Here is a 57,671-nt window from a genome sequence, read left to right as displayed (position 1 = left end):
AATCTGGTTTGACTTACCTAGTACAGATGTTTCAACAATGTGTGTCTTATTAACAGGAACTGTCGGTTTTCAAGTGTTGCTTCGTGTTGCTCGTCCATTAGATTTAAAGAAAAAAAGTATGATTATTCTATTAGTTATTGGTTTTCTTGCGTGTTTCCTATTTTTTGGAGATTTTTTCATGCTTACGAACTTATTTAATAGAAATGTCTTTTTCTATTTGCCACTTCTTTTAGGTAGTCGTTCTATTTTTAACTACATGTCTTTATTTATGACAAGAGTGAGCTATAAATGGCGAGAAATACAAGAAAAACGTCAAAAAAAGAAAAATTAACTGAAATGAATATGAGAATAATAATAGATTGGCATAAGACACTTTTGTTTTATGTCAATTTTTTGCTTAGCTGACAATCATTTTCATTTAGGCAGTTTTATTTCAACTATTATGACAAAGATAGTATTCTAAAGTAAGAGGGATCAATTATAGGGGGGAGTGGAAATGAAACATTTAACGAAATTAATTATTACCATTACAACTGGAGTCTTAGCTTTATTTTTTGAATTTGTTTTACATCAACCATTAATTTCTCATAGTGTGATTATTTTTACTGGAGCAATTATGGCATTTTCTATGTTGATAGAGATGGTAAAGGAGTTGCGATCTGGTAAATACGGGGTGGATATTCTTGCAATTACAGCTATTGTTGCTACTTTAGCAGTTGGGGAATATTGGGCTAGTTTGATGATTCTAATTATGTTGACTGGTGGTGATTCTCTTGAAGATTATGCCGCTAAACGAGCTAATCGGGAATTAAAAGCATTATTAGATAACTCTCCACAGCAAGCACATAAACTGGTTGGAGAAACATTGACGGATATCAAGGTAGATGCTATTTCAGTTGGGGATCAATTGGTGGTTAAACCTGGGGAAGCTGTTCCAGTAGATGGTATCATTACAAAAGGAACTTCTACTTTTGATGAATCCTCTTTAACAGGTGAATCAAAACCCATCAGTAAATTAGTTGGCGATTCCGTGATGTCTGGTTCTATAAATGGCGACAGTTCAATTACCATGAAAGCAGAAAAGAGTGCTGAAGATAGTCAATATCAAACGATCATCAAGTTAGTTCGTGAATCCGAAGCGCAGCCAGCAAATTTTGTACGATTGGCTGATCGTTATGCAGTCCCATTTACTATTGTTGCTTATGTTATTGCAGGAGCGGCTTGGTTTTTCTCAAAAGATCCTAAACGTTTTGCTGAAGTATTAGTTGTTGCTTCGCCTTGTCCCTTAATTTTGGCAGCACCTATTGCATTGGTTGCAGGTATGAGTCGTTCTAGCCGGAATGGGATTGTTGTAAAGACAGGGACTACGTTAGAAAAATTATCTAATGTAAAATCAGTTGCTTTTGATAAAACTGGCACAATCACCAAGGGAGCCTTGTCTGTTGAATCGATTGTTCCTGCAACAAATATTAGTGAAGAAGAATTAGTTGTATTGGCTGCTAGTGCAGAGCAGGAATCAAGTCATATTTTAGCTCGTTCACTTGTGTCGTATGCTCAAAAAAGGGCATCATTAAAAGCGGTAACGAAACTTGAAGAAGTCACTGGTGCTGGTGTTGAGGCAGTTATTGACAATCAAAGAATCAAGGTCGGAAAAAGAGCGTTTGTTTCTCAAGAACCTGTAGATCAGTCCGTTGATAAAACGGCTGTTTACATTTCGAAAGATGGAATATATCTAGGCTATATTAGTTTTACTGATGTGATTCGACCAGAAGCAAAAGTGACAATGGAACAGTTAAAACAAATGCAAATCAATCATTTAATGATGATTACTGGTGATCGCAAACCAATCGCTGATACTATAGCTAAAGAAGTGGGGATAACGGATGTCCATGCAGAATGTTTACCACAAGACAAAATTAATGCTCTAAAAGAACTGACAGAGGAACAACGACCTGTTCTAATGGTTGGTGATGGTGTAAACGATGCTCCTTCATTAGCGATTGCAGATATAGGAATCGCCATGGGTGCCCATGGTTCAACAGCCGCCAGTGAAACAGCAGATGCAGTTATTTTGAAAGATGATTTAGAAAAAGTTAGCAAAGCAATTAAAATATCGAAAGATACTATGCGGATTACGAAACAATCCGTTTTAATAGGTATCGCAATTTGTACGATTTTAATGCTAATTGCCAGCTTTGGAGTGATTCCCGCATTGGTGGGTGCAGTGTTACAGGAAGTGGTGGATACCGTTTCTATTTTATCCTCACTTCGCGCAAGGAACGATTAAGTTCAAAAGTATGTAGTGAAATAAAATTAAGAGACTACTAATTTATTCAATGTTGAAAGGAGCAAATTGATAATGAATGGAAATAAACTGAACGGAACAATCGCTACAGAAGCAACTCTTAGGCAGGAAGGGTATCGCAAATATCGAGGAGAAGAAATAGATGTCTATTACAATGCCAGTCTTTGTGTACATGCTGGCAATTGCGTCCGAGGAAATTCAGCCATTTATGAAGTTGGAAGAAGACCTTGGATTATTGCTGATAATGCCGATGTGAATGAGAATATTCGTGTGGTTAATTCTTGTCCTAGTGGTGCCTTGAAGTATGTTGCAAAGGATACAAAATAGCAGTGGACATCAAAGAAGAAAGCAGACGTTTTGTGTTATACAATGACGAAGGTTTAGAGATTGGTGAAATGACTTGGTCAGAAGCAGGTGAAAAGCTACTAATTATCGACCATACCTATGTTGATCCAGCATATCGAGGCCAAAAACTTGCAGAGAAATTAGTATTAAAAGGGGTCGAGAAGGCACGAAAAGAACGAAAACAAATTATTCCATTGTGCCCTTTTGCTAAAAAAGAATTTGACGAGAAAAAAGAATATAGTGATGTTTTGCGGAAATAACAGAAAAATATAGTTTAGGCAACCCCATCCTATAGAACTTTGGTTATCATCTATACATCACGAGTGAAAAATTTTACGAAAGAGGAATGGTTTGTTAAGTTCTGTTACTTTTTCCTAGTAATTCAATTAAAAATATGCTAAAGTATAATAGATGTATTTTGTGAATAAGGGAGAATTAATGTATGTATAATCTGATATTAACACTTGTACTTATACTTTCAGTCTTAATGGTAATTGCAGTATTAATGCAACCAAGTAAACAAAATAGTGCAGCTAGTGCATTTACTGGTGGAGCAGACAAACTTTTTGGTAAACAAAAAGCGCGTGGGTTCGAAGCTGTAATGCAAAGAGCTACTGCTATTATTGGTGCAACTTGGATGGTATTGTTATTTGTTTTATCATTATTATCTTCAAAGTAAAAATGCTTGAAAGTCTCTCGATTAAAGAGGGACTTTTTTTGTTTATTAAAACCGAATCTGATGGATTTCTTTTCTGAAGGATTTGGCTCTATTATGTGATAAAATAAGGTTGAGGTGACCTACTTGGAAAAGAAAATCAATTTACCAAAACCATTGTTTACAGAAAATGGGCCTTGTGCAGTTTTGTTATTACATGCCTATTCAGGAAGTAGCAATGATGTACGAATGTTAAGCCGCTTTTTAGAGAAAGCGAACTATACTGTTTATTCACCAAATTTTACTGGTCACGGAACGTTACGACCGGAAGACATTTTAGCGGAATCAATAACTAAATGGCAGCAAGATGCTCTCGATGCTGTAACATTTTTAAAAGAAAAAGGCTATGAACAAGTAGCTGTTTTTGGGTTATCACTGGGTGGGCTTATTGCGACGCATCTTTTGACGGAATCTTTACAAGGAATAATCGGCGGTGGCTTTTTCTGTTCTCCCATTTTCCCAGTTAAAAATAAAGTCCCTGAAAACTTTTTGAAGTATGCAGAAAATATTTTTTCTATTACAAAAATTAATGAACCCGATAAACAGCAACGATTGCAACGTATTCAAAGAGATGTTCTTCAACAAATGGAAGAGATTGAATTGTTCTCAGTAAAAACATCTGAAAAATTGAATCAAATTTCAGTTCCTGTTTTCATGGCGCAAGCTGGTAACGATGAAATGATAGAGGCTTCCGGAGTTTATAAAACAGCAGAAGCCTTAAAACAAACACGCTATACATTAAACTGGTATCCTAAGAGTGGTCATGTAATCACTGTAGGGCCCGATCACAAACAATTAGAACAAGATGTGTTGCATTTTTTAGAAACACTTTCTTGGCATGAGGAGAAACTATGACAAAACAAACGATTAAGGAGAAAATCCTATTTTTCATGGAATCACAAAAGAAGAAAAGTTTTTCTATGGAAGAGATTGCAGAAGCTTTGCAATTACAAAAAAGTACTGATTTCAAACTACTCGTTCAGACAATAGCAGCAATGGAACGGGAAAAATTAGTAGAATTTAATAAAAAAGGAAAAATTCGTTTACCGAACAAAGAATTAGCTCTTGAAGGTGTTTTTAGAGCAAATGAAAGAGGTTTTGGCTTTGTAAATTATGATGAAGAAGAACCAGATATATATATTCCTAAAGAAGCCGTTAATTTTGCTATGGATGGCGATACTGTTGCAATTGACATTGTTCAACCTGCTGATCCTTTTACAGAAAAAGGAGCCGAAGGAAAAGTTGTCGCAATTAAAAAAAGAGCAATCACACAAGCGGTTGGAGAGTTTGTGGCTTATGACGAAGACCAAGTGACAGAAACTGATTTATATGGCTATATGATTCCAAAAGATAAAAAAATGACTGGATTGACGTTTTTTATCGCTGCAATAGGAATAAAGCCTGTTGATGGAAGTATTGTCATTGTTGAAATTACCCATTATCCAGAAAAAGAATACACAAAAAGTTTAGAAGGAATCGTGAAAAAAGTTGTTGGACATAAAAATGATCCAGGAATGGATATTTTATCAGTTATTGTTGCTCATGGCATACCTACTGCTTTTCCAGAGGATGTACTAGCAGAAGCTGATAAGGTACCAGATGCTATAGCAGAATCTGACATAGAAGGTCGCAGAGATTTAAGAGAAGAAGTGATCGTAACCATTGATGGAGAAGATGCTAAAGATTTGGATGATGCAGTGACTGTCAGAAAATTAGATAGTGGACATTATTTTTTAGGGGTTCATATTGCAGATGTCTCTTATTATGTAACAGAAGAAAGTCAGTTAAATCGCGAAGCTTATGAGCGAGGAACTAGTGTTTATTTAACAGATAGAGTCGTGCCAATGATTCCACAACGTTTATCTAACGGAATTTGTTCTCTAAATCCTAAAGTCCCTCGATTAACGATGAGTTGTGAAATGGAGATTGATCCAGAAGGAAATATTGTGCGTCATGAGATTTTTCAAAGTGTGATTAAAACAACAGAAAGAATGACTTATACTGCAATCAATGAGATTTTAGAAGAACAGAAACCAGAAACGATGGTGCGTTATAAAAATCTTGTTCCAATGTTTCAGGAAATGGGTGAATTACACCATATCCTTGAAACCATGAGAGAAAGACGTGGAGCCATTTCTTTTGAAGACAATGAGGCAAAAGTATTGGTAGATAGAGACGGGCATCCAGAAGACATTCTTCTAAGAACCCGTGGCGTGGGAGAGCGATTGATTGAATCCTTTATGTTAGCTGCTAACGAAACGGTTGCGAAACATTTCCACGATTTAAAAGTTCCTTTTATTTATCGGATTCATGAACAACCAAAAGAAGAAAAAATGCAACGATTTTTTGACTTTGCCAGTGTCTTTGGTATCTTAGTTAAAGGGACAAAAAATGATATTACACCGAAGGATCTTCAACGAGTTCTTGAACAAGTGAATGGCAAACCAGAAGAACCTGTAATTAATACGATGTTATTACGTAGTATGCAACAGGCTCGTTACTCAGAAGATAATTATGGCCATTACGGTTTGGCTGCCGAATACTATACTCATTTTACTTCTCCAATCAGACGGTATCCAGATTTGATTGTTCATCGATTAATTCGTACCTACAGTGAGTCGATGAGCGAAAGTACCAAAGAAAAATGGGCAGAGCTATTACCGGATATTGCCGATCATAGTTCGAAAATGGAACGCCGTGCGGTGGAGGCTGAGCGCGAAGTTGATTCAATGAAAAAAGCAGAGTTTATGGCAGACAAAATTGGTGAAGAATATGACGGAATTATCGGATCAGTTGCTAAATTTGGTTTATTTATTGAATTGCCAAATACGATTGAAGGTCTGATTCATGTAAACAGTTTAAAACAGGATTACTTCCATTACATTGAAAATCATATGGCCTTAGTTGGCGAGCGGACAGGTATGACTCTAAAAATCGGACAGAAAGTTAGAATTAAAGTTGTAAAAGCCGATCCGGAAACAAGAGAAATTGATTTTGAATTACTTGATGCAGAAGAAGTTCAACGTTTAGAAGCGCCGAAACAGAATAGACGACAAAGTGAGCGCAGACGTGGAAACGACCACCTTCAGAAACGAGTAGATGATAACCAATCTAAACGTAAAAATAATAAGAAAAAAGGGAAGAAACCTTTTTACAAAGAAGCAGTTAAAAAGAAAAAAAACAAAAAAGGTAAGAAGAAAAAATAAGAATTGGAGAGTTGCAAATGCCAAAAGGAGAAGGGAAGCTTATTGCTCAGAATCGTAAAGCTAGACATGACTATACGATTGTTGACACGATGGAAGCAGGAGTTGTGTTACAAGGAACCGAAATCAAATCAATTCGTAACGGAAGAATCAACTTAAAGGATGGGTTTGCTCGAGTTCGTAATGGAGAAGCATTTCTTTATAACGTGCACATCAGTCCTTACGAACAAGGAAATATTTTTAATCACGACCCTTTACGAACTAGAAAACTCTTACTGCATAAAAAGCAAATTGCAAAATTAATTGCAGAAACAAAAAATACGGGAATCACAATTGTTCCATTAAAAGTGTATATCAAGAATGGGTATGCAAAAGTCCTAATTGGTTTAGCTAAAGGGAAAAAGCAATACGATAAACGAGAAGACTTAAAACGCAAAGAAATTAATCGAGAAATTAGTCGAACACTGAAAAACGCATCACGATAATTACTTACTACCAAAAGAAGTATCGTAAGTAAAAGTGATAAAATATATCCTTTTTCACATATTTTATCGTTTTACTTACTATTATTGAAAGAATTTGATAAAGTTAAGAAAAGCACTGTGTTTTCAGTGTTTTTTCGCTAATCATTCTTCTATCCAGCTAAAAAAAGCGATAAATAAGGACTGCTTTTACTTAGAACAAAAATAAGGTCGATTAACCATTTTTTTGTCAGATTAGAAAAAGTGTCATGTTTTCATGAAATTTTTTTGAAATTATTCGCTGTTGGTGTTATGATACGGATGGTTATGAAAGTAAAGGAGTTATAGAGGAACTTATTTTACGAGAATATCAAGAAAAAAGTTGAAAAATACTTTTGAGACAGAAAAAACTCGTCTAGCTCTTCAAATGAACTTCCAGAAGATTGTTTGAAAAGAGGTGAATTGAATTGGAAGAGAAGTCACTGCTCTTCAAGATTGGACCGATTTGGTTTGATGGTACGATTTGTATAATGGTACTGTTAACTTGTATCATTGTATTTGGCATTGTTTATTTTTGCACAAGGAATTTACAGATGAAACCCAAAGGTAAACAAAATGTCATTGAATTATTGATTGATTTTGTAAGAGGAATTATTACAGATAATATGCCTAGCAAGGAAGTAACGAATTTTCATCTATTAGCATTCACTATGTTCATGTTTGTATTGGTTGCCAATATTATTGGTTTAGTGACAAAAGTCGTTGTAGGTGATGACTTGACTCTATGGAAAAGCCCAACAGCAGATCCAATGGTAACACTGACGTTGGCATTAATCATGATTGTGTTGACTCACTTATTTAGTATTAATCGTTTTGGTTTAAAAGGATATTTTGTAAACAGCTTTTTAAAACCTGTTGCTTTTCTAATGCCAATTAAACTAATGGAAGAATTTACAAACTTACTAACATTAGCATTACGGTTGTACGGAAATATTTTTGCAGGTGAAGTTTTACTAGGATTGATTGCTAGTATCGTATCAAGTGTAGGACTTTGGTCAATTCCCTTAGCCTTACCACTAGAAATGATTTGGGTGGCCTTTTCACTATTTATCGGTGGGATTCAAGCTTTCATTTTTGTGACCTTGTCTATGGTTTACATGGCTCACAAAATTGAAGTGGAAGAATAAAAAAAGAAAAACAATTATCTAGGAGGATAACATAATGAATTATATTGCAGCAGCTATCGCAGTTTTTGGAGCCGCTATTGGAGCAGCTTACGGTAATGGAAAAGTAATTTCTAAAACAATTGAGTCAATGACTCGTCAACCTGAAATGGCAGGACAATTAAGAACTACAATGTTCATCGGTGTAGCCTTGATTGAAGCTGTGCCTATTTTGGGTGTAGTTATTGCGCTTTTATTAGTATTTAAATAATTTTGGAAGGCAGGACGCCGATTGTTTCGGAACACCGTCACTGCTTTCTTCTATACCTTAAACTATTTTAGTTCATAAAGAGAATTAAGTTTTTATTAGAACGAACAAAGTATGCTTTTTAATAAAAAGACTAGTACTGATATCGGCAGGAAAGGAAGTTGAGGCTTCATGATAGATCATTTAGTTATTGGTGAAGTACCCCCCAGCACAACATTAGGCACAATCATTGTTGTTAGTGGAGCTTTTTTACTCTTAATGCTTCTCATCAAGAAATTTGCTTGGGAATCGATTAGTGAAATGTTGAAAAAGCGTGAAGATAAAATTGCCAATGATTTAGATTCTGCAGAACAATCTCGAATCGCAGCAGCCAAGTTAGAAGAAGAGCGTCAGCAAAAACTACTTTCTTCTAAAACTGAAGCAGCAGATATTATAAAAAATGCGAAAGAGAGTGGCGATCAAAATCGTCAAAGAATTTTAACAGAAACCAGTGAAGAAGTTTCACGTTTAAGAGAAAAAGCTCGTCAAGATATTTCTCAAGAACATGAAGAAGCAATGGCGGAAGTTAAAGACGAAGTGGCTGCGTTATCTTTACAAATAGCAGAAAAAATATTAAATAAAGAATTAACACAAGATGTGCACGAAGCGTTAATTAATTCTTATATTGAAGGCTTAGGTAAATCAAATGAAGCTTGATAAATACACTGTAGGCAAACGTTATGGGAAAGCCTTGTTTGAGTTGGCAATTGAAAAACAAGAAGCCGATAACGTTTATCAAGAGTTATTGACGCTTAGAGAAATTTACCATGAAGTCCCAGGCTTAGGAGATATTTTAAGTGATGCTCGCTTGGAACCCTATGAAAAAGATGAAATTATGAATAAACTAATTGCCAGTTATGAAGGCATGGTTAAAAATTTCTTGATGGTTGTTTACAAATATAGCAGAATGAATGATTTGTTATTAATGATTGATGAATATGAACTTAGATATGATGAGCATCGAAGCTTGATTTTGGGTACGGTTTCAACCGCCATTCCTTTGACAAAAGAACAACATCAAGCAATGGAAGAAAAAGTTGCCAGTATGTTAGGTTATAAGCATGCACATCTAATTAATTTAATTGATCCTGAAATAGTTGGTGGGGTTGTTATCGAAGCGAATCACCAAGTAATTGATGGAAGTATTCACAAACAATTAGAACAAATTCGACAACGTTTAATGAAAAAAGAATCAGTACAATAAAGAGGTGAATTGAATGGCTATCAGAGCAGAAGAAATCAGTGCCTTGATTAAAGAACAAATTGAAAATTATCAACAAGTATTAGAAGTAGAAGAAGTCGGTACTGTTACGTACGTTGGAGATGGAATTGCTCGAGCTCATGGATTAGAAAACGCAATGAGTGGAGAGTTGCTTGAATTCTCAAATGGTTCATACGGTATGGCACAAAACTTAGAAATGAATGACGTAGGGATTATTATTTTAGGTGATTTTGAAACCATTCGTGAAGGAGATACGGTTAAGCGAACGGGCAAGATTATGGAAGTTCCTGTAGGTGAAGCGATGATTGGACGTGTCGTAAATCCTTTAGGTCAGCCAATTGATGGGTTAGGAGAAATTAAAACAACTAAAACTCGTCCCGTTGAAGCTGCAGCCCCAGGAGTAATGCAAAGAAAATCAGTTAGTGAGCCTATGCAAACGGGGCTTAAAGCAATAGATGCTCTTGTACCAATTGGTCGTGGACAACGTGAGTTAGTCATCGGTGACCGCAAAACCGGGAAAACATCCATTGCAATTGACACGATTATTAACCAAAAAGGGCAAGATGTTATTTGTATCTACGTAGCAATCGGACAAAAAGAATCAACAGTTCGTAATCAAGTAGAAACACTTAGAAAATTTGGTGCGTTAGATTATACAATTATTGTCACAGCAGGTGCTTCTCAACCGGCACCATTGCTATACATTGCCCCTTATGCTGGAACGGCTATGGGTGAAGAATTCATGTATAACGGCAAGCATGTGTTGATCATCTTTGACGATTTATCTAAACAAGCGGTTGCTTATCGTGAACTTTCGTTACTTTTACGTCGCCCCCCAGGTCGGGAAGCTTATCCAGGAGATGTTTTCTATTTGCATTCACGTTTATTAGAACGTGCGGCGAAGTTAAGTGATGATCTTGGTGGAGGTTCAATGACAGCATTACCATTTGTAGAAACACAAGCGGGAGATATTTCTGCTTACATTCCTACCAATGTTATTTCAATTACTGATGGACAAATTTTCTTAGAAAGTGATTTGTTTTATGCTGGAACTAGACCCGCTGTTGATGCTGGACTTTCAGTTTCGCGTGTTGGTGGCTCCGCTCAAATTAAGGCGATGAAAAAAGTGGCTGGAACGTTGCGTTTAGACTTAGCTAGTTATCGTGAATTAGAAGCATTTACACAGTTTGGATCAGATTTAGATGCTGCAACACAGGCAAAATTAAATCGTGGTCGCAGAACGGTAGAAATTTTGAAACAAAAATTACATGCTCCTTTAGCAGTTGAAAAACAAGTATTAATTTTATATGCACTAACTCATGGCTTCCTAGATAGTGTTAGTGTAGCGAAAATTTTAGACTTTGAACAAGAGTTGTTTGATTATATTGATGGGAAGCATCCAGAGATTTTTGAAACAATTCGCACAACAAAAGATTTACCAGATACTGATTTAATTGATGCTGCTATTAAAGAATATAAAGATATTTTTAACGCAGCAAATATTGACGGTTCAATCACAAAAGATAAATTGCAAACACTTGAGAACGCATAAGAGAGGTGAACGAAATTGGGTGCTTCGCTAAATGAAATAAAACAGCGCATTGCTTCTACAAAAAAGACGAGCCAAATTACTAAAGCGATGCAAATGGTTTCAGCATCAAAATTGACTAAGTCTGAAGTGGCTTCTAGAAGTTTTCAAGAATATTCTTCAAAAATTCGTTCAATTGTTACCCATCTTGTGGCTTCACAACTAAATGACTTACAAATGCTAGATGATTTTGGTAATGGTGAGTCCGAAGTAAATGACTACCATATGATGCTAAAAACTCGTCCTGTGAAGAAAACAGGTTATATTGTGATTACATCTGACAAAGGACTTGTTGGAGGCTATAACAGTTCTATTTTGAAGCAGACGATGACGATGATGGAAGACGATCATAGTTCCCAAGAGGAATTTGTTCTAATCGCTATCGGGGGAACAGGGGCTGATTTCTTTAAAGCTCGTGGAATCAATGTTGCCTATGAATTAAGAGGGTTAACAGACCAACCAAGTTTTGATGAAGTTAGAAAAATTGTTTCGACTGCAACGACAATGTACGAAAATGAAGTTTTTGATGAATTATATGTTTGCTACAACCATCATATAAATTCATTAACAAGCCAGTTTCGTGTAGAAAAAATGTTACCAATTTCAGATTTAGATCCAGGAGAAGCAACTTCTTATGAACAAGAATATATTTTAGAGCCTTCTGAAGAAGTTATTTTAGATCAACTGCTGCCTCAATATGCAGAAAGTTTAATCTATGGAGCAATTATTGATGCAAAAACAGCTGAGCATGCAGCCGGCATGACCGCAATGAAAACAGCGACAGATAATGCTCAAACGATTATTAATGACCTTACCATTTCTTATAATCGTGCTCGACAAGGGGCGATTACACAAGAAATTACAGAAATTGTTGCTGGTGCAGCTGCACTAGAATAATCTAGTCTTACATTCTTTAGACGGAGTGTGTGACTTTAATAAGACTGGAGGAAAGAACTATGAGTTCAGGAAAGATTGTTGAAGTAATTGGTCCCGTTGTTGACGTGGAGTTTTCACTAGATCAGTCTTTACCAGATATAAACAATGCATTAGTCGTTTATAAAAATGGCGAAGAGAAACAAAAAGTAGTCCTTGAGGTAGCTTTAGAGCTTGGCGATGGTGTTATTCGTTCAATTGCAATGGAGTCAACTGATGGGCTACAAAGAGGAATGGAAGTAATCGATACAGGAAAATCCATTTCTGTTCCGGTTGGAAAAGAAACCCTAGGGCGTGTATTTAACGTTTTAGGGGAAACAATTGATTTGGAAGAACCTTTCCCAGAAGATGCAGAACGTAGTGGAATTCACAAAAAGGCGCCTGCATTTGACGAATTAAGTACAAGTAACGAAATCCTAGAAACAGGCATCAAAGTAATTGACTTACTTGCTCCTTATTTAAAAGGGGGGAAAGTTGGCTTGTTCGGTGGTGCTGGTGTTGGAAAAACCGTTCTGATTCAAGAATTGATTCATAACATTGCTCAAGAACATGGTGGTATTTCAGTATTTACTGGTGTTGGAGAGCGTACTCGTGAAGGAAACGATCTTTACCATGAAATGAAAGATTCTGGTGTTATCGAAAAAACAGCAATGGTTTTTGGTCAAATGAATGAACCACCAGGTGCACGGATGCGTGTTGCTTTAACTGGTTTGACGTTAGCAGAGTATTTCCGTGATGTTGAAGGACAAGATGTTTTACTATTTATCGATAATATATTCCGCTTTACACAAGCTGGTTCAGAAGTTTCCGCGCTGCTAGGTCGTATGCCTTCAGCAGTAGGATATCAACCAACCTTGGCAACTGAAATGGGACAATTACAAGAACGGATTACTTCAACAAAAAAAGGGTCAATTACATCTATTCAAGCAATATATGTACCGGCTGATGATTATACTGACCCAGCGCCAGCTACAGCCTTTGCCCATTTAGATGCAACAACCAACTTGGAACGTCGTTTAACAGAACAAGGGATCTATCCAGCTGTGGACCCATTAGCTTCTTCTTCAAGTGCTCTAGCTCCTGAAGTTGTAGGAGAAGAACACTATGCTGTAGCAACTGAAGTTCAGCATGTTTTACAACGTTACCGTGAGTTGCAAGACATTATTGCAATCCTTGGAATGGATGAATTATCAGATCAAGAAAAAGTATTGGTTGGACGTGCGCGTCGCATTCAATTCTTCTTATCTCAAAACTTTAACGTTGCGGAACAATTTACTGGACAGCCAGGTTCTTATGTACCTGTATCAGAAACAGTTAAAGGGTTTAAAGATATTCTTGAAGGAAAATATGATAATCTTCCAGAAGAAGCCTTCCGTAGTGTAGGTAGAATCGAAGATGTTATTGAAAAAGCTAAAAAATTAGGCTACTAGGAGGCGGCGAACACAATGGATAGCACAAAAGATTGTCTAACTGTGAATGTAGTAACTCCTGATGGTTTAGTTTACGATCATCATGCCAAAATTGTTGTTGCGAAAACAACTGATGGTGAAATAGGAATTTTACCGAAGCATGCCCCAATTATTGTTCCATTAGCCATTGATGAGGTTCGAGTGAATAGAACAGAATCAGAGACTCATGTCGATTGGATTGCAGTAAATGGTGGAATCATGGAAGTTCGAGATAATATTGTTTCGATTATTGCCGATAGTGCTGAACGGGAGAGAGACATTGATGTTTCTCGTGCTGAAAGAGCTAAAAAACGAGCAGAACGCATGATTGAAAAAGCGAAAGAAAATGCGGACCGTGACGAATTAAGACGTGCAACGGTTGCACTTCATCGCGCGATTAATCGAATTAATGTGTCTAAACACACATAATTAGGGAAAAGGAAAAGAAGTAGTTGCGTGATGAATTAGCTCTTCTTTTCCTTTTTTAGTACATAAGAGTTTTTGGATAAAGCTAAAGCCCTATTAAAAAGATCACATTCCTTTCAATTTTTAATAGTTTTATGCTAGAATGTTCAATGTGAGATTATCATCAAGGAGAGAAATTTATGCAATTTTATGGAATAGATGCAATGGTACGGATTGTTAGTCATATCTCATTGATTTATCTGAGCTTTTGGGCATTACAATCACTGAAAATAGAGCATTTTTTTAAAAGTTATCGAACATCTCAAATAAGATTAGTGATGATTTTTCTTTCAATTGCTCTAGGCTTTACAGTTAGCACATTTGTATTGGAATTGTTGGCGCTATGCCGTAATTTATTCATTCCACTTTTTCCATAATTGTTATAAAATGAAGAAACGATACTAATTTATTTTAAATAGTGGTATAATAGAAAAGATTTTGTATAGGATGAATTCTATTTCTAATTTTTTGGGGGGAACATAATGGAACAGATTATTGTTCATGGAGATAATCGACTAGAAGGTACAGTAAAAATTGAAGGAGCAAAAAATGCTGTTTTACCAATTTTAGCTGCGACACTTTTAGCAGAAGAGGGCGTTACTACATTAAAAAATGTACCAATATTGTCTGATGTATTTACAATGAATCAAGTGATCCGTCACTTAAATGTGGATGTAGATTTTGACCAGGACTTAAATCAAGTTACGATAGATGCAACAAAACCTTTAGGAATTGAAGCTAACTATGAATATGTCAGCCAAATGCGTGCCTCAATTGTTGTTATGGGACCACTTTTAGCCCGTAATGGTCATGCAAAAGTTGCGATGCCAGGTGGTTGTGCAATTGGGAAACGTCCAATAGATTTACACTTAAAAGGATTTCAAGCACTAGGTGCTAAAATTATTCAAAAAAATGGCTATATTGAAGCTATTGCAGATGAATTAATTGGTAGCACGATTTATTTAGATTTCCCTAGTGTAGGGGCTACTCAAAATATTATGATGGCAGCTGTCAAAGCCAAAGGAACAACGATTATTGAAAATGTAGCTAGAGAACCTGAAATAGTTGATTTAGCGAATGTACTGAATAAAATGGGTGCTAAAGTCTTTGGTGCTGGTACCGAAACGATGCGAATTGAAGGTGTTGATTTCCTTAAAGCTGTGCAGCATTCGATTGTTCAAGATCGTATTGAAGCAGGAACGTTTATGGTTGCTGCAGCAATGACAGAAGGAAATGTTTTGATTGAAGAAGCTATTTCAGAACATAATCGTCCGTTAATTTCTAAATTGACCGAAATGGGTGCAACGATCCGTGAAGAAAATGATGGAATTCGAGTAATTGGACCGAAACATATTAAACCAACCGATGTAAAGAAAATGCCCCATCCTGGATTTCCAACAGATATGCAAGCCCAAATGACTGCCATTCAGCTATTAGCAGAAGGTACAAGCGTAGTGACTGAAACAGTTTTTGAAAATCGTTTCCAACATTTAGAAGAAACGCGTCATATGAATGCAGATGTAAAAATTGATGGGAATATAGCGATTATCAATGGTGGAAAACAACTTGAAGGAGCTTCTGTCAAAGCAACAGATTTACGTGCTGCTGCAGCTCTAATATTAATAGGATTGCGTGCAAAAGGAATTACCCGTGTTTCTCATTTAGAATATTTGGATCGTGGCTACTATGAGTTCCATAAAAAACTTCAAAAACTTGGAGCAAAAGTAGAACGGGTAAATGATGACGTGGTTGTAACAAAAGAAAAAACAACCGTTAGTTAAAAGGAGTAATAAACGTATGAGTTCAACACGCTATATAGTCGTGACTTTATTGAAAATTTTAGTAGTAATTGCCTTAGTCATTATTCTTTTTGTAGCTGGTACAATGATTGGCTACGGTGTTATTGGCGGAGGGGATCCCAGAGATGTATTCAAAGAAGAAGTCTGGACTCATATTATGGAATTTCTAAAATAATGATTGAATAAATAATAGTTTTTTAAGAAATATTGTTGGGAGAAAAAGAGTTGTTTCCCAGTATCTAATTAGAATTTTAGGAGGGAAAGAAAAACTTTTTTAAGTTTTGTCTAACCCTCTTTTTCTAATAGTTGAGCATAAATCATTCGCTAAAATCTTTAAATAAGAACAAGCAAACTATGGTATAATTGTTTATGATAAAAAAGTTAGGAGCGATTAATAGATGAAAGCACTAATTACCGAAATTGGTCCCCATGCTCTTGGAGGATCAGAACCAATGATTATTCTTTTTGGTGAAACAGCTACTGAAGGGTTAAAAGAACATGCTGTTATCCAAAAATTTCAAGAAACAGAAATCATTGAAATGAAAGCCGGGGATACCCTAAAAATCGGCGATAAAACATATACTATCCATTTTGTCGGTTCTTTTGCAAACGATAATTTAAACAGTATTTCACATGTAACATTAGTATTTTCTGATGTTCCTCAAGAAAATGTGATTATGAATGGTTTGTATTTATCTCCATATGAATTACCCAAAATTACTGTTGGAACATCAATTGACTATATTTCTGCTGGAGCGTGATAAAAATGGAGAAACATGAATCAAAAGAGAAACGATTTTCATGGTTCTGGCGTTGGTTTTTAAATAATCAAGTAGTTACAGCACTGCTAGTGGTTTTATTAATTTTACTGATTTTACTTGTATTTACAAAAGTCTCTTATTTATTTCAACCGATTTGGCAGTTTTTTAGTGTTGTCGGCTTGCCTATAGTTATGGCAGGTATTTTGTATTATTTGATGAATCCTGTAGTAGATTATCTTGAAAAGAAAAATGTATCCCGATTAGTAAGTATTATTGGTCTATTTGTTTTAGTTGTAGCCTTAATTATATGGGGAATCGTTGTAATCATTCCTAAAATTCAAGAACAGACCATTAGTTTTGCCAACAACTTTCCACAATATATTGATACAATTGATAAAAAAACCCAAGAAATTCTTAGCAATCCCCTGTTTGAACAGTTTAGACCTCAACTAGAGGATGCAAGCGATCGTATCATTAATTCTTTAGGTGACATTATAAAAAATGTTTCGAGCCTTACGGTAAAAGGATTGGGTAGTTTTGTCGGAGCTGTAGCAACAGTGGTTTTGGCCGTTATTACTATGCCATTTATTCTATTTTATTTATTGAAAGACGGTAAAAAATTGGCTCCTTATGTAACTAATTTTTTGCCTACTCGATTAAGAAAGCCTACATTAAAAGTGTTAGGAGAAGTAAATTCACAAGTTTCATCTTATATTCGAGGACAATTGACAGTTGCTTTTGCTGTAGCGGTAATGTTCATTATGGGATTTAGTATTATTGGTTTAGATTATGCTGTTACTTTAGGGATTACAGCGGGCTTCTTGAATTTAATTCCTTATTTAGGTTCATTTTTAGCTATGATTCCAGCAGTATTTTTAGGCATTGTTGGTGGACCGATCCTACTAGTAAAAGTACTGATTGTATTTGTTATTGAGCAAACAATTGAAGGAAGAGTTGTCTCACCATTAGTTTTAGGTAGCCAGTTAGATATTCATCCAGTAACGATCCTATTGGTGTTATTAACTTCAGGAAAACTTTTCGGCATCGTTGGAGTTATTTTAGGAATTCCAGTTTATGCTGCTGCAAAAGTAATTATCACTCATTTATTTGAATGGTACAAAGATGTTTCTAATTTGTATCATAAAGAAGAATTAGTTGAGAAAATAGAAGCAGAAGAATAGAAAAAGACATCCAGCCATAAGTTTGACTGGATGTCTTTTTTTTATAGATTAGAATGTTTTTCCTAATTGGATTGCTTTTTCTTTTGCAACAGCTAATAATTCTTCCGCTTTTTCAGGATGATGGTCAATTCCTTCAATAAATAATTGATCGATTTCATTAACACCGATAAATCCTAGTATTCCCTTAACATATTGTGAAGAAAAATCTTGTCCTTCATAAAAACCACCATTAGATTGAATATGAAGAGCTTTTTTTCCACTAATTAGTCCTTTTGGTCCTTCTTCAGTATATTGGAATGTTTTTCCAGCTACATTAATTGTGTCCATCCAAGCTTTTAAGCGAGTAGGAACATTTAAATTCCATAATGGATTTACAATGACAATTTTATCTGAAGCAAGAAACTGTTCGGTTAATTCATTAAAACGAGCAATTTTCTTTTGTTGGCTTTCGCTAAGTGCAGTAAATTCAGTTCCAGTTCTAAGTGCTCCCCAACCAGAAAGTAATTCTGCATCAATTTCAGGAATAAAGTCGCTATATACATCTAAAATTTCGATTTCATCTGTTGGATTTTCTTGACGGTAAACCTCTAGAAATGCATCCATAGCCATCACAGAACGTGATGTTTCTTTAGTGAGTGGGTGTGCTTTTACAACAAGTAATTTTGACATGTAAAATCTCCTTTAAATAATTTAATAATAACAGTTACATTTTACTAATAAAAAGTAAGAGAAAGCAAGTTTTTTGCTTTTCGCAAAAAAATGTTGAATATAGTAGTAAGAGACTCATAGACAAAATGAAAACCATAGTTGAACAGATACAGCAACTATGGCTAAAAAAATAAATTTGTTAAAGGGTTAGGCAGATAGTTTTTGCTGAAGCTGTTTCATTCCACCAATAACATGGATAGCCTTGAAACCGTTGGCGCTCATGAATCCAGCAATTGTTTTTGAACGACGTCCGCTATAACTAATAATATAATAAACTTTAGATTTATCTAAGCGATTTAAATTATTTGGTAAGACAGTGGCAGGTAAAGAAATCGATTGAGGCAAGTGACCTTCTAAGTAACTTTCAGTGTTTCTAATATCAATAACGTTAATAAAATCCTCTTGACAAAGAGATTCAAAATCTTGCATGGTGATAGATTGATGCATGTAAACCATTCCTCGCTTTAATTTTTAGAGCTATGAGAGGAATTCTACTATGTTTTCAGAAAGTTTGCAAATAGATTTTCTTTTGTCTTAAACTATCTTAAGTATTTATTCACATCTTTTTCTTATTTCAATAAAGAGAGGTTTAAAAATGCTATATCCTGTTCCAAAAAAGTCACAAAGCATAAAGTTAGTGAAGAGAAAGTCAGGATGGAACAAATTACATAAGAGTATCTGCTATTTGTTTATATTTCTTCTCTAATAATTCTTTTTAGGAATAATCTATCGAATGAATCTACTTTACTTAATTCCTTAAGAAGGAGAATCTAGACTACAAAGGGGCTTTTTTATTATTGAGTAATAAAAAATAATGTGTTATTTATAAATTAAAAGGTACAAAAAAATGAAAAAAATTTTTTTTTTTTGGAAAGGATTGCAAATAGTAAAAAATAATGGTATGCTGTCATTACAAATAAGGATTGTTACTGTTCGGCAGGCAAAACCAGAATCTTCCATATCTTTTGCTGTGGTCGTGTTCTAGGTTTTTTTCATTTGTAAAAGTGGGGTTCTTAATGAATATAGAAAAAATTTTAAATAACAATGTTGTTTTATCTAAGAATGAAGCAGGGGAAGAAATAGTTTGTATGGGCAGAGGACTAGCTTTTCAGAAAAAAATTGGGGACACAATTGACCTAGCTTTTGTTGAAAAGGAATTTGTCTTAAAAGATTCTGCGACTGCAGGACACTTTCAGCAGTTGTTTTCAGACATACCAGCAGATGAAGTTGATTTGGTAAAAAAAATTGTTGATATGGCAGAAACAGAATTAGGAACAGAACTTTCTTCTAATATCTATCTTACATTGACGGATCATGTCCACTATGCGATTATTCGTGCAAAGGAAGGGCTGGAAATGCCTAATCCGCTGATGTTTGAAACAAAGAAATTCTATCCTAAAGAGTTTGCTATTGCAAAAAGAGCTGTTTCCTTAATTGAGGAGAAAGTTGGTGTTGTTTTTGCTGAAAGCGAAGCTGGCTTTATTGCTTTCCATATAGTAAATAGTGAACAAGCTAATGGCAACATGGAAGTAACCATGTCTGCTACCGAGATGGTTCGCGATATACTAACAATCATTAGCCGTTACTTTGGACAGCCATTTGATGAAGAATCATTAAATTATCAAAGAATTGTTACACATCTACAATATTTTGCGCAGCGCTACTTGCAAAATGAAATCCATGATGATGAAGATGAGTTTTTATATGAGCTGATTCAGAGTAAGTATCCAAAAGCTTTTCAAGCGGTACAACGAATCAATGATTTTCTACTTAAAACCTATCAAAAGCCGATTGATGAAGCGGAGCAAATTTATTTAACGATTCATATTCAGCGAGTTGTTGCAGGTAAAAAAAGTTAATGCTATTTAAGTATTAAGTAATTATGATCTTTTTAGAAATCATTTAGTAAAATTATTTTTTATTCAATCATAGTGGATTGTTACTGATTATGCAGGCAAAACCTATATTGAAAAAACAAACTGACAAAAATGCACATATTTATTGTGTGTAACGAGTCAAGTGTTTTTTCAGTTTAGGTTTTTTTATATACAAAATTAAAGAAAAGAGGAGAAAAAATGAGTAAAAATCAAGAAATAGCTATGCGCGTTTTAAAAGCGGTAGGCGGGGAAGGAAATGTTAACTCAGTTGTTCATTGTGCAACTCGTTTGCGTTTCAATTTGAAAGATGAAAGTAAGGCTGATACAGAAGCTTTAAATCAAGATCCTGATGTTATCCAAGTAGTTAAAAGTGGTGGTCAGTATCAAGTAGTTATAGGAAGTCATGTAAGCGAGGTTTATAAAGAATTAGTAGCAAATAGTAAATTAGGAGATAATGAAGGTTCTGTTGATGAAGGACCAAAAGGCAATATTTTTAACCAATTAATTGACATTATTTCTTCTATCTTTACACCATTCCTTGGCGCAATGGCTGGAGCGGGTATTTTAAAAGGATTTTTAACTTTAGCAGTAACCTTAAATTGGTTAAATCCTGAATCAGGAATGTATGTTGTTCTTTTTGCTATCGCAGATGGAATCTTTACGTACTTACCAATAATTTTAGCGTTTACAGCTGCGAAAAAGTTCAAAACGAATCAATATTTAGCTGTAGCCTTGGCGATGGCTCTTGTTCATCCAAGTATTACAGCTTTAGCAGGTAACACACTAAGCTTTTTAGGAATACCTGTTGTTATTGGAGCAAGTGGTTATACTTCATCTGTTATTCCAATAATTTTAGGTGTTTATTGTCAAAGTCACATTGAACGTTTCTTTAAGAAAGTAATTCCAACGTTCTTGCAAATTATATTTGTTCCTTTAGCAGTCTTTCTAGTTATCGCTCCTCTAACATTTATCGTATTAGGACCTATTGGCAGTATTGCTGGTGATTTATTAGGTCAAGGTTACAATGGTCTGTATAATTTCAGTCCGATTGCTGCTGGAGCGATCATGGGTGGTTTCTGGCAAGTATTTGTAATGTTTGGTATGCATTGGGGCTTTGTGCCAATTATGATGTTGAACTTAACGCAATACGGTAGTGATACGATGGTACCAATGTTATTACCAGCAGTTTTAGCTCAAGGCGGCGCAGCATTAGCAGTCTTCTTCATGACAAAAAATGTGAAATTAAAAGGATTATCTTTGTCATCAGCGTTGACATCTGTTTTTGGTATAACAGAACCAGCTGTATACGGTGTAACATTACCACTTAAAAAACCATTTATTGCCGCTTGTATTGGTGGTGCAGTGGGTGGAGCGTTTATTGGTTTTAATCATGTGCAAAACTTTACCTTTGGATTAGTTAGTTTGTTAAGTTTACCTGGGTTTATTCCTCAAGAAACAAAAGACACGTCGGGGATGTTTGCAGCAATTATTGGCACAGCAATTGCATTTTTTGTAGCATTTGTTTTAACATTCGTTTTGAAATTTGAAGACAAACCTGAAGCAGGTTCAGATTCAACAAAGAGTAATGACAAAAATTTAGCATCAAATCAGGAAAAAGTAGCAACAAAAACGATTTTGGTTAGTCCATTAGAAGGAACAATTGTGCCTTTAGAACAAGTTGAAGATCAAGTGTTTTCATCTGGTGCATTAGGAAAAGGTATTGCAATTGAACCTAAAAAAGGTGAATTGTATGCCCCAGCAGACGGCGTAATTACTACACTTTTTCCAACAGGACATGCAGTTGGCTTAACATCAAATGAGGGTGTTGAAATTTTAATGCATATTGGAATGGACACTGTTGAAATGAAGGGTGAAGGCTTTGAAGTTTTCGTAAAACAAGATGAAAAAGTGAAAAAAGGCGATCTTTTAGTAAAATTTGATATCGATAAAATCAAAGAGGCAGGTTATGTAGTTGTAACTCCTATCGTTGTAACTAACAGTGGGGATTATTTAGATGTACTAGATATGAATCAAAAAGAAGTGCTAAATGGCGAAGATTTCTTAGCAATTGTGAGATAATAAAATAGTAACGACGATAAGAAGTTGATTGAATAGCTTTGTTTAAATGATTAAGGAGGACAATCAAATGACAAATCAAAAAACAGCATTTCCTAAAGGGTTTTTGTGGGGCGGAGCAACAGCTGCAAACCAATTAGAAGGAGCTTATTTAGAAGATGGTAAAGGTCTTTCTGTTGCAGATGCAATGCCAGGCGGAAAACAAAGATTTCAAATATTAGGTAGTGAAACTTTTAACTGGGAAATTGATGAAAGCAAGTATGTATATCCAAATCATCGTGGGATTGATCATTATCATCGCTATAAAGAAGATATTGCTTTATTTGCAAAAATGGGTTTCAACTGTTATCGTTTCTCAATTGCTTGGGCTAGAATCTTTCCCAAAGGCGATGAAACAACACCTAATGAAGCAGGTCTAAAATTTTATGACCAAGTGATTGACGAATGTTTAAAACATGGGATTGAACCAGTAATTACCATTTCTCATTATGAAATACCATTACATTTAGCTAAAGAATATGGTGGTTGGAAAAATCGTCAACTGATCGACTTTTTTGAAACCTATGCGAAAACAGTTTTGACTCGCTATGGAAAAAAAGTAAAATATTGGATGACTTTCAATGAAATTAACTCAGCATTTCATTTTCCTGCATTAAGTCAGGGAATGGTAAAAGCGACTGGTGGCAGAGATTATCAAAATATTTTCCAAGCATGGCATAATCAGTTTGTTGCAAGTGCGAAAGCAGTGAAAATAGGACATGAAATAAATCCTGACATGCAGATTGGTTGTATGATTATTTATGCAACAACCTATAGTATTGATGCGAATCCAATTAATCAAGCAGAAACAATGATTCAAAATCAAGAATTTAATTTCTATTGTACGGATGCTCAAGTTCGTGGTGTTTACCCATCTTACCAGCAGCGTATGTTTGAAAAATATGGTGTAAAAGCATTAGATATTGCGGAAGAAGATCTTGAATTAATGAAAGAATATCCCGTAGATTACATCGGATTTAGTTATTATATGTCAACTGCTGTTAATGTGACAACAGAAGAAGATGATAACGTTGCAGGGAACCTTTTAGGGGGTGTTCGGAATCCTTTCTTAGAAGCAAGTGAATGGGGTTGGCAAATTGACCCAGAAGGGCTAAGAATTGGTTTAAATGAACTGTATGATCGTTATCAAAAACCATTATTTATCGTTGAAAATGGTTTAGGTGCGATTGATAAAGTCGATGAGAATTTTTACGTGGAAGATGATTACCGAATTGATTACTTGCGTCGTCATATTGAAGCAATGTCAGAGGCTGTAAAAGATGGTGTTGACTTAATGGGCTACACACCTTGGGGATGTATCGATTTAGTTAGTGCATCGACAGGGGAAATGAGCAAGCGCTATGGCTTCATCTATGTAGACTTGGATGATGAAGGTAACGGAACAATGAATCGTTACGAGAAAAAATCATTCCATTGGTACAAAAAAGTAATTGAAACGAATGGACAAGATTTAAACTAGACAAATAACATACGGAAAATGATTTAATGTAAGTAAAAGATTGGTTTATTAACTGATTTTTTAACGAACATCGATCATTTATCCGTATGTTTTTTTATTGCCAACGAGCTATTATCAAAATCAAAGACTATTGATATAAAAACGCGTATACTTAAAATAGTAGAAAGTGAACCATTGAAAGGAGAAGTCTACCATGGATAACCAACCTTTAAAGCATCATTTTTTTGTCATTATGGGTCCTAGTGGATCTGGTAAAACGAAAGTAACCGAGGCTGTTTTTCCAAGTGAATATAAAGTAGTCTCGCATACAACCCGGAAAATAAGGGAAGGCGAACGGGATCACGTAGATTATTATTTTGAAACGCCAGAAGAGTTTGAAAAATTAATCCAAAATGATGCATTAGTTGAATATGACTTTTATCATGGCAACTATTACGGTGTAGGAAAAGCAGCTATTTTTGAAAAAACTAATGATCATTGTGCCTATGATGTCTTAACTTTTAAGGGATTTCAGCAAATTGAGCAATTTTTTGGTTCTAAAGTTATTCCTATTTATTTTGATGTGTCCAAAGATAAAGTGGTGTCTAGATTAAACATCCGTGAATCAAATCCAGTAACTATTGAACAGAGATTAAAACTGTATGATGAAGAGATTTTAGTAAAAAATCAAGTTAGTAGCTATCCAAATAGCTTTATTATTAATGCTAATGATGATTTTGAACAAGTAGTAGCATCACTAAGGCAGATTGTTGAGTGTATCGATAGTATTCATTGTCGTGAGTAAAGAGCAAAAAAATAAATCTATATAACTATGATGAAAAAGATTGAAAAAATATGGAAATTTGATTAGTATCTATTGCATTTCTATTTCATGGTGCTATAATGACATTGTGTCATATGACAGGTTGTCACAAGGAAGGAGGATATTAATGCCAACGAAAACGTTCTTTCATTTACCAAAAGAAAAACAACAAAGGCTACTTGATGCAGCAAAAACTGAATTCTCTAGAGCTTCATTACGGGAAGCTTCAATAGCAAATATTGTAAAGTTAGCAGAGATTCCAAGAGGGAGCTTTTACCAATATTTTGAAGACAAAGAAGATTTATATTTTTACTATTTTGATAATTTACGAAGAGATAGTAAAAGAGACTTGGAGAAAGAAATCGAAGCTGCCGAGGGTGACTTAGTTGAAGGATTTGATCGCTATTTTACAAAAATGATATCGGAAATTTTGAAAGGACCGAATGCCGCATTTTATAAGAACCTTTTTATGAATATGGATTATCGAGCAAGTGATCGTGTAACCCCTTCTTTTTCAAAGGAAAAGTACTTAAAGCATCATTCACATTCGAGAACTAAAGAAGAAATGGGACAAAAATTGTTTGAGTCTGTAGATCATCAAAAGCTTAAAATTAAGGATACTCGAGAATTAGGACTGGTTATGCAGCTTATGATGAGCATTGTGATTTCTACAATAACCAATGCCTATAAACATATCGGAGAAGATCCTACATACGATACAACACAAGCAATTGCGGATTTTCAACTAAAGATAGAGTGGTTAAAATATGGGATTTATAAACAGAAAGAAGGGGAATAAATGATCAAAATAATTAAGCGGATGTCAATTGTATCTGGGTTGGCAGCGATAGCGTTTATGATGGTGCAAGTAACGGCAGATTTATACTTGCCAACTCTGACTTCAAATATCATTAATAATGGCGTAGCAAAAGGGAATATCGATTACATTTGGCAAACGGGTATATATATGATTGGATTCTCCTTAGTAGGAATTATCGCTTCATTTGGTAACACTTTTTTTGCAACAAGAGAATCTCAAAAATTAGGAAAAAAATTGCGTTCCGAAATTTATAATAAAGTAGAGAATTTTTCTAACAATGAATTCGATAAGTTCGGAACAGCTTCTTTAATTACAAGAACGACAAATGATGTTACACAAGTTCAAATGGTAACACAAATGTTTTTACGTTTAATGATTAATGCACCAATTACATTAGTCGGGGCAAGTTTTATGGCATACTCAAAAGACCCGCAGTTAACAAAAATCTTTATTTATGTTTTACCAATTATGGCTGTTTTAGTGGGTGGTATTATGTTTTTCGCAGTACCATTATTCAAAAGTATGCAGAAAAAAACCGATCGATTAAACTTGGTTTTCCGTGAAGGATTAACTGGAGTTAGAGTTATTCGTGCGTTTAATAAAACAAATTATGAAGAAAAACGTTTTGATGAAGCGAACAAGGATTATACTCAAACGGCAATTAAAGTGAATACTATCGTAGCTGTGATGATTCCTTTGATGACTTTAATTATGAGTGGAACGAACGTTGCAATTACATGGTTTGGTGGTCAATATATCAATACGATGCAACTGGAAGTAGGGAATTTGATTGCCTTTATGACCTATGCGATGCAGATTCTAATGAGTTTTATGATGTTGGCAATGATTTTTGTAATGGTTCCTCGGGCACAAGCTTCTGCAGATCGAATTAATGAAGTATTGGAAACAGAAACAGAAATTATCGATAGTAAAAATCCAGTTAAATTGCCTTTTGAAGGGAAAAATGCGTCTCTAATATTCAATCAAGTGAATTATCGCTATCAGGGAGCTGAAAACCTAGCTTTAGAAAATATTAGTTTTTCAGCGAAATCTGGCGAGATTGTTGCAATTATAGGTGGAACAGGTTCAGGAAAAACGAGTTTAGTGAATCTAATTCCCAGATTCTATGACATAGAGTCTGGCAAGATTTCTTTAAACGGCGTCGATATAAAAGATGTTACGCAACATGAGTTAAGAGATAACCTTGGTTTTGTGCCTCAAAAATCAATGCTATTTACAGGAACTATAAGGGAAAATATGAAGTATGGTCATCCTGATGCTACGGATGAAGAAATTTGGAAAGCATTGGAAATTGCTCAAGCGAAAGATTTTGTATCTAAGATGGAAGATGGCTTAGACAGTCGTGTTGAGCAAGGAGGCGGGAACTTCTCAGGTGGTCAACGTCAACGTTTGGCGATTGCTAGAGCACTGGCTAAAAAAGCCGATGTTTATATATTTGATGACTCATTCTCGGCATTGGATTTCAAAACTGATGCGAAACTACGAGAAGCGTTGAATGCAGATATGAAAGACTCTATTGTTGTCTTAGTAGCACAACGTGTTAGTACAGTTATGGATGCGACAACCATTTTAGTTTTGGATGAAGGGAAGTTAGTAGGTAAAGGAAGTCACGAAGAACTACTTAAGACGAATGAAACGTATCAAGAAATCGTTCATTCTCAACTGAGAGAGGAGGAACTTGCATGAGTGAAAAACGATCAACTTCCAGTTCAGCGCCAAGAGGTCCAATGGGTGGCGGGTCCTCAAGAAATATTGGTGCGAAAGGGCCGAAAGCCAAAAACTTTTGGGGAACTGTGAAACGATTATTCAAATATATGTCTAACCGAATGATAGCAATCGTGATTGTTTTAATCCTTGCAATTGCTTCTGTTTTATTTCAAATTCAAACACCCAAAATTTTAGGGGAAGCAACGACTGAAATTTTCCAAAAGGTAATGATGGGTGCACAAAAAATGGCGGCTGGTACCAAAATCGATAATTTTGGCATAGATTTTGATAAGATAGGTAGAATCATTCTAATCGTTATTGGAATGTATTTGATTGCTGCTGTTTTTAGCTTTTTACAACAATTTATCATGACTCGTGTCTCACAAAGAACAGTCTATAAATTGCGTCAAGAACTTGAACAAAAAATGAATAAAGTGCCTATTTCATATTATGATACTCACAACAACGGTGATATTATGTCTCGTGCAATCAACGATATGGATAATATTGCTAGTACACTGCAACAAAATTTAACGCAACTTATTACTAGTATAGTGACGTTTGTTGGGGTTCTTTGGATGATGCTAACAATTAGTTGGCAGTTGACATTGATTGCTCTAGCTACTGTTCCTTTAAGCTTAATTGTTGTCATGATTGTAGCACCAAAATCACAAAGGTTTTTCTCTGGACAGCAAAAAAGTTTAGGCTTACTGAATAATCAAGTAGAAGAAACCTATGGTGGACATATGGTGGTTAAAAGCTTTAACCATGAAGGTGCAGATCAAGAAGTTTTTGAACAAGAAAATGAAAAGTTATACGAAGCAGGTTGGAAAGCTCAATTTATTTCAGCAATCATCATGCCATTAATGAACTTTGTCAAAAACTTAGGGTATGTATTTGTGGCTGTTTTAGGGGGAATAAAAGTCGCTAATGGACAACTTCCACTGGGGGATGTTCAAGCATTCTTACAGTATACTAACCAGTTTTCTCAACCAATTACCCAAATTGCCAATTTAATGAACACCATTCAATCTACGGTGGCATCGGCAGAACGTGTCTTTGAAGTGTTGGATGAACAAGAGATGCAAAATACTCCTTCAGGGATTCCAGCAGAAGAAAATAGCCCCTATAAAGTCCGTTTTGAAAATGTTCAATTTGGTTATTCACCAGATAATTTATTAATGACTGATTTCAGCTTAGATGTAAAACCCGGACAGATGGTTGCAATCGTTGGACCTACTGGAGCTGGTAAAACAACGCTTATTAATTTGATAGAACGCTTTTACGATGTTAGCGGTGGTAGTATTAAATACAATGGAACGGATACGAGAGATTTAAGCAGAGATGAACTTCGTGCAAATTTCTCAATGGTTTTACAAGATACTTGGCTGTTTACCGGAACCATTTACGACAATATCCTCTATGGAAATGAGCAAGCAACAAGAGAACAAGTATTTGAAGCTGCAAAAGCCGCTCATGTGGATGATTTTGTTAGAAAATTACCTCAAGGATATGACACGATACTGAATGAAGAAGCAAGTAACATTTCTCAAGGTCAGCGTCAGTTAATCACTATTGCGAGAGCATTTCTTGCGAATCCAGATGTATTGATTCTGGATGAAGCGACATCAAGTGTTGATACACGAACAGAAATCCTTATCCAACGTGCAATGAGTAAGCTTCTAGAAGCAAGAACAAGCTTTGTTGTCGCGCATCGACTTTCAACGATTCGGGATGCAGATAATATCATTGTAATGAACCATGGCTCAATTGTAGAAACAGGAAATCATGACGAGCTAATGGCAAAAAATGGATTCTATGCTGATTTATATAACAGCCAATTTTCTGAAGAAGTAGCTTAATACTAAAGAACAGTCTAAAACCGATGGTTTAGGCTGTTTTTTTTTGAAAAGCTTCAATCTAAAGAAAATGATTCTTTAATGGCTCAAGTTATTTTTATTCTCTAATTACCTTTTTAGTATAAAAAATACTGAATATTTCTATAAAGAAAATACCTTTTAATATATATAATTTAAATAAATATGAATATAAGAAGTATCGTAGGGATATATTAGTGATAATTAAGTGATAGAAAAATTAAATTGATTTTTCAAGTTAAATTACTTGTTATTAAAAGTGATTTTACTTGCCGAAACAGAAAGAGATGTATAGAATTAAGGAAGAAAACATTCGAGGGGGAAGACGAATGGAAGTGTTTCAAATGTCAAAAGAAGTAACTTTAGAGACAATTGCGTTACGCATGAAGAAAGCCGAATCAATGATAAAATTCTATAAAAATATACTCGGCTTTATTTTAAAAAATGAAGAAAATAATTTGTCTATTTTTGGTACGAAGGAAATTGGAAGCCAACTATTAATTTTAGAAGATGTTTCGTACAAAGTAGTTGAAGTGGCGGAAGAAAAAAAACTTGCTCGGTTTACGTTACTGATTCCAACTGAAGATGAATTTATAAGTGTTTTAAAAAGATTGGAAGCTTTTCATTATCCAATCAATAAAGCATCTGAAAATAAGTATGAGCAAAGTTTGTTGTTAGAAGATCCAGATGGAAATGAAATTGAAATTTTGCATAAAAGTAGTTTTGTCTTGTGTGACGAAGAAAGAGTCCTGGATCAACAAAAATTATTAAAAAAAAGTACAATTAATCATAAAATACTTTCGCCAGAAGTGAAGTTTAGTAAGTTGTATTTAAATGTAGAAAGTGTTTCTGAAATGAGTTTGTTTTATCAAAAAATTCTCGGCATGTCTGTTGAAGGAGAAGACCAAAGACAGCTATCAATCGATAATGCTAATTTGTCTGTTTATTTACAGGAGTCTAAATTTAATCAATCAGTTGAGACTGCTGAGGATCGACTAGGTGTAGATTTTTTTATAAGCTATTTAGAGGATAAGGAAGCAATGATAAATCTAAAAAAACATCTAGAAAACAAGAAAATGGATTTTTTCATAGATAAAAAAATGAAAATATTAACAATTTTTGATCCAAGTGGAATTGAATGGTGGTTTATTAGAAAATAGGCTAGATTGAGATGGGAAATATAAATTTTTTCCGTCTCAATCTATTTTTGTGTATAATGTCAGAATAGAAAACAAATGAGGAATGAGCGAATGTACGAAAAAACCAAAGAGCAGATTGAACTTTTTTTATCCGAGGGCGTTTTTCCATCGGTCAGTTTTTCATTTATCAATAAGGATGATTCTGAGGATTTCTATTTAGGGAATGCCCAAGTAGTTCCTACAAAAGAAAAATTAACCTCAGCAATGCTTTTTGATGTGGCATCATTAACGAAAGTCGTTTGTACGACAACGGTTGTTTTACAACTTGTCGGAGAGCAACGAATTGAGTTGGATGCTCCTTTAAGTCAGTATTATCCTAAATTTAGAGACGAGAGGATTACGATTCGCCATTTATTGACACATACGGCGGATATTCAAACTTATATAGAAAATAGAGATTTGTTAAATAAACAAGAGCTACAACAAGCTTATAATGGATTGAAATCTGGTCAAGAAATTGGTAAAAAAGTTGTTTATACAGATGCTGGAACGATTCTATTAGGTTTTATGTTAGAGGAGTTATTAAATAAGTCTGTTATAGAGATTTTCTACGAAAGAGTATTACTTCCTTTAGGGATGGATAATAGTCGCTTTTTGCCAACCAATCTAACGTTAACTGTTCCAACTGAAAATCATAATCAACGAGGATTGATTCGGGGTGAGACCCATGATCCTAAGGCTTTTATATTGGCTGAACATGCTGGAAATGCTGGCTTATTTACTAATATTAATGATTTGAAGAAATTTGTGCAGATGTATCTTAATTTTGGAAACGTTGATGGACGGGCATTTTTAAAATCTGAAACAATTTATTCATTATTATTAGATCAAACGCCAACTAAAGAGCTGAAACGGTCTCTAGGATGGGATTTTAAATATGAGTTGAAAACGAAGAAGCCAATCTTGTTCCATACTGGATACACGGGTACATTTATTTTTATTGATCTTTTTGAACAAGAAGCCTTTATTTTTTTATCGAATCGAGTTCATCCAATAGATAACAGGGAAAGCTACATTCAAAAAAGAGATCAGCTTCTTGAAATATATTTAAAGGAAAAGGCTTGCTGGAAGATGAATGAGTAAATCATTAGTGGTATAATAGCAACGTATAGAGTTGGAGAGGAGATTGGACAATGCAACAACCTTTGTTTTTAGAACCTGTTTTTCAAGAAAAAATATGGGGTGGGAATCGATTAGAAACTGTCTTTAATTTTGATCTTCCAAGTGATAAAATTGGAGAAGATTGGGCCATTAGCGCACATCCTCATGGAGTTAGTACGGTTATAAATGGAGAATATAAAGGCAAAAAATTAGATGAACTTTGGGCAAACCATCGGGAACTTTTTGGACAGGCAACAGGAGACGTTTTTCCATTATTGATAAAAATATTAGATGCTGAAGACGATTTATCTGTTCAGGTCCATCCAGATGATGCTTATGGGTTAGCACATGAAGGAGAGCTAGGTAAAACAGAGTGTTGGTATATTATTGATGCGGAGCCAGGAGCAACAATTATTTATGGACACCATGCGAAAACTAAAGAAGAGCTAGAACAAATGATTCATGAAGGACGTTGGGAGGATTTATTGACCAAAGTTCCTGTAAAAAAAGGTGATTTTTTCTATGTTCCGAGTGGGACAATCCATGCAATTGGTAAAGGTATTATGATTTTAGAAACCCAACAAAGCAGTGATACAACTTACCGAGTGTATGATTATGATCGCAAAGATGATAATGGTCAAGCAAGAGAGTTACACATTCAGCAGTCAATCGATGTAACAACCGTACCAGCAGCTGATATTCAACTTTCGATTCAGCAACAAAATCAAGGTCAATCAAGTATTATTACTTATTTAAAAACACCGTTTTTCAATGTTTATGAGTGGCAAGTTAAAGGACTTTTGTCTGTGAAAAAAAATGCACCTTATACTTTAGCGACAGTCGTTGATGGAGTAGGAAAATTAATCATTGAAGACTCAGATATAATGAAGACAACAAGTTATGAACTGAACAAAGGAACTAGTTTTATCTTACCTAGTGAGATTCAAAAATGGCGATTGGAAGGCGATTTAACGATTATTGCTTCTGAGCCAGGGAATTAATCATAAATAAAAAGCAGAGAATGGCTGTTTTAAGGCTCATTTTCTGCTTTCTTTTACTATTTATTCGATAGTACTTGTATCCAAAGGCTCGTTATATTTTTTTTCTAAAGCTATTTTAAGCAGCCGAATAGCAAGGTTTTCATTCCGAGCTAAAATTGGACCATGGAAATAAGAACCAAAGACATTTTTGTAAATAACTCCCTCAGAACCATCCTCTGCATTATTACCTTTTCCTTGCACAACTTTTCCTAATGGGCGTTCTCCTTTTCCTAAAAAGGTTCGACCGTTATGGTTTTCAAAGCCATAATAGGTTTCATTAAATTCTTCGTTATGAATGACAATATCTCCAATATAGCGATTGCTTTCTTGACTCAATGTGTAGTGATCTAAAGCACTAATACCACTAATTTTTTCTCCATTGGCACCCATGTAGTAATGTCCCAACAGCTGATAACCACCACAAATCGCTAACATAACGCCATCGTTCTCAATATATTCAGTTAGTTCTGCTTTTTTTGTTTGAATATCTTCTGAAATAATCAATTGTTCAAAATCTTGTCCACCACCAACAAACACCAAATCATATTTTTGTGGATCAAAAGGTTCATAGATGCTAACAATTTCGGAACGAAAGGCTACACCCATTTTTTCAGAAAGATATTTAAGGATTAAAAGATTCCCATTATCTCCATATGTGTTTAGCAAATTTCCATATAAATGACAAACTACTAGTTCTTTAGGCACCATTCATCCCTCCTTCAATATACCCCTGTGAGGCTAATGATTTTCTGAGCTGCAAGACAGCTGTATAGGTTGCTAAAATGTAGACTTTATCTGTTGGCAAGCTTTTAATAGCAGTAATAACATCTTCTAAGTTAGGAATTTCTGTTAAGCGTTCTTCAGGGATTCCGGCTACTTTTAAGCGTAAAGTCATATCTTGATGACGGTCACCGCCCGCAATTACTTTAGGAATAGTCATTTCGGAAAATTGTTCGTAGTCTCCATCCCAAATCCAGCTAACATCAATACCGTCTGCATAGTTGGCATTTAATAGTGAAACTAAAGAGAATTGGTAGGGAGCTAATGCCATCATGTCAATTACTTGATTCAGTCCTACTGGATTTTTCACTAAAACAAGAGTACATTCTTTTCCTTCGATTGTGATGGTTTCCTGACGTCCGAAAACTTTTTCATCATAGCTTAGTCCAGCTCTAATTTTTTCTGGAGCAACTTGATAATATTCTGCAACTGCAGTAGCTGCTAAAGCATTATAGACGTTGTACATTCCACCTACAGCAATGCCATACTTTGCATTATCTATAACAAAATCTGCTGAAACATTATCCATATGAACCATTTCAGTCAATTGAACATCTAATTCAGGTCGATGGAAACCACAATTTGGACAGTAATAGTCTCCTAAGTTCGCATAAGTAATCATTTTGAAATGTAAAATATGGTGGCACTTGGGACAAAGAACACCGTCCGTATTGTAGTGAGCCAATTGCTCTTTTTCTGGTAAATGGTTGAAGCCGTAATATTTACGTGGGTTTTTCGTATCAATAGAATTAAAAATAGGTGAGTCACCATTACAAATAATTGGTGCATCAGGTGCAGCGGCAGCACCGTCAACAATCAGGCGGTAAGTTGTATAAATTTCACCATAGCGATCCATTTGATCACGGAAGATATTTGTAAATAAAAATAATTTTGGTTGAATGTATTTTGTCACACGGCTTAAACTAGCTTCATCGATTTCTAAGACAGCAAATTTTTTCTGCCCTTTTTTTCTTTTAGCTGTTAAAAAAGTTGAGACGATTCCTTGTTCCATATTAGCACCAGTTGGATTTGTTAGGACTTCATCAAATTCTTGACGAAGAATATTTACTGTTAAAGCAGTCGTTAATGTTTTTCCATTTGTTCCAGTAACAACGACTATCTCATAATCTTTGGCCAGTGTATCTAAAATTTTAGGATCAATCTTTAAGGCTAATTGACCTGGGAAGCTACTTCCGCCCTTAAAAAAAGTTTGCAAAATCCATTGGGATGACTTCCCAGCGGTGATTGCGAATTGAGTTCTAATTCCCATCAGTTATCCTCCAATTTAATCAAACGACATTATTTTTTAACTCAACCTATCATACCATAATTAAAAAATTTTTTTAATTGGTTTTACTCTTTCTTACTATAATTAGTGCATGGAAAATAGCTTTAGAAAATATTTAAGAATTTAACGATAAAAAACAGTTCTATGATTAGAAAATCGTCCTATGAGGATAGAACATTTTCCAACATATAACTGTTTTAATAAATCTAGTTAATCGTTTTAGCTATTTTGCATCTATGTAACTGTATAAAGTGTATTTAGAGATATTAAAGAAATTTGCCACTTTATCGCCAGACTTAGTTACTAAAAATGCACCTTTTCCATTTAAAAATTGAATACACTTGATTTTATCGTCTTTATTCATTAAAGGAACAGGTTTACCAACGAGTTTTACAGATTCTTGAATAAGATCATCCAGCAATTCGTTAATGTCTTGTGGGATATATTCAGGCTCTTTATCGTTTTCTTCTTCATTGATAGAAGTCAGTGTTTGTAAAGTTGTTTCTGCTGCAATTAAATTAGTTATATCATAATTTATAGCAAAAATGACTTCCAAATTTTCTTCCTCATCTTTAAAGTAAACCGTACTTGATTTTAAAATCCTACCATCATGAGTACGAGTTAAATAATTAATGTGATCTTTTATATCAGCAGGCTTCTTTTTTAACGCTTCTAAAACTACTTGAGAAGGTCCATCTCCTAATTGGCGAGAGGATACATGGCCATTTTCAATTGAGACAATCGTATTATTTATGTTGTCTTCATTTATTTGGTGAATCACTATTTCACAATTATCCCCGAATTGTCCAGCTAATGCTTTAGCGATTTGAGTTAGAAACTTCAGTTTTCTATCTGAAAGCATAATCTCAATCCTTTCCATATAATCTAACAAATATAAAGCGTTAATAAATCGTTATCTTCGAAAGTAATGATAGCATGGTGCAAAAAATAATACAAGTTTTGTAAGGAAAAATCGCTAAAAAAATTTTTTAGGTAGCATTGTTTTTTTTTAGTTTTAGTGGTATACTTTTCTCGAGATGAGATAAATCATTCGAATTCTCTGTTATGCAAACGCTTATTATTATATATGAGTAAAGTCTTCGTATGATTTTTAATAAATCTAGTGAATAATTGAGCTAACGGATTTGTAAGCGATTACTAATTTATTATACACGATATCAAAAAAATAAAAAAATAGGAGGATCAATGATGTTATTAGTTGGAAACGGAAAGTTGATTACGAGAAATGAGAAAGGAGAGTTTTTCAAAGATGGTTGTGTTGCCATTTCTGGTAGCACGATTGAAAAAGTTGGAACAACATCTGAATTAAAAAAAGAGTTTCCTGAAGCGGAATTTATTGATGCAAAGGGCGGAGTTATTATGCCTGGGTTTATCAATATGCACAATCACATCTATAGTACTTTTGCTAGAGGATTAAGCATTAATAATTATCATCCTAAGAATTTTATGGATATTTTGGAAGGTCAATGGTGGAGAATTGATCGTACGTTAAATTTACAAGATTGTTATCACAGTGCAAAAATTGCTTATTTGGATAGTGTAAAAAATGGAGTAACTACAGTTTTTGACCATCATGCTAGTTATGGTGCAATTGAAGGAAGCTTAGGACAACTTTCCCAAGCTGCTGATGAGTTAGGTGTTCGTACATGTTTATGTTATGAAGTTTCTGACCGAGATGGTGAAGAGAAAATGAAAGCAGCAGTGAAAGAAAATGCTGATTTTATTAAAGCTAGTAGCCAAAGAACTGACGATATGCAAAAAGCAATGATGGGTATGCATGCCGCATTTACATTGTCTGATAAATCCTTAGAACTTTGTGCTGCTAATACACCTGATGGAGTTGGTTATCACATCCACGTAGCAGAAGATATTGCAGATGTTCATGATTCTTTGGCAAAACATGGCAAACCAATCATTCATCGTTTATATGATTTCGGTATTCTTGGCAAACAATCAATGGCAGGTCACTGTATTCATATTGGACCTCATGAAATGGAGCTTTTGAGAGACACTGACACGATGGTTGTAACAAACCCTGAATCTAATATGGGGAATGCGGTAGGTTGTCCACCAGCAATGAGAATGCACAATGAATACAATATTCTTATGGGCTTAGGAACAGATGGCTATACAAACGATTTAACAGAATCTTATAAAGTTGGCAACATCATTCATAAACACCATTTAGCAGATCCTAATGCAGCATGGGCTGAAATTCCTGATATGTTATTTAACAATAACCATAAAATGGCTAACCGCTATTTTAATAAGAAATTAGGCGTATTAGAGAATGGAGCAGCGGCCGATGTCATTGTTTTAGATTATAAAGGTCCAACACCTATGAATGAAACGAATTACAACTCACATATTCTATTTGGAATGAATGGTGGCGCTGTTACCGATACTATCATTAATGGTGAAGTTCGAATGAGAAACCGTGAAGTTCAAGGCGTAGACGAAGCAAAAATTTGGTCAGATGCACAAGCACAAGCACAAACCCTTTGGTCTAGAATTAACGCTTAAAAATATAAAGATAAAGAATTTAAGGAGTGAAGTACATGAGCGACATTATGCACCCGATTTCAATTGATGCCTTACTAAATTGGGTTTTAAAGGAATATAAAAATGAATCATCTATTTTTGGTGTTCGCAAGTTTTACAAAGCAGATACTAATAAAATGATTTCATTATTCGGGGAAAAAATGGAAACACCCTGTGGACCAGCTGCTGGGCCACACACACAATTAGCACAAAATATTATTGCTTCGTATTTAACGGGCTCACGCTTTTTTGAAGTAAAAACAGTCCAAATTATTGATGGCGAAGATTTACCAGTAAGCAAACCTTGTATTACTGCAGCTGACGAATGTTATAACGTTGAATGGTCAACGGAACTTCGAGTACCACAAGCATATGATGAGTATGTTAAAGGTTGGTTCGTTCTTAAATTACTCAGTAAAGAGCTAGGTTTAGGTAATCCAGACGGCTTCATTTTCAATATGAGTGTTGGGTATGATTTAGAAGGGATTAAATCGCCAAAAATTGATAAATATATCACTGATATGCAAGATGCAGAGAAAACACCCATTTGGCAAGAATGTAAGGATGTAGCTTACAAATATTTATCGGAATTCAAACAAATTGATAAAGAATACATTGAGGCAATCAGTCCAAAAGTCTGTCGTTCAATTACTCTTTCTACATTGCACGGATGTCCTTCAGATGAGATTGAACGAATTACAACTTATTTATTAGAAGAAAAAGGCTTAAATTCATTCATTAAGTGTAATCCTACAATGTTAGGTTACGAATATACTCGTAAAACGCTTGACGACCTTGGCTTTGACTATATGGTATTTGACGATCATCATTTCTTAGAAGATTTACAATTTGAAGATGCTGTTCCAATGTTAAAACGTTTACAAGCATTAGCAGATAGCAAAAACTTAAGTTTTGGAGTGAAAATTACTAATACCTTCCCAGTCGGCATCGCTGAAGATGAACTTCCTGGAGAAGAAATGTACATGTCAGGTCGCTCACTCTTCCCACTAAGTATTTCATTGGCTAAAAAATTATCTGATGAATTTAATGGTAAATTACAAATTTCTTATTCAGGTGGAGCCGATGTATTTAACATCAAGGATATTTTTGATGCAGGAATTTGGCCAATTACGATGGCAACAACACTTTTAAAACCTGGTGGCTATCAACGAATGAATCAAGTAGCCAATTTGCTAACTGATTCTGAATATCCAAAAAATGTTCAAGTTGACTTAGAAAAATTGTCTGCAATTGTTGAAAAAGCAAAAACACAAGCACGCTATAAAAAATCAATTAAAATTTCAGAAAGTCCTAAATTAAAAGCGACTGTTCCGTTAACAAATTGCTACACAGCGCCTTGTCGTAGTGATGGAGGTTGTCCAATTAATCAAGATATTCCTGCTTATTTAAGATACGTAAATGAAGGCAACCATTTGGAAGCATTGAAAGTTATTGTAGACAAAAATCCATTGCCGTTTATTACAGGAACAATCTGTGCACACCCTTGTATGACAAAATGTACGCGTCAATTTTATGAAAGTTCTATTCAGATTCGTGAAATGAAGCTAAAAGCAGCTGAACATGCGTATGATGAGTTAATGGCATCAATGGAGAAACCAACACCTAAAAAAGATGCTCCTAAAACAGCTGTTGTAGGTGGCGGACCAGCAGGGATTTCTGCCGGATATCTATTGGCTAGAGAAGGAATGCCAGTAACTGTTTTTGAAAAAGCCGATACTATCGGTGGCGTATGTAGCCAAATTGTTCCAGAATTTAGAATTTCTATGGAATCTGTTCAAAAAGATGTGGATATGGCGAAATTCATGGGAACTGAATTTAAAACTGGAAAAGCAGCTCCAAGTTTAGAAGAGTTAAGAGAATTAGGTTATACCAATGTTATTTATGCAATTGGGGCTTGGAAACATGGAAAATTGAAATTAGAAGTAGGAGAAACAATCAATTCTTTAGATTTCTTAAAAGCTAATCGAGAAAATCCGGCAATCAATCCTTATGGCGAAAAAGTCGTGATAGTTGGTGGCGGAAATACAGCAATGGACTGTGCGCGAGCAGCTACAACGCTTCCTGACGTTAAAAAAGTTTCAGTAGTTTATAGAAGAGATAAGCGAAATATGCCAGCGGATGAAGAAGAACTGTATCTTGCTTTAGAAGATGGTGTTGAATTTTTAGAACTACTGTCTCCAATTAAATTGGAAAACAATGTATTAACTTGTGAAAAAATGCGTTTAGGTGAACGCGATGCTTCTGGACGCAGAAAACCTGTACCAACTGGTGAGTATACAGAAGTACCAGCTGATACTGTAATTGCAGCAGTTGGTGAAAAAGTTGATACAAGCTTCTATGAATCTATCGGTATCCAAACCAATCAATATGGAAAAGTGGTTTCTAACCAAGAGACATTAGAAACCAACTTAAAAGATGTTTACGTGATTGGTGATGCTAACTTAGGCCCAGCGACAATTGTTGAAGCAATTGCTGATGCAACAAAAGCAGCCAAAAATATTTGTGAGATTCATAATAATCATTACGAACAAACCAATATCAATGAAGATGTAGCGGAAGTTCGAAATAAACGTGGAATCTTGATTCCTGAAACATCAAAATGTAGTGATGCTGGCCGCTGTTTAGAATGTTCAACCATTTGCGAATCTTGTATGGATGTTTGTCCGAACCGTGCCAATATAGTTGTACAAGTCAAAGGGCAACCTCAAATTGTTCACGTTGATCGGATGTGTAACGAATGTGGAAACTGTGAAACATTCTGTCCTTATGCTAGTGCACCTTATAAAGATAAATTTACATTATTTAATACAAAAGAAGATTTTGAGAACAGTACCAACTCTGGTTTCTATGTGATAGATCCAACAACAAAAGAATGTCTTGTAAGATTGTGGAATAATATTCAAACAGTTAAGCTGACCGATCAAGGCTCAGATATTCCTAAAGACATTATTGAATTGATGGATACAATGATAGCTAACTATGATTATTGTATGGAAATGTAAGAATAAGATACGAATGACCAAAACTTCTATAAATGGAGGTTAAAAAGATGTCTATTTTATTAAAAGGCGGCATTGTCGTATCGGCAGAAGGTCGAAGAAAAGTAGATGTTCGCATTGATGGAGAGATAATCAGTGAGATTGGTACAAATTTAGCTATTGATAATTCTGAAGTAGAAGATGTGTCTGGTTGTTATTTATTGCCAGGATTTATTGACGCCCATACACATTTAGAACTAAACAATGGTAAAGGTTCGATTGGAACTGCGGATAATTTTACTACTGGAAGTCGTGCTGCAGTTGCGAAAGGAACAACTGCAGTGATTGATATGGCAACTCCTAGCAAAGGAACAAGTTTAAAGCAATGTCTAACTGATTGGAACAGACTAGCGGAGGGAAATAGTTTTTGTGATTATACCTACCATATGTCAATTATTGAATGGAATAAAGCGATTTCTAGTGAAATTAAGGAAATGATTGATGAAGGAATCACATCATTCAAAATGTACATGGCTTATGACAATTTGAGAACAACCGATGCTGAGATATTTGAAGCAATGACTGAAATAAAAAAATACAACGGTATGTTAGGTATTCATTGTGAAAACGGCGATATGGTCAACGAAATGATTGCTAAGTTTGTACGTGAAGGGAAGTTGACACCTCATTATCATCCGTTAACACGTCCTGATTCTGTAGAAGCAGAGGCGGTTGAGCGTTACTTGATGATTGCTGATTTAGCAGGATTGCCAGTAAATATTGTTCACCTTAGTACAGCTAGATCATTAGCCGCTGTCAGAAGGGCACGAGCACGAGGTCAAAAGCTTTTCGTTGAAACTTGTCCGCAATATCTAGTTTTAGATGACCATTTGTATGATGGACCTGATTTTGAAGGGGCTAAATACGTTTGTTCACCTCCATTGCGAAGTAAAAAAGATCAGGAAGTTCTTTGGGAAGGAGTCATGGATGGTTCAATTGATACCATTTCCACTGACCACTGTAGTTTCAATTTTGAAGGGCAAAAGACATTAGGGAAAGATGATTTTAGCAAAATTCCTAATGGCATGCCGGGAGTTGAAACCCGACCAGAGCTGATATATACCTATGGCGTAACAACAGGGAAAATCACATTAGAACGAATGGTCGAGTTGCTTTCAGAAGGAATTGCAAAACAGTTTCATCTGTTTCCGCAAAAAGGCATTATTCAAAAAGGTAGCCATGCAGACATTGTTATTTGGAATCCCGACACAAAAGGTGTAATTTCTGCGAAAACTCAAATTCAAACAGTAGACTATACTCCGTTTGATGGGATGGAAACGAAAGGTAGTGCGCAAGCTGTATACCTCAGAGGAAAAAAAGTAGCAGAAAATGGGCAATGTATAGCTGAGATGGAAGGGAAATTCATCCATCGAAAAATTGTAAAGGAATCAATCAACCCGTGTTGATTTAAATAAATTTTATGGAGGGGTAAGATTTTTGGAAAAAATTAAATGGACGGCAAATGAAATGCCGAAAACAGACGATCAGTATATCAATCTGATGTCAAGGGAAGCAATTGAGAAGGCATTAACGTTTCACAAAAGTTTTCCGCAATATTCTAGAACACCACTAGCAGATTTGAAACACATGTCGGAATACTTAGGAATCAAAAACTTTTTTGTTAAAGATGAATCCTATCGTTTTGGCTTAAATGCTTTTAAAGTGCTAGGTGGCTCATTTGCAATGGCAAACTACATTGCTGATGAGTTAGGTAAAGACGTAGCAGATTTAACTTATGATGTGTTAACTTCTGATAAATTGCGTGACGAATTTGGTCAAGCAACATTCTTTACAGCTACAGATGGCAATCACGGACGAGGTGTTGCCTGGGCTGCAAATAAATTAGGTCAAAAATCAGTTGTATTGATGCCAAAAGGCTCAACACAAACACGATTAGAAAATATTCGAAAAGAGAATTCAACAGTTACGATTGAAGAAGTCAATTATGACGAATGTGTTCGAATGGCGAATAAAATGGCTGAAGAAACTGAAAATGGTGTAATGGTTCAAGACACCGCTTGGGATGGTTATGAAAAAATTCCAACGTGGATTATGCAGGGGTACGGAACAATGGCTTTAGAAGCTTCTGATCAATTAAAAGAAGCAAAAGCAGAACGTCCTACACACGTTTTTGTTCAAGCGGGTGTTGGTAGTTTAGCAGGAGCTGTTGTTGGTTATTTTGCTAATCTATATCCAGACAATCCACCAATTATGACTGTTATTGAAGCACAAGTAGCAGATTGTTTATACAAATCAGCAATCGAAAAAGACGGTAAGATTCGTTTCGTTGAAGGTGATTTACAAACAATTATGGCTGGACTAGCATGCGGAGAACCAAATACAATTTCTTTTGACATTTTAGAAAACCATACGTCATTCTTTGTTTCAGCGCCTGACTGGGTATCTGCAAAAGGAATGAGGATGCTAGGAGCTCCACTAAAAGGAGATCCACAAGTGATCTCAGGTGAGTCTGGTGCAGTAGCAATGGGCTTAGTAGAAACAGTGATGCATAATCCGGAATACAAAGATTTACGTGATGCGTTGAAACTTGATGAAAATTCATCTGTTTTAATGTTCTCAACAGAAGGCGACACAGATCCAGATAACTACAAAAAAATCTTATGGGGGTAATAATAAATGGATTTCAAAGCAATTAACGCAGCAGCAGAAGGTTACAGAGAGGACATGATCAAGTTTTTAAGAGACTTGGTTAAAATTCCAGGAGAAAGTGCTGAAGAAGGCGCAAAAATGGAACGTGCAAAAGCTGAAATGACAAAACTAGGCTTTGACAAGATTGAAGTTGATCCACAAGGAAACGTATTAGGATTTATGGGAACAGGTAAAAAAATCATCGCTTTTGACGGCCATATGGACACTGTTGGAATTGGTGAAATGAGTAACTGGGAATTTGATCCTTATGATGGTTACGAAACTGACACTGAAATTGGTGGACGTGGTACTTCTGACCAAGAAGGTGGAATTGTATCAGCAATTTATGGAGCAAAAATCATGAAAGATCTAGGTCTTTTAAATGATAAATATACTGCATTAGTAACAGTGACTGTTCAGGAAGAAGACTGTGATGGTTTATGTTGGCAATATATTATTAAAGAAGACAAGATTCGTCCAGAGTTTGTTGTATCTACTGAGCCAACAGACGGTGGAATTTATCGTGGACAACGTGGACGTATGGAAATTCGCGTAGACGTTAAAGGGGTTTCTTGTCATGGTTCAGCACCTGAACGTGGAGATAATGCAATTTTTAAAATGGCTGACATTTTACAAGATGTTCGTGCATTAAATAACAATGGAGATACTGAAAGTACAGCAATTAGAGGATTGGTTCGTATGTTAGATGAAAAATATAATCCTCAATGGAAAGAAGCTCGTTTCTTAGGAAAAGGAACTGTAACTGCTTCACAAATTTTCCACTCGTCTCCAAGTCGTTGTGCAGTAGCAGATGGATGTACAGTATCATTAGACCGTCGTATGACTGCTGGTGAAACTTGGGAAAGCTGTTTAGATGAAATTCGTAATTTACCAGCTGTTAAAAAATATGGAGATGACGTTAAAGTATCAATGTATGACTATGACCGTCCATCTTATACTGGCTGTGTTTACCCTATCGAATGTTACTTCCCAACTTGGGTAATTCCAGAAGACCATGATGTAACAAAAGCATTAATGGCAACTCATGAAAACCTTTATGGTACAGAACGTGAAGGCTCAAAAGAAACAATTGATATGCGTAGAGCTCGTCCACTATTAGACAAATGGACATTCTCAACAAATGGTGTATCAATTATGGGACGTAACGGAATTCCTTGTATTGGTTTTGGACCAGGTGCAGAAGCACAAGCACATGCGCCAAATGAAAAAACTTGGAAAGATGATTTAGTTCGTTGTGCTGCAGTATATGCGGCATTACCAAGTGTTTATTGTGAAGGTAAATAATTAGGTATAACGATATATAGTGAATAGGTGAGGTGGCGATTGAAAAAATCGCCTTCCTTAACCGACTAGATATTGTTCGAAATTGAAAAAATTCGCTGAGTCTCAAGTTATGGGGTGACAACGCCCTCTGCGTTCGCCTTCCTTCAACTCTAGCATGTTTCATGCGTAGAAGTTGATGAGATCGAAACGTAGTGAAGTGTACTGTTCGACATCAGCTCATAAAAAAAATTCGCTGTGTCTCACAGCAAAGGGAGAGTTAATATGGAAACGTTTAAAGAATATATTGCAAAATTGGATAAATTAGAATTTGAGAAAATGTACAATAATGACTTTTTCTTAACTTGGGAAAAATCAAGAGATGAATTAGAAGCTGTTTTCACGGTAGCTGATACATTACGTTATTTACGTGAGAATAATATTTCAACGAAAATTTTCGATAGTGGGTTAGGAATTTCTTTATTCCGTGATAACTCAACTAGAACTCGTTTTAGTTTCGCTTCTGCTTGTAACCTTTTAGGGTTAGAAGTGCAAGATTTAGATGAAGGTAAGAGCCAAATTTCTCATGGTGAAACTGTTCGTGAAACAGCGAACATGATCTCTTTCATGGCTGACATTATTGGTATTCGTGATGACATGTATATTGGCAAAGGAAATGCTTATATGCATGAAGTATCAGAATCAGTTCAAGAAGGACACAAAGATGGCGTTCTTGAGCAACGTCCAACATTAGTAAACTTACAATGTGATATTGACCATCCAACACAATCAATGGCAGATGCATTGCATTTGATTCATGAATTTGGTGGCATTGAAAACTTAAAAGGGAAAAAAGTTGCTATGACTTGGGCTTATTCTCCTTCATATGGTAAACCATTATCTGTTCCTCAAGGAATTGTTGGGTTAATGACACGTCTTGGAATGGATGTTGTTCTTGCTCATCCAGAAGGCTATGAAATCATGCCTGAAGTCGAAGAAGTTGCGAAGAAAAATGCTGCTGAATCAGGCGGTTCATTTACAAAAACAAATAGTATGGCAGAAGCATTTAAAGATGCAGACGTTGTATATCCTAAGAGCTGGGCTCCATTTGCAGCAATGGAAAAACGTACTCAGTTATATGGAGAAGGCGACCAAGCTGGAATTGATGCTTTAGAGCAAGAACTATTAGCTCAAAATAAAAACCATAAAGATTGGGAATGTACAGAAGATTTAATGAAGACAACTAAAGATGGAAAAGCATTGTACATGCATTGCTTACCTGCTGATATCACTGGTGTTAGCTGTGAAGAAGGGGAAGTTGAAGCATCTGTCTTCGATCGTTACCGTGTAGAATTATACAAAGAAGCAAGCTACAAACCTTATGTTATTGCAGCAATGATTTTCTTAAGCAAGGTGAAAAATCCGCAAGCAACATTAAAAGCATTAGAAGAGAAAAAGACTCCAAGAGAAACAAAATAGTCATTAAATAAAATAGTTATTGCTTATTAACGGCATGAGGTAAAATACCTTCTCATTAAAAAACTAGAAATAAACGAATTAACTTTTATCGTATAGAAGAAGTAAGTTAAAGACCTTTCCAAGTCCATTTCTTGAAATAAATAAATCGTTTAAGTTTGAAAATCATTCGAATAAAATAGTCTGCTGTCCACAGATTATGAATACTCATGCAAAGAATGAAATTTTTTCACTTACTACCTAGTACAAATGAGAGGGTATTTTGCATTATTATAAATAAAATAGAGAAATAAAGTATTTGATTTTATAGAAGATGAGGTGAATCATTGAATGGTTAAAAGAGTTGTAGTAGCACTAGGTGGGAATGCTTTAGGTGGGAATTTAACAGAGCAAATGACTGCTGTAAAAGAAACTTCTATAGCAATTGCTGATTTGATCGAAGCGGGATATGAAGTTATTTTGTCTCATGGGAATGGTCCTCAAGTAGGGATGATTCAATTAGCAATGGAAGAGTTGTCGTTAACAGACCCTAAAAAATATCCAACGATTCCTTTATCAGTATGTGTTGCAATGAGTCAAAGTTATATTGGGTATGATTTACAAAATGCTTTACGTGAAGAATTATTAACGCGTAACATCCATCAACCAGTTGCAACTGTTATTACACAAGTTGCTGTTGATCCGAAAGATGCTGCGTTTGATGCACCGGCAAAACCAATCGGACGTTTTATGTCTAAGGAAGAAGCCGACGCATTAGTGAAAGAAAAGAATGTTACTGTAGTAGAGGATTCGGGTAGAGGATATCGTCAAGTAGTGGCTTCTCCTAAACCTAAAGAAATTATTGAAATTGAAACAATTTCTTCGTTAATTGATGCGGGTCAAACAGTAATCGCCTGTGGTGGCGGCGGAATACCAGTTATCAAAGAAGGAAACAAGCTAAGTGGAGTAGGAGCCGTTATAGATAAAGACTTCTGTAGTGAAGTGCTGGCAGAACAAGTAGATGCCGATTTATTAATCATTTTAACTGCTGTAGAGAAAGTTTGTATCAACTACGGAAAAGAAAATCAAGAAGAACTTAGTGATGTTTCAATAGAAAAAATGAAAGAATATGCTAAAGAAGGGCAATTCGCTCCAGGTTCTATGTTACCAAAAGTAGAAGCAGCGATTCAATTTGCGGAATCAAAACCAGGAAGAAAAACATTAATTACCTTACTTGAGAAAGCAAAAGACGGTATTGTTGGTAAAACTGGAACTATTGTTCAACAATAGTATTATCTAGCTATATTTTTATTAATAAAGGTGAGTCAAATTCTATTAAGAGGAGTAAATAGAATGAAAAATAATATCATAAATTCAAGTAAAGCCCCAGCAGCTGTTGGTCCATATTCCCATTCTGTTCTAGCAAATAATGTTCTTTATGTTTCTGGACAATTAGGATTGGATCCTGTTACTGGTGAAATGCAAGCAACGGTAGAAGAACAAGCAGAACAAGCGTTACAAAATCTAGGGGAAATTTTGAAAGAAGCGAATATGTCTTACAGGGATATTGTGAAGACAACGGTCTTTTTGAAAAATATGACTGATTTTGTGGCAATAAATGAGATTTATGGAAAATATTTCTCGGAAAATCCACCTGCTCGCTCATGTGTTGAAGTAGCTGAGTTACCTAAAGGTGGGCTATTTGAAGTTGAAGCAATTGCAAGTAAACAAGAATAACGACGAACACAAATCAATGAAAAAGACTGTCTGTCTTCCAACATTGATTCAGCCTGAGATGCTGATTGAGAAGACTAAGAAGCTTTAATATGTTGATTAGGATGCAGCCTTTTTCAAAATAAAATTTTAGAAGGAATATTGCATATGAGTGAAAAAAAAGTAAATGCATTGTTTGATTATGATGCCAAACTACCGATAAAAGAAGCGATTCCTATGGGACTGCAACACGTTGTAGCTGCAGTAGTAGGAATTGTTACCCCAGGAATTATGATTTCAAAGGTCTGTAACCTTAGTCCTGGTGACACAACGATTATCATTCAAACTTCGTTGATTTTTTCTGCTATCGCAACATTGATTCAACTTTTTCCTATTTTTGGCCGAGTTGGTTCAAGACTACCTGTTATGATGGGTGCTAGTTTTGCTTATGTTCCTATTTTAATGGCAATTGGTGCTGATTTTGGCATTGCTGCTATTTTTGGTTCGCAAATGGTTGGAAGTGTTTTAGTCATATTAGTTGGTTTAGCCATTAAAAAAATTAGAGTCTTGTTTCCGCCGTTAGTTACTGGTACAGTTATTTTGAGTATTGGATTATCTCTGTTTCCAGTAGCGATTAAATATATGGCAGGTGGAGTTGGAAGTGCAAATTTTGGTTCTGCGAAAAATTGGCTAGTTGCAATGATTACATTCGTTATTGTATTCTATTTTAACTATTTTTCAAAAGGATTTCTCAAATTATCTTCTATTCTTAATGGAATGGTGATTGGCTACATTTTAGCTTTAGTTTTGGGAATGGTAGATTTTTCTCCAGTCCAAAATGCATCAGTTTTTCAAATGATTACACCTTTCCATTTTGGAGTAGATTTTCAAGTTGTTCCCATTTTGACACTAGTTGTAATGTTTATCGTGGATGCAGTACAAGCGATTGGTCAATTTACAGCAACGACAGTTGGAGCAATGGATCGTGAACCGACTGATAAAGAACTTTCAGGAGGAATTATGGGAAGTGGATTAGCCAATTTCTTAGGTAGTTTCTTCGGTGGCGTTCCTGTTGCGACTTTTGGTCAAAACGTTGGTTTGGTAACGGTTACTAAAGTAATTAATAAATATGTAATGGTTTTTGCAGCAGTAATTCTTATTGTAGCGGGATTTGTTCCTAAAATTGCTGCAATCTTAACAACAATCCCATACGCTGTTATTGGTGGCGCAACGATTTCAGTTTTTGCGACAATTTCAATGACAGGAATTCGAATGATTTCTTCTCAAGAGTTAACACCACGAAATACCGGAGTCGTTGGTTTAGCTTTAGCATTTGGTGTTGGTGTAGCATTGTCTACAGGTTCACTAAGTGGTTTTCCTGATTGGGTGACAACTATTTTTGGTAATTCAGAAGTTATTTTAACAACGATTGTAGCTGTTATTTTGAACTTCTTATTAAACGGTACAAAGCCAAAAAGTAATCCCTGAAGCAAATGAAAGTGATTGATTTGATTAATCGTTGATTTGGTCTATCAACTGATTAAGTGATAATAATTGAATGTTTTAGTACATGTGATTTTCTCCTTTGAAATGATACGAAAGATAAAGAAGCCGGTATTTTTTATCTTTTGTATTCATTTTTAAATGAATGATGAAACGATAGAAAATCAAGAGGGATAGATGATGGAAAAATTTTTCTTTGAAGGAGATAAATTTATCGGAAAATCTACGTTGCTTAAGAAATGTCTCCGATATTCTGATTACTCAATTAGTGGTTTTTATGTGGATCGTTTATTGAATGAAAAAGCTGAGATTACTGGTTTTGTCTTGAGAGACGCTAAAGCACTATTTAAGACAGAGTTTGGACAAGAGGATTGCAAAGAGCATTGCTTTCTTAAAATTGAAAATGGCCAAAGAATTAGAAATTTAGCTGTTTTTGAGCATTTTGGCACACAACTACTACAGGAGGCACAGAGCAATAAAAGCGAGATTGTACTATTGGATGAAATTGGTGGTATGGAGTTGTTGATACCAAATTTTACAGGTGAACTCATGGAGTTAATGACTCAGCGTAGAAAAATTTTAGGTGTGTTCAAATCAGATAAAAATTATCAAAGACAACGACGAAACAGTCTAGAAAAATTAAATATAAACGATCAACGGCAAAAACTAAGAGAGCAAATTTATTTGCATAATGGAGATATTCTAGAGTTAACGGAAAAAAATAGAAATCAGTGTGAGAAGAAATTGCAAGATTTTTTAATGCAATAATTTTTTTGGTTTTCGTTATCTTTTTAAAGTATAACGAAACAACTAATTTATTTTAAGGTGGTGGAGCTTCGATGGAGGAGACAAGAAAATTTAATTACACGCTAAACCTTAAGTTGCAGACGGATAGAATTTTTTTTGGACCAGGAGTTGTGGAGTTATTACAATTAATTTCAAAAACAGGTTCTCTTAATACGGCTGCAAAGAAAATGGGTATGTCGTATAACAAAGCTTGGAGAATAATAAAAAAAGCAGAGGAAGAATATGGTTCTCCTCTGGTCATAAAAAGTGTTGGGGGAAATAAGGGTGGAGGCTCGACTGTTACCGAAGATGGGGAAAAGTTGACTGCTCAATTTTTATATTTTCAAAAAAAGACATATCAAATTACCAATCAATTATTCAATGAAATATTTTTTGAAGGCACATCAAATGAACTGAATTAGGGGGAACGGAAATGAGAAAACTTTTTCAAGCGTTAAATAAAGTAATCGCAGAAAAAAAAGATAGTGTTTTAGTGACAGTTATTAATAGCTCTGGTTCGACACCTAGAAGCACAGGAGCAAAAATGTTGATTACAAAGGCAGGCAGAGTGTGTGGAACCATTGGTGGTGGAGCTGTTGAATTTCGTTCGGAACAACTAGCTCAAAAGGTACTAGAAGCCAAATCAGTTGCTTTAGAAAAATTTATATTAGCACCTAATGATATAGCCGATTTAGGGATGATCTGTGGTGGAAATGTAGAGGTCTTTTTCCAATTTATTTCCTGGCAAGATCCTGTGATTGCTGAAATTTGTTCAGAAGTTAAAAACCATTTTGAATTGCATCAACAGTGTTGGTTACTTACTAATATTGATGAAACAGTTACTGCTAAGTTAGGCTTTTTTAGTGAAAAAACGGGCTTTCTGGGGATGGTTCCTGGGAAAGTTAAAGAAAATCAGTTAACAAAAGGTTCCTCAATTATTACTGTTGATGAGGAAAAGTATTATATAGAATCGCTAGTCTCTCCAGGAAAAGTATACGTTTTTGGCGGAGGACATGTTTCGCAAGCGTTGGTTCCTGTTTTAAAAAGTGTAGATTTCTATTGTGTAGTTGTAGATGATCGTAGTCAGTTTTTGACAAAAGAATTATTTCCTTCTGCTGATGAACGTTTAGAGGTTGATTTAAGTAATATTGCAGCATCAATTGAATTAACAGAGGATGACTATGGGGTAATCATGACAAGGGGACATAAATTTGATTATCAGTTAGAAGAACAATTATTAAGAACAAAAATGCGTTACATTGGTGTAATGGGAAGTAAGCACAAAGTGGCAACACATATAAAAAAATTGCAAGAAAATGGGTTTAGCTTAGAAGAAATTAACAAAGCTCATATGCCAATTGGGATGAAGATTAAGGCTGAAACACCAGCTGAACTAGCTATTAGTGTGGCCGGTGAATTGATTTCAATAAGGGCAAGTGAAAAGTAGCGTGATAAGAACATAGTTGAGGTGAGTCGGATGAAGAAAACGCAAAAAACGAATAATAAACAACGAGGGATTATTTTAGGAATAGTCGCTATGTTCTTAGTAGTTTTTACTATCTCCTTTTTTTTAGGGAAGTTTCCCATTCCGATTCCAGATTTTTTTCAAACGATTTTTAATAAAATTTTTTTGACAAAACAAAGTGTAGATACACAAGTAGAAACAATTTTATTTAAGATTCGTTTTCCTAGAATTATTATGGCGGTAGTGATTGGAGCGGGAATTTCTGTTTCAGGATCTACTTACCAAGCTCTTTTCCAAAATCCAATGGTGTCTCAAGATATTTTAGGAGCTTCACAGGGAGCTGCCTTTGGGGCTGCTTTAGGACTGTTTTTGTCTTTTAATTATGAACGGGTCATTCTTTTCTCCTTTATTTTTGGCTTGCTTGCTGTGGGGCTTGTTTTACTTATTAATCGGTACTTACGTATTGGATCTATCTTAAACTTGATTTTGATTGGTATGATGGTGGGGTCTCTTTTTTCTTCGGCAGTTTCTTTTTTGAAATTGGTTGGAGATCCAACGAATACATTACCGGCGATTACGTATTGGCTGATGGGAAGTTTGTCGTCGATTAAAATCCAAGATGTTTATTTTGCAGCTCCATTAATTTTAGTAGGAATGCTTCCAATTATTCTTTTTAGATGGCGTTTAAATATTCTCTCATTGGGAGAAGAAGAAGCGAATAGTTTAGGTGTTGACGTAGGAAGATTAAGGATCATTTTTATTTTAGCAGCGACATTAATTACTGCAACTGCCGTTTCTATTAGCGGATTAATCGGTTGGGTGGGATTGATTGTCCCACATTTTTCCAGAATGTTGGTTGGTAACGATCATCGGGTTGGAATTCCTGTAACGGCAATTCTAGGGGGAACATTTTTATTGCTCGTGGATGATATTTCCAGAGTGTTGACAACAAGTGAAATTCCAATAGGGATTCTGACCTCGTTCATAGGCGCACCGATTTTTCTGTTTTTAATTGTAAAGGAAAATCAAGCAAAACAGGCAGATTAGGAGGGATAGAATGTTAAGGGTAAAAGATTTAGCATTTTCATATCGAAATAAAACGATTTTGACACAAGTCTCTTTTGAATTAAATTATGGACAATCTGTTTGTTTGCTAGGGAAAAATGGTGTGGGGAAAAGTACTTTATTCAAATGTTTGTTACGTTCTATTCAACCCGATTCAGGTCAGGTACTAATTGATGGTGTGAAAGTACAGGACTATTCAAGAAATGAACTAGCAGGACTAGTTTCTTATATTCCGCAAAGTCCTAAAGGGATTTTTCATTTTACCGTTTTTGATATGGTTTTAATGGGAACTGCCTCTCGCTTGAAAAATTACCAGCAGCCCGGACAAAGAGAAAAAGAATTAGCAGATCAGGCATTGAATCGATTAAACATTGGGCATTTAAAAAATAAACATTATTCAGAAATTAGCGGTGGTGAGCAACAACTAGTTATTATTGCTCGGTCAGTTGCTCAACAAAGTAAAATGATTATTATGGATGAGCCTTGCGCAAGTTTGGACTATGGCAATCAAGTGATGGTGTTAGAAATGATAAAAAAACTATCTACAGAAGGTTTACTAATTATTCAAGCAACACATGACCCAAATCATGCCTTGCAATATGGCGATCATGTCATGATTCTACAGCAAGGAACATTAACTCACCAAGGAAAGCCTTCTGAAATACTAACTGGCGATCGATTGGAATCTCTTTATGGTGTGCCAATTGCTGTACATTATTTACAAGAACAAGGACATCAGTTCTGTGTGCCTAAGATGCGAGAGGAGAGTCTTTATGTGGAGAATGTATGATGAACTAATTGAAAAAATTCCTGCTGGTATCATCATAAAAGAGATTCAACAAACGCCAAAATGGACGATGATTGCTTGTGAAGATATGGTTGGTGCGGCAATGAGGTTTGATAGCCAAAAAAATTTGATTGTATCAGATTATTTAGGCGTTGATCTTCAAGAAGTTGCCAGATTGATTAAATCTTGGGATTTTGAAAAAGCTAGTTTAGGTTTGGCAGCAATCAATAGCTATTTTAATTATAAAGAAAAGGTAGAAATGACTAGGGATTTTATGATTCAGGGCCATCGAGATATTTTGGAAGAGTTACAGACGGTTAAAGATGATACGAAAGTTGGAATGATTGGTCATTTTCCTTATGTTGATCGCTATCCAGACGTGGCAAAAAAGCTGACTATTTTTGAATTGAATCCAAAAGAAGGTGATTTTCCAGCCAGTGCCAGTGAATATTTGCTTCCTGAAATGGATATTGTTTATATCACGGGATCAACAATAGTCAATAAAACATTGCCAAGACTATTAGAACTATCCGAAAAGGCACAAACAATTCTTTTAGGTGCCAGCTGTACGTTGAGTCCAGTTCTTTTTGATTATGGAGTAGATGTTTTAGCAGGAACCGTTTATCAGCAATCATTGACACAAATTTTAGAACAGAAGAAGACGAGCCCAATTCATTTACCATTAAGTAAATGCGGAGAGCCTATTATATTAACAAAAAAGAGGAGTAATAGGAAATGAAAATAATAAAAAATTTGCTTGTTGTCGTTGCCTCTCTATTCATTCTAACTGCCTGTGGTGGAACAAAGACAACACCATCAGAAAGTTCGGTTTCAGAATCATCCGTCAAAACAAATAAAAAGGTAGCAGCAGAAAAGCGTATTTTCATTGATTCTGTTGGAAGAGAAGTAGAGGTACCAAAGAACATTACCAAAATAGCTCCGTCAGGTCCACTTGCACAAATTGTTTTATATACCAGTTCGCCAGACTTACTTGTTGGGTTGGCAACTCCTTTTTCGAAAGAAGCACAAGCATATATTGATAAAAAATACCAAGAACTTCCAGAATTTGGTCAATTTTATGGTAAAAAAGCAAGTTTAAATATGGAAGCATTGAGTGTAGCTGCGCCAGATGTAATTATTGATATCGGAGAGCCAAAGAAAACTGTAAAAGAGGATATGGATAAGCTACAGTCACAAATTGATATCCCAACAATTTTTATTGAAGCAAATTTAGAAAATTTACCTGAAACTTACAAGAAGCTTGGAGAGTTATTAGGAAATACAAAAGAAACTGAAAAATTAGGTGCTTATTGTAAAAAAGTGCTTGATCAAGCTGAAGAAAATAAATCTAAGTTATCAGAATCAAAGAAAAAAACAATCTATTATGCGTCAGGCAATGTAGGGTTAAACACAAACGCAGAAGGTTCGTTTCATGCCCAAGTAATCGATGCAATTGGAGTGAAGAATGCTGTAACGGGAGTAGATATTACTTCACAAGGGGGAGGAACTGTTGTCTCTATGGAACAATTAATTCAGTGGCAACCAGATTATATCCTGGCCGATTCTGAAAAGGTTTATCAAATAATTCAAACAGATGCCTCTTGGAAAGAACTAACAGCAGTAAAAGAAAAACATGTGTATAAAGTACCGACAGCACCGTATAATTTTATGGGCTTTCCTCCATCTGTCAACCGAATAATTGGGATTCAATGGCTAGGAAATCTGGTTTATCCTGAACAATATGAGTTAACTATTGATGAAACTGTAAAAGAATTTTATGATTTATTCTATCATGTACAACCTTCAGAGAAACAAATAGCCGAAATTTTAGCAAATGCTAAATAAAAAATGCATACAGAAACTACTTTTTTATAAAAATAGTGAGAAAGTATCAGCACATTAAGGACGATTATTGAATCGATGACCTTAATACTTGAAGAAATTAAGACACGATACTGAATCACAGACAAAATAAACACCATCAGTGTTGTGTAAAAAAGAATAGACTCTTCTGATTCTTCCATTGAAAAAAAGAGACTAAGCTCCACTAATAGCAGTTATTTCCAGTGAAACACCGTGGAACCGTTCTAAGCCCAAAAGCCAGGTCTCAGAATTTCCAAGCTTCAAACTTAGGTTAAATAAATGGCATGACTAAGTAATTCAAATTGGCTTCTGATCACAGTTATTGAAATCAACTGATGGTAGTTTCTTTGTTACGTTGGAAGCGCCCTTTTTTTGAAAACAGTTTACACTAGAGGAAGAAATGTTGGTTAGTCGCATTTGATTAGGCAATACTAGTGAATGCATTCTTTATTTTAAGGATACAATATTTTTTGAGTAGGTTCATTATTTTAAGGATTTTGTCTGACCAACAGAGAAGTTACATCATCAAGTACAAGCAACTTTAAAAGGATCTAGGGAATTGTTGTGATGCAACGATTTTATTATGTAAAGGAGTGAGCTTGGTTTATAAACGTATTCGCTTGTGTGCAAGCTACCTACTCTTTGATTTTGAACCGTAGCTAAATGATATTTTTGTAAAGACATAAGGCAATCAAGCTAAGTTTTATCCATTGTTACCAAGCTAATGTCAATAAAGGTCAAAGAAAACACGCAGAAAAATATTTTTTACTAAAAAAAATATTTTAGATAGAGATTTTGTGTTATAATCATAGTGATTAAAAGCTATCATTATAATAGAAACTGAGGTGTAAAAATGTATTCACTAGTAGTAAATGGTAAGACGGAAACCTGTGAAACAAACAAAAAATTGATGGACTTTCTTCGCGAAGATTTGGGCTTGACGGGAACCAAAGATGGTTGTAATCAAGGCTCATGCGGCGCTTGTTCTGTCTTAATAAATGGAAGGGTTTCCAAAGCTTGTTTGTTCTTTTTGGAAAAGTTGGAAGGAAAAGAAGTTGTCACAGTAGAAGGGCTTAGTCAGCATCAAAAAGATGTTTATGCTTATGCGTTTGCCCAAACAGGTGCGGTGCAATGTGGTTACTGTATTCCAGGAATTGTTATTTCTGCACAAGGATTAATTAATAAGAAACCAGATCCAAGTGAGGAAGACGCTCGTAAGGCGATTAGAGGGAATATTTGTCGTTGTACTGGTTATGCCAAAATTGTTGAAGCTATTTTGTTAGCTGCTAAAATCTTTCGTGAGGAATTGAGCATACCAGAAGAGGAATCGACTGGTAAACTAGGAGTAGATTTTAAACGGGTTGATGCAGTAGAAAAAACGCTAGGCACAGGGATTTATGTTGATGATGTAACAGTTGAAGGAATGCTTCATGCTTCTGCTTTACGGACGGAATATCCTCGAGCTAAGGTTTTGTCAATTGATGTGTCAGAAGCCCTTAAACACCCTGATTGTGAAGCGGTATTAACAGCAGATGATGTTCCTGGAAACAATAAAATTGGACACCTGGAATTTATTTCAGATTGGGATGTCATGATTCGTGTAGGAGATATCACTCGCTACGTTGGGGACTCAGTGGCTTTAGTTGTTTCAAAAAATAAAGAATCTTTAAACGAAATTAAAGAACTAGTGAAAGTAGAGTATGAAGAACTAACTCCTTTAACAACCATTGAAGAGGCTTTAGCAGAAGGAGCTCCTTTGATTCATGAAAAAGGAAATATTCTTTCTCACGAACATCTAGTTAGAGGAAATGCCGATGAAAAGTTGGCAGCATCTAAATATGTAGTAACCCAACACTATTCTGTACCTATAAATGAGCACGCTTTCATGGAACCAGAATGTGCGATTGCTATGCCAGAAGGTGAAGATGGGATTTTGTTATATAGTGCTGGCCAAAGTATTTATGATGAACAAAGAGAAGTGGCACGAATGCTTGGGGTTGAAAAAGATCAAATTCATGTGCAATCAAAACTTGTCGGTGGCGGTTTTGGTGGAAAAGAAGATATGAGTGTTCAACATCATGCCTCTTTAGCGGCTTGGTGCTTGAAGAAACCAGTCAAAGTGTTACTAACTCGTCAAGAAAGCTTGATGGTTCATCCTAAGAGACATGGGATGGAAATGGACTTTACAACTGGTTGTGACGAAGAAGGAAACCTAACTGCAATGAAAGCTGTTATTTATTCAGATACAGGTGCTTATGCTTCATTGGGGGGACCCGTTCTTCAACGAGCGTGTACTCATGCGGCAGGACCTTACAAATATCAAGATATTGATGTAGAAGGGTTTGCGGTCTATACAAATAATCCTCCAGCTGGTGCGTTCCGTGGTTTTGGTGTATGTCAGACAGCTTTTGCAATTGAAAGTAATATTAATATGTTAGCGAAAAAAGTTGGTATTACACCTTGGGAGATTCGTTATAAAAATGCAGTTGAACATGGAGATTCTCTTCCGAATGGTCAATTAGTGTCTAAAAACGCAGCATTAAAAGAGACTTTGTTGGCAGTTAAAGATGCATATGATCATGCCGAAGTTGCTGGGATTTCTTGTTTCTTTAAGAATAGTGGGATCGGTGTAGGATTGCCAGACGTTGGACGTTGTATTGTTTCTGTTGAAAATGGAAAAATTCATGTTCGCACAAGTGCGGCTTGTATTGGACAAGGAATGGCAACTGTAGCGATACAAGTTGCTTGCGAAACGTTAAATCTACCACCAGA

53 protein-coding genes (2 of these 53 cut by a window edge) are annotated in these 57,671 nt (G+C 35.3%); 48 read left to right on the top strand and 5 right to left on the bottom strand.

Translation table 11 applies throughout. From position 1 onward, the window contains the following. From BCR26_RS15320 to BCR26_RS15220, 21 genes are all read left to right on the top strand, one after another. Positions 1-331, top strand: partial view of an HAD-IC family P-type ATPase gene (locus BCR26_RS15320; protein WP_069699846.1) — the end only. Its footprint begins 2,123 nt before the window's first position; only the last 331 of its 2,454 coding nucleotides appear in the window; its start codon lies off the left edge, out of view; it ends in the stop codon at positions 329-331. Between the two features lie 165 nt (positions 332-496). Then, positions 497-2,287 (top strand): heavy metal translocating P-type ATPase, encoded by a 1,791-nt coding sequence (locus tag BCR26_RS15315; RefSeq protein WP_069699845.1) that lies wholly within the window; start codon positions 497-499, stop codon positions 2,285-2,287. 72 nt (positions 2,288-2,359) lie between these two features. Further along, positions 2,360-2,632 carry a (4Fe-4S)-binding protein gene (locus BCR26_RS15310; RefSeq protein WP_069699844.1) on the top strand — a complete coding sequence of 91 codons (273 nt, stop codon included), beginning with the start codon at positions 2,360-2,362 and terminating at the stop codon, positions 2,630-2,632. A gap of 2 nt (positions 2,633-2,634) precedes the next feature. Continuing rightward, complete coding sequence (locus BCR26_RS15305) at positions 2,635-2,910, top strand: GNAT family N-acetyltransferase (RefSeq protein ID WP_069699843.1); 276 nt, start codon at positions 2,635-2,637, stop codon at positions 2,908-2,910. 182 nt (positions 2,911-3,092) lie between these two features. Next, positions 3,093-3,329, top strand: coding sequence for a preprotein translocase subunit SecG (secG, locus tag BCR26_RS15300; protein WP_069699842.1), 237 nt, complete (start codon positions 3,093-3,095; stop codon positions 3,327-3,329). 114 nt (positions 3,330-3,443) lie between these two features. Beyond that, positions 3,444-4,220 (top strand): alpha/beta hydrolase, encoded by a 777-nt coding sequence (locus BCR26_RS15295; RefSeq protein ID WP_069699841.1) that lies wholly within the window; start codon positions 3,444-3,446, stop codon positions 4,218-4,220. Beyond that, positions 4,217-6,571 (top strand): ribonuclease R, encoded by a 2,355-nt coding sequence (gene rnr / locus BCR26_RS15290; RefSeq protein WP_069699840.1) that lies wholly within the window; start codon positions 4,217-4,219, stop codon positions 6,569-6,571. The genes BCR26_RS15295 and rnr overlap by 4 nt, the downstream gene beginning before the upstream one ends. A 17-nt stretch (positions 6,572-6,588) precedes the next feature. After that, a complete protein-coding gene (gene smpB, locus BCR26_RS15285) occupies positions 6,589-7,053 on the top strand; it encodes an SsrA-binding protein SmpB (protein WP_069699839.1) in 465 nt (154 codons plus the stop codon). Positions 7,054-7,496: 443 nt separating this feature from the next. Continuing rightward, positions 7,497-8,216 carry a F0F1 ATP synthase subunit A gene (gene atpB, locus BCR26_RS15280; protein ID WP_069699838.1) on the top strand — a complete coding sequence of 240 codons (720 nt, stop codon included), beginning with the start codon at positions 7,497-7,499 and terminating at the stop codon, positions 8,214-8,216. Positions 8,217-8,250: 34 nt separating this feature from the next. Further along, on the top strand, positions 8,251-8,463 hold the full coding sequence (gene atpE, locus BCR26_RS15275; RefSeq protein WP_069699837.1) for an ATP synthase F0 subunit C: 213 nt from the start codon (positions 8,251-8,253) through the stop codon (positions 8,461-8,463). 168 nt (positions 8,464-8,631) lie between these two features. Continuing rightward, positions 8,632-9,156, top strand: a complete 525-nt coding sequence (gene atpF, locus BCR26_RS15270) for a F0F1 ATP synthase subunit B (RefSeq protein WP_069699836.1) — start codon at positions 8,632-8,634, stop codon at positions 9,154-9,156. Then, positions 9,146-9,703, top strand: coding sequence for an ATP synthase F1 subunit delta (atpH, locus tag BCR26_RS15265; protein ID WP_069699835.1), 558 nt, complete (start codon positions 9,146-9,148; stop codon positions 9,701-9,703). The genes atpF and atpH overlap by 11 nt, the downstream gene beginning before the upstream one ends. Before the next feature lie 13 nt (positions 9,704-9,716). Then, positions 9,717-11,273: a F0F1 ATP synthase subunit alpha gene (atpA, locus tag BCR26_RS15260; RefSeq protein ID WP_069699834.1), complete on the top strand. Its 1,557-nt coding sequence runs from the start codon at positions 9,717-9,719 to the stop codon at positions 11,271-11,273. 15 nt (positions 11,274-11,288) lie between these two features. Then, on the top strand, positions 11,289-12,206 hold the full coding sequence (locus tag BCR26_RS15255; RefSeq protein WP_069699833.1) for a F0F1 ATP synthase subunit gamma: 918 nt from the start codon (positions 11,289-11,291) through the stop codon (positions 12,204-12,206). A 59-nt stretch (positions 12,207-12,265) separates the two neighbouring features. Beyond that, positions 12,266-13,672 (top strand): F0F1 ATP synthase subunit beta, encoded by a 1,407-nt coding sequence (atpD, locus tag BCR26_RS15250; RefSeq protein WP_069699832.1) that lies wholly within the window; start codon positions 12,266-12,268, stop codon positions 13,670-13,672. 15 nt (positions 13,673-13,687) lie between these two features. Then, positions 13,688-14,119 (top strand): F0F1 ATP synthase subunit epsilon, encoded by a 432-nt coding sequence (locus BCR26_RS15245; protein WP_069699831.1) that lies wholly within the window; start codon positions 13,688-13,690, stop codon positions 14,117-14,119. Positions 14,120-14,295: 176 nt separating this feature from the next. Beyond that, entirely contained in the window at positions 14,296-14,532 is a 237-nt protein-coding gene (locus BCR26_RS15240; protein ID WP_069699830.1) for a DUF1146 family protein, read from the top strand. 105 nt (positions 14,533-14,637) lie between these two features. Next, entirely contained in the window at positions 14,638-15,936 is a 1,299-nt protein-coding gene (murA, locus tag BCR26_RS15235; protein WP_069699829.1) for a UDP-N-acetylglucosamine 1-carboxyvinyltransferase, read from the top strand. A 16-nt stretch (positions 15,937-15,952) separates the two neighbouring features. Continuing rightward, on the top strand, positions 15,953-16,129 hold the full coding sequence (locus tag BCR26_RS15230) for a DNA-directed RNA polymerase subunit beta (protein ID WP_069699828.1): 177 nt from the start codon (positions 15,953-15,955) through the stop codon (positions 16,127-16,129). Between the two features lie 223 nt (positions 16,130-16,352). Next, a complete protein-coding gene (locus BCR26_RS15225) occupies positions 16,353-16,715 on the top strand; it encodes a PTS glucitol/sorbitol transporter subunit IIA (RefSeq protein WP_069699827.1) in 363 nt (120 codons plus the stop codon). A 5-nt stretch (positions 16,716-16,720) separates the two neighbouring features. Then, complete coding sequence (locus BCR26_RS15220; RefSeq protein WP_069699826.1) at positions 16,721-17,896, top strand: AI-2E family transporter; 1,176 nt, start codon at positions 16,721-16,723, stop codon at positions 17,894-17,896. Positions 17,897-17,944: 48 nt separating this feature from the next. Here the strand turns inward: BCR26_RS15220 and BCR26_RS15215 are convergent, their stop codons facing one another. Continuing rightward, positions 17,945-18,565 (bottom strand): NAD(P)H-dependent oxidoreductase, encoded by a 621-nt coding sequence (locus BCR26_RS15215; RefSeq protein ID WP_069699825.1) that lies wholly within the window; start codon positions 18,563-18,565, stop codon positions 17,945-17,947. A 186-nt stretch (positions 18,566-18,751) separates the two neighbouring features. Continuing rightward, on the bottom strand, positions 18,752-19,051 hold the full coding sequence (locus BCR26_RS15210; protein WP_069699824.1) for a rhodanese-like domain-containing protein: 300 nt from the start codon (positions 19,049-19,051) through the stop codon (positions 18,752-18,754). A 569-nt stretch (positions 19,052-19,620) separates the two neighbouring features. On the opposite strand from BCR26_RS15210, the gene licT reads away from it, so the two are divergent. From licT to manA, 10 genes are all read left to right on the top strand, one after another. Then, positions 19,621-20,463, top strand: coding sequence for a BglG family transcription antiterminator LicT (gene licT, locus BCR26_RS15205; RefSeq protein ID WP_069699823.1), 843 nt, complete (start codon positions 19,621-19,623; stop codon positions 20,461-20,463). A gap of 216 nt (positions 20,464-20,679) precedes the next feature. Further along, positions 20,680-22,560: a beta-glucoside-specific PTS transporter subunit IIABC gene (locus BCR26_RS15200; protein WP_069699822.1), complete on the top strand. Its 1,881-nt coding sequence runs from the start codon at positions 20,680-20,682 to the stop codon at positions 22,558-22,560. A gap of 67 nt (positions 22,561-22,627) precedes the next feature. Next, positions 22,628-24,076 carry a glycoside hydrolase family 1 protein gene (locus BCR26_RS15195; RefSeq protein ID WP_069699821.1) on the top strand — a complete coding sequence of 483 codons (1,449 nt, stop codon included), beginning with the start codon at positions 22,628-22,630 and terminating at the stop codon, positions 24,074-24,076. A gap of 193 nt (positions 24,077-24,269) precedes the next feature. Next, complete coding sequence (locus tag BCR26_RS15190; RefSeq protein ID WP_069699820.1) at positions 24,270-24,860, top strand: guanylate kinase; 591 nt, start codon at positions 24,270-24,272, stop codon at positions 24,858-24,860. Positions 24,861-25,005: 145 nt separating this feature from the next. Further along, the gene (locus BCR26_RS15185) at positions 25,006-25,677 is read left to right on the top strand and encodes a TetR/AcrR family transcriptional regulator (protein WP_069699819.1); all 672 of its coding nucleotides are present in this window, start codon (positions 25,006-25,008) and stop codon (positions 25,675-25,677) included. After that, on the top strand, positions 25,678-27,405 hold the full coding sequence (locus BCR26_RS15180; protein ID WP_069699818.1) for an ABC transporter ATP-binding protein: 1,728 nt from the start codon (positions 25,678-25,680) through the stop codon (positions 27,403-27,405). After that, positions 27,402-29,288, top strand: a complete 1,887-nt coding sequence (locus BCR26_RS15175) for an ABC transporter ATP-binding protein (protein WP_069699817.1) — start codon at positions 27,402-27,404, stop codon at positions 29,286-29,288. The genes BCR26_RS15180 and BCR26_RS15175 overlap by 4 nt, the downstream gene beginning before the upstream one ends. A 344-nt stretch (positions 29,289-29,632) precedes the next feature. Beyond that, entirely contained in the window at positions 29,633-30,463 is an 831-nt protein-coding gene (locus tag BCR26_RS15170) for a VOC family protein (protein WP_069699816.1), read from the top strand. A 90-nt stretch (positions 30,464-30,553) separates the two neighbouring features. Next, positions 30,554-31,585 carry a serine hydrolase domain-containing protein gene (locus BCR26_RS15165; protein WP_069699815.1) on the top strand — a complete coding sequence of 344 codons (1,032 nt, stop codon included), beginning with the start codon at positions 30,554-30,556 and terminating at the stop codon, positions 31,583-31,585. Positions 31,586-31,635: 50 nt separating this feature from the next. Continuing rightward, positions 31,636-32,604: a mannose-6-phosphate isomerase, class I gene (gene manA / locus BCR26_RS15160; protein WP_069699814.1), complete on the top strand. Its 969-nt coding sequence runs from the start codon at positions 31,636-31,638 to the stop codon at positions 32,602-32,604. Positions 32,605-32,664: 60 nt separating this feature from the next. On the opposite strand, the gene BCR26_RS15155 is transcribed toward manA, so the two are convergent. The 3 genes from BCR26_RS15155 to BCR26_RS15145 form a co-directional block, all read right to left on the bottom strand. Continuing rightward, entirely contained in the window at positions 32,665-33,351 is a 687-nt protein-coding gene (locus BCR26_RS15155) for a type 1 glutamine amidotransferase (protein WP_069699813.1), read from the bottom strand. Beyond that, a complete protein-coding gene (locus tag BCR26_RS15150) occupies positions 33,341-34,693 on the bottom strand; it encodes a Mur ligase family protein (RefSeq protein WP_069699812.1) in 1,353 nt (450 codons plus the stop codon). The genes BCR26_RS15155 and BCR26_RS15150 overlap by 11 nt, the downstream gene beginning before the upstream one ends. A 241-nt stretch (positions 34,694-34,934) precedes the next feature. Then, complete coding sequence (locus tag BCR26_RS15145; RefSeq protein WP_069699811.1) at positions 34,935-35,573, bottom strand: helix-turn-helix transcriptional regulator; 639 nt, start codon at positions 35,571-35,573, stop codon at positions 34,935-34,937. A 347-nt stretch (positions 35,574-35,920) separates the two neighbouring features. On the opposite strand from BCR26_RS15145, the gene ssnA reads away from it, so the two are divergent. From ssnA to xdh, 17 genes are all read left to right on the top strand, one after another. Further along, the gene (gene ssnA / locus BCR26_RS15140; protein WP_069699810.1) at positions 35,921-37,255 is read left to right on the top strand and encodes a putative aminohydrolase SsnA; all 1,335 of its coding nucleotides are present in this window, start codon (positions 35,921-35,923) and stop codon (positions 37,253-37,255) included. 35 nt (positions 37,256-37,290) lie between these two features. Continuing rightward, complete coding sequence (ygfK, locus tag BCR26_RS15135; RefSeq protein WP_069699809.1) at positions 37,291-40,296, top strand: putative selenate reductase subunit YgfK; 3,006 nt, start codon at positions 37,291-37,293, stop codon at positions 40,294-40,296. 47 nt (positions 40,297-40,343) lie between these two features. Further along, positions 40,344-41,738, top strand: a complete 1,395-nt coding sequence (hydA, locus tag BCR26_RS15130) for a dihydropyrimidinase (RefSeq protein WP_069699808.1) — start codon at positions 40,344-40,346, stop codon at positions 41,736-41,738. 31 nt (positions 41,739-41,769) lie between these two features. Then, positions 41,770-42,963, top strand: a complete 1,194-nt coding sequence (dpaL, locus tag BCR26_RS15125) for a diaminopropionate ammonia-lyase (RefSeq protein WP_069699807.1) — start codon at positions 41,770-41,772, stop codon at positions 42,961-42,963. A gap of 6 nt (positions 42,964-42,969) precedes the next feature. Then, a complete protein-coding gene (locus BCR26_RS15120; protein ID WP_069699806.1) occupies positions 42,970-44,286 on the top strand; it encodes a YgeY family selenium metabolism-linked hydrolase in 1,317 nt (438 codons plus the stop codon). Positions 44,287-44,547: 261 nt separating this feature from the next. Continuing rightward, positions 44,548-45,741 carry a knotted carbamoyltransferase YgeW gene (ygeW, locus tag BCR26_RS15115; protein ID WP_069699805.1) on the top strand — a complete coding sequence of 398 codons (1,194 nt, stop codon included), beginning with the start codon at positions 44,548-44,550 and terminating at the stop codon, positions 45,739-45,741. Between the two features lie 327 nt (positions 45,742-46,068). Beyond that, the gene (gene arcC / locus BCR26_RS15110; RefSeq protein WP_069699804.1) at positions 46,069-47,007 is read left to right on the top strand and encodes a carbamate kinase; all 939 of its coding nucleotides are present in this window, start codon (positions 46,069-46,071) and stop codon (positions 47,005-47,007) included. Between the two features lie 63 nt (positions 47,008-47,070). Next, positions 47,071-47,454 carry a RidA family protein gene (locus tag BCR26_RS15105; protein ID WP_069699803.1) on the top strand — a complete coding sequence of 128 codons (384 nt, stop codon included), beginning with the start codon at positions 47,071-47,073 and terminating at the stop codon, positions 47,452-47,454. 144 nt (positions 47,455-47,598) lie between these two features. Then, positions 47,599-48,918: a nucleobase:cation symporter-2 family protein gene (locus BCR26_RS15100; protein ID WP_069699802.1), complete on the top strand. Its 1,320-nt coding sequence runs from the start codon at positions 47,599-47,601 to the stop codon at positions 48,916-48,918. A gap of 195 nt (positions 48,919-49,113) precedes the next feature. After that, positions 49,114-49,701, top strand: coding sequence for a nucleoside-triphosphatase (locus BCR26_RS15095; protein WP_069699801.1), 588 nt, complete (start codon positions 49,114-49,116; stop codon positions 49,699-49,701). A gap of 71 nt (positions 49,702-49,772) precedes the next feature. Beyond that, positions 49,773-50,141: a winged helix-turn-helix domain-containing protein gene (locus BCR26_RS15090; protein ID WP_069699800.1), complete on the top strand. Its 369-nt coding sequence runs from the start codon at positions 49,773-49,775 to the stop codon at positions 50,139-50,141. 11 nt (positions 50,142-50,152) lie between these two features. Next, positions 50,153-51,166, top strand: coding sequence for an XdhC family protein (locus tag BCR26_RS15085; protein WP_069699799.1), 1,014 nt, complete (start codon positions 50,153-50,155; stop codon positions 51,164-51,166). A gap of 30 nt (positions 51,167-51,196) precedes the next feature. Further along, entirely contained in the window at positions 51,197-52,231 is a 1,035-nt protein-coding gene (locus BCR26_RS15080) for a FecCD family ABC transporter permease (RefSeq protein WP_069699798.1), read from the top strand. A 10-nt stretch (positions 52,232-52,241) separates the two neighbouring features. Then, positions 52,242-53,039: an ABC transporter ATP-binding protein gene (locus BCR26_RS15075; RefSeq protein WP_069699797.1), complete on the top strand. Its 798-nt coding sequence runs from the start codon at positions 52,242-52,244 to the stop codon at positions 53,037-53,039. Then, entirely contained in the window at positions 53,023-53,775 is a 753-nt protein-coding gene (locus tag BCR26_RS15070) for a DUF364 domain-containing protein (RefSeq protein WP_069699796.1), read from the top strand. The genes BCR26_RS15075 and BCR26_RS15070 overlap by 17 nt, the downstream gene beginning before the upstream one ends. Next, entirely contained in the window at positions 53,772-54,881 is a 1,110-nt protein-coding gene (locus BCR26_RS15065) for an ABC transporter substrate-binding protein (protein ID WP_069699795.1), read from the top strand. The genes BCR26_RS15070 and BCR26_RS15065 overlap by 4 nt, the downstream gene beginning before the upstream one ends. A gap of 871 nt (positions 54,882-55,752) precedes the next feature. Then, on the top strand, positions 55,753-57,671 hold the 5' portion of the coding sequence (gene xdh / locus BCR26_RS15060; RefSeq protein ID WP_069699794.1) for a selenium-dependent xanthine dehydrogenase. The gene runs 658 nt beyond the window's last position; 1,919 of the gene's 2,577 nt are visible here — the first part of the coding sequence; its start codon is at positions 55,753-55,755; the stop codon falls past the right edge of the window.

It is taken from the genome of Enterococcus rivorum (assembly GCF_001742285.1).
In the GTDB taxonomy this organism is placed as follows: domain Bacteria; phylum Bacillota; class Bacilli; order Lactobacillales; family Enterococcaceae; genus Enterococcus_L; species Enterococcus_L rivorum.
This window is presented reverse-complemented; position numbering and strand designations above follow the sequence as displayed.

Coding starts and splice junctions, on each gene's coding strand:
- BCR26_RS15315 (WP_069699845.1), top strand. CDS start 497: ATGAAACATTTAACGAAATTAATTATTACCATTACAACTGGAGTCTTA.
- BCR26_RS15310 (WP_069699844.1), top strand. CDS start 2,360: ATGAATGGAAATAAACTGAACGGAACAATCGCTACAGAAGCAACTCTT.
- secG (WP_069699842.1), top strand. CDS start 3,093: ATGTATAATCTGATATTAACACTTGTACTTATACTTTCAGTCTTAATG.
- rnr (WP_069699840.1), top strand. CDS start 4,217: ATGACAAAACAAACGATTAAGGAGAAAATCCTATTTTTCATGGAATCA.
- smpB (WP_069699839.1), top strand. CDS start 6,589: ATGCCAAAAGGAGAAGGGAAGCTTATTGCTCAGAATCGTAAAGCTAGA.
- atpE (WP_069699837.1), top strand. CDS start 8,251: ATGAATTATATTGCAGCAGCTATCGCAGTTTTTGGAGCCGCTATTGGA.
- atpF (WP_069699836.1), top strand. CDS start 8,632: ATGATAGATCATTTAGTTATTGGTGAAGTACCCCCCAGCACAACATTA.
- atpH (WP_069699835.1), top strand. CDS start 9,146: ATGAAGCTTGATAAATACACTGTAGGCAAACGTTATGGGAAAGCCTTG.
- atpA (WP_069699834.1), top strand. CDS start 9,717: ATGGCTATCAGAGCAGAAGAAATCAGTGCCTTGATTAAAGAACAAATT.
- atpD (WP_069699832.1), top strand. CDS start 12,266: ATGAGTTCAGGAAAGATTGTTGAAGTAATTGGTCCCGTTGTTGACGTG.
- BCR26_RS15245 (WP_069699831.1), top strand. CDS start 13,688: ATGGATAGCACAAAAGATTGTCTAACTGTGAATGTAGTAACTCCTGAT.
- BCR26_RS15240 (WP_069699830.1), top strand. CDS start 14,296: ATGCAATTTTATGGAATAGATGCAATGGTACGGATTGTTAGTCATATC.
- murA (WP_069699829.1), top strand. CDS start 14,638: ATGGAACAGATTATTGTTCATGGAGATAATCGACTAGAAGGTACAGTA.
- BCR26_RS15230 (WP_069699828.1), top strand. CDS start 15,953: ATGAGTTCAACACGCTATATAGTCGTGACTTTATTGAAAATTTTAGTA.
- BCR26_RS15225 (WP_069699827.1), top strand. CDS start 16,353: ATGAAAGCACTAATTACCGAAATTGGTCCCCATGCTCTTGGAGGATCA.
- BCR26_RS15220 (WP_069699826.1), top strand. CDS start 16,721: ATGGAGAAACATGAATCAAAAGAGAAACGATTTTCATGGTTCTGGCGT.
- BCR26_RS15215 (WP_069699825.1), bottom strand. CDS start 18,565: ATGTCAAAATTACTTGTTGTAAAAGCACACCCACTCACTAAAGAAACA.
- BCR26_RS15210 (WP_069699824.1), bottom strand. CDS start 19,051: ATGCATCAATCTATCACCATGCAAGATTTTGAATCTCTTTGTCAAGAG.
- licT (WP_069699823.1), top strand. CDS start 19,621: ATGAATATAGAAAAAATTTTAAATAACAATGTTGTTTTATCTAAGAAT.
- BCR26_RS15200 (WP_069699822.1), top strand. CDS start 20,680: ATGAGTAAAAATCAAGAAATAGCTATGCGCGTTTTAAAAGCGGTAGGC.
- BCR26_RS15195 (WP_069699821.1), top strand. CDS start 22,628: ATGACAAATCAAAAAACAGCATTTCCTAAAGGGTTTTTGTGGGGCGGA.
- BCR26_RS15190 (WP_069699820.1), top strand. CDS start 24,270: ATGGATAACCAACCTTTAAAGCATCATTTTTTTGTCATTATGGGTCCT.
- BCR26_RS15185 (WP_069699819.1), top strand. CDS start 25,006: ATGCCAACGAAAACGTTCTTTCATTTACCAAAAGAAAAACAACAAAGG.
- BCR26_RS15180 (WP_069699818.1), top strand. CDS start 25,678: ATGATCAAAATAATTAAGCGGATGTCAATTGTATCTGGGTTGGCAGCG.
- BCR26_RS15175 (WP_069699817.1), top strand. CDS start 27,402: ATGAGTGAAAAACGATCAACTTCCAGTTCAGCGCCAAGAGGTCCAATG.
- BCR26_RS15170 (WP_069699816.1), top strand. CDS start 29,633: ATGGAAGTGTTTCAAATGTCAAAAGAAGTAACTTTAGAGACAATTGCG.
- BCR26_RS15165 (WP_069699815.1), top strand. CDS start 30,554: ATGTACGAAAAAACCAAAGAGCAGATTGAACTTTTTTTATCCGAGGGC.
- manA (WP_069699814.1), top strand. CDS start 31,636: ATGCAACAACCTTTGTTTTTAGAACCTGTTTTTCAAGAAAAAATATGG.
- BCR26_RS15155 (WP_069699813.1), bottom strand. CDS start 33,351: ATGGTGCCTAAAGAACTAGTAGTTTGTCATTTATATGGAAATTTGCTA.
- BCR26_RS15150 (WP_069699812.1), bottom strand. CDS start 34,693: ATGGGAATTAGAACTCAATTCGCAATCACCGCTGGGAAGTCATCCCAA.
- BCR26_RS15145 (WP_069699811.1), bottom strand. CDS start 35,573: ATGCTTTCAGATAGAAAACTGAAGTTTCTAACTCAAATCGCTAAAGCA.
- ssnA (WP_069699810.1), top strand. CDS start 35,921: ATGTTATTAGTTGGAAACGGAAAGTTGATTACGAGAAATGAGAAAGGA.
- ygfK (WP_069699809.1), top strand. CDS start 37,291: ATGAGCGACATTATGCACCCGATTTCAATTGATGCCTTACTAAATTGG.
- hydA (WP_069699808.1), top strand. CDS start 40,344: ATGTCTATTTTATTAAAAGGCGGCATTGTCGTATCGGCAGAAGGTCGA.
- BCR26_RS15120 (WP_069699806.1), top strand. CDS start 42,970: ATGGATTTCAAAGCAATTAACGCAGCAGCAGAAGGTTACAGAGAGGAC.
- ygeW (WP_069699805.1), top strand. CDS start 44,548: ATGGAAACGTTTAAAGAATATATTGCAAAATTGGATAAATTAGAATTT.
- arcC (WP_069699804.1), top strand. CDS start 46,069: ATGGTTAAAAGAGTTGTAGTAGCACTAGGTGGGAATGCTTTAGGTGGG.
- BCR26_RS15105 (WP_069699803.1), top strand. CDS start 47,071: ATGAAAAATAATATCATAAATTCAAGTAAAGCCCCAGCAGCTGTTGGT.
- BCR26_RS15100 (WP_069699802.1), top strand. CDS start 47,599: ATGAGTGAAAAAAAAGTAAATGCATTGTTTGATTATGATGCCAAACTA.
- BCR26_RS15095 (WP_069699801.1), top strand. CDS start 49,114: ATGGAAAAATTTTTCTTTGAAGGAGATAAATTTATCGGAAAATCTACG.
- BCR26_RS15090 (WP_069699800.1), top strand. CDS start 49,773: ATGGAGGAGACAAGAAAATTTAATTACACGCTAAACCTTAAGTTGCAG.
- BCR26_RS15085 (WP_069699799.1), top strand. CDS start 50,153: ATGAGAAAACTTTTTCAAGCGTTAAATAAAGTAATCGCAGAAAAAAAA.
- BCR26_RS15080 (WP_069699798.1), top strand. CDS start 51,197: ATGAAGAAAACGCAAAAAACGAATAATAAACAACGAGGGATTATTTTA.
- BCR26_RS15075 (WP_069699797.1), top strand. CDS start 52,242: ATGTTAAGGGTAAAAGATTTAGCATTTTCATATCGAAATAAAACGATT.
- BCR26_RS15070 (WP_069699796.1), top strand. CDS start 53,023: ATGTGGAGAATGTATGATGAACTAATTGAAAAAATTCCTGCTGGTATC.
- BCR26_RS15065 (WP_069699795.1), top strand. CDS start 53,772: ATGAAAATAATAAAAAATTTGCTTGTTGTCGTTGCCTCTCTATTCATT.